Origin of the sequence: Algoriphagus aquimarinus, from assembly GCF_900112005.1 — a bacterium.
Classification (GTDB): Bacteria; Bacteroidota; Bacteroidia; order Cytophagales; family Cyclobacteriaceae; genus Algoriphagus; species Algoriphagus aquimarinus.
In genome coordinates, this window is record NZ_FOKK01000015.1 from 57,672 (window position 1) to 114,208 (window position 56,537).

The window sequence follows — 56,537 nt, forward strand, 5'->3', positions numbered from 1 at the left end:
TCTTTGGCGCGTAAATCGTCTTTGAAAAAAGGACAAAAACTAAATTCACAAGAAATGGAAACCCTCGTTGGGCAGCTTTTTGCCTGTCAAAATCCAAATTATGGATTGGGAGGGAACAAAACCTTTGTGAAATTAGATTTAAGCAGTATTCATTCTTTCTTCGGCAAATAGCATGTTTAGAAATATTACACCGGTAGTTAAAAACCTTCTTATTATCAACGTGGCACTGCTTATCGTATCCCGTTTTATCTTTCCTCAGCTGAATGATTGGTTTGCGCTATACTACATTCACAGCCCATATTTCAAGCCATTCCAGTTCCTGACCTACATGTTTATGCATGCAGATTTCTGGCATTTGTTCGGCAATATGTTCGGACTTATGATCTTCGGGCCTTTGTTAGAGCAATTTCTGGGACCAAAGAAATTGTTGATTCTCTGGATGGTTTGTGGAGTTGGTTCAGGAGTTCTTTACTCAGGTTATACTGCCTATAGAATGAATAATTTGGAGGAAAAAGTGGCGATGTTCCAAAACAATCCAAACCCCGAATCTTTTAACAAGTTGGTCTTGGAAAACCGTGGTTTTTTCCAAAGCTCCGTGTTTGACTTTGTGGATGCCTATAGTCGTAATCCTGATGATCCAAATAAAATCAGCCAGGCGAAGCAAACATTGGATGCGATTTTGGATATTCAAGGCAATGTACCGATGGTCGGTGCCTCAGGTGCGCTTTTCGGGGTTTTGATCGCATTTGCGATGCTTTTTCCCAACACGCAGCTATTCCTGCTGTTCCCTCCGATACCGATCAAGGCAAAATATATGGTGCTTTTCTACAGCCTTTATACCATATATAACGTATTTGTGAATAATCCGCTGGACAACGTAGCACACTTTGCCCACCTCAGCGGATTGGTGATTGGCGGTGTTTTAGTTTACTTCTGGAAAAAAGACAGAAACAGTTTTTATTAATTATGTACGGTAACTTTTGGGATAATCTTCGGAACGCTTTTAAGCATAGCGACAACAGTCTTTATAAACTGCTTGCGATCAACATTTTGGTGTTTTTCGTCGTGCTGGTATTCCGGGTGTTTATGACCATCGGCGGATTGGGTAACTTATATACCACAATTCTATCGTACCTAATGATGCCAGCATCTTTTTCTAGGCTAGCGACTCAGCCATGGAGTATCTTTACTTACATGTTTTTGCACGAGGGGATTCTACACATCCTCTTCAACATGCTTTTCTTATTTTGGTTTGGTCAGCTGATTCACCAGTTTCTGGGAAGTAGAAAACTCGCCAATCTATATATTCTGGGAGGTCTAGCTGGAGCACTATTCTATGTAGTGATTTATAACATATCTCCCTATTTCAACACCAATTTGGATGCATCACTGATGCTGGGCGCAAGCGCTGGAGTCTTTGCCATTGTTGTTGGGGCAGCTACGCTTTCGCCGAATACTACCTTCTTCCTCATTCTTCTGGGGCCTGTAAAAATCAAATACATCGCCATTTTCTATGTGATTTTATCCTTTGCCAATTCCGCAGGAGCAAATGCGGGTGGAGAACTGGCGCACCTTGGTGGAGCTCTACTCGGCTACTTGTATATTATACAATTGCGCAAAGGAAATGATTGGGGAGTACCTGTTCAGAAAGTCGGAATATTCTTTGAGGATCTTTTCTCTGGTAATAAAAACAAAGTAAAAGTCTCTTATCGCAAAGCGAAAACCTCAAGCAGCGGAGGTTTCTCATCGTTCACAAAGGCTACCAAATCTACACCTCCACCGATTAGTTCTAACGACGCAACGCAGGAGGAAATTGATCAGATCTTGGACAAAATCGCTGATCGTGGCTACGAAGCGCTGAATAAGGAAGAGAAAAGGAAATTGTTTGAGTTTTCGAAGAAGTAAAAAAGACGGGAGACGGGAGACAGAAGAAATCGATCCTCAACCAGTGAATCAAGTTACTATCTAGGCTCTTTTATCTTAGCTCTTGATTCTAATGTCTTAATACTTGCAACCTGATACTTACAATTTTTGTCTACAACGGAATGGCAAACCCAACTCTAAAACCGACTTCTCTTGGTAGAGGACTTTGGAAGCGGAATTCCGTACTTAATCCGATCGCATCAGTCAATCGAATATAAGCGCCCACTCCTACATTTGCTCCCTTCTGATTTCTCTTAGTGCCTGCTCCATCAGGCTGGGTATTTACCCATGTTTGGCTATAGCCTGCCATGAAATAAAGCTGGGAAGGACCTTCTGAAACATAGTAGCGTAAATCTGTGCTGAAATTACTCTCTTTACCTACCTGTGGGAAAACAAAGGTATAGCTAGGCATCAAGGCAAATTTGTCGAGAAAAAAGTATTCAATTCCTGCCCCAACTCCAAAGTTATGGTAATTCAAGCCATACGTTCCAAATCCATGGAAACGGGCATTCCCCTGTTCCTGAGTTTGTGCCAACCCGATAAAAGAGAGCATAAATGTGGCGCAAAAAATCAATAAAGCCTTTTTCATAAAATGGGATTGTTAAAATTCGACAAGAAATTAGTTGGCTTTAGCTTAGAAAGCAAATCTTAGCCTTCGTTCAACTCAGCCACCTCATTCTTATTGGCCAACTGTCCACAGGCAGCATCAATGTCCTGACCACGGGATTTTCTGACTTTGGCGATAATACCTTGTGATTCCAGTACGCGGACGTACATATCAACGGATTCTTGGCTAGCCTGGCGGAATTCCCCCTCATCGATAGGGTTGTACTGGATCAGATTGACTTTGGATGGTATAAGCTTACAGAATTTCGCTAAGGCCCTTGCGTGCCGCTCATCGTCGTTGATTCCTTCCCAGATCACATATTCATAGGTGACTTTTCGCTTGGTCTTTTCATACCAATACTTCAATGATTCACCCAACTCTTCCACTGGATTACTGTCATTGATAGGCATCAGTCGGGAGCGTGTTTCATTGATCGCAGAGTGAAGAGACACTGCCAAGTTGAAGCGAACTTCATCATCCGCTAGCTTACGAATCATTTTCGTAACTCCCACAGTAGAAACAGTAATCCTCCTTGGAGCCATACCCAACCCTTCTGGAGAGGTGATTTTATCTATCGCTTCCAGCACATTGGCATAGTTTAGCAATGGCTCACCCATTCCCATAAAAACAATATTGGTCAGTGGGCGCTGGAAATACTTCTCAGCCTCATCCTTGATAGCAACTACCTGATCATAGATCTCGTCTGGGTTTAGATTTCGCATACGCTTCAGTCGGGCTGTCGCACAGAAATTGCAATCCAAGCTACAACCCACCTGAGAAGAAACACAGGCAGTAATTCTCTTTGTAGTAGGAATCAAAACCGACTCGACGATCATGCTATCGTAGAGTTTTACTGCATTCTTGATTGTACCATCAGTCGAATGCTGCATTAGATCAACCTGAATATGGTTGATTGTAAAGTGCGTTTTGAGCATTTCTCGGGTACTCAGCGAGATATTGCTCATCTCGTCAAAATTCTTCAGAGACTTGTTCCACAGCCATTCATATACCTGCTTGGCACGGAATTTCTTATCTCCTTGCGCCAAAAAGAATTCTTCTAACTGCGCCAGAGATAGCTTACGGATGTCTTTTTTCTGAATTGCTTCCATAGACGCAAAGGTAAGACTTTTCGGAGTAGCAAATAACTAGAGAGAAGTATCAAGATAGGAGAGTCAAGATTCTTTGAAGTGTAGAAAAAAAGGTTGGTTAGATGAATCAGACATCTTTTGCGTAAGATCATTTTAGAATACGGCTCTAAAAAACAGTAAAACTCATAAAATACAGCTCATTTCTTCTGAATTTTGAACCGTATTTCCAGTCAAATCGAGCTGATTTTTGGCAATTGAAATTTATAAATCTCTAGTAAGTAGAGAACATGAATCAATTTAACTTACTAATTGCCCGCCTTTTCCCTACTTTTGCGGCATGAATTACCTTTCGGTTGAAAACCTCAGTAAAGCTTTCGGTGAGCGCAAGCTTTTTTCCAATATCTCTTTTGGCATTTCTCAGGGTCAGAAAATCGCCTTAGTAGGCATTAATGGCGCTGGTAAATCCACGCTGATGAAAATTATCATGGGCTTGGAGATTCCTGACACAGGTCAGGTTGGAACCAACCAGCAAGTGAAAGTAGCTTACGTGCATCAAAACCCAGTTTTTGAAGGCACGATGAGCATCTACCAGACTATTTTCGACCAAAGTAATTCTGAAATTCTCAAGGTGATCGAGGATTATCACAAGGCCATGCTGGAAGCAGAGCGTGGCATTGACAATTCGGATAAGATGTCGGTATTGTTTGAAAAAATGGATGCTTTCCAAGCTTGGGATTTTGAATATCAAGTGAAAGAGGTATTGGGCAAATTGGGTCTTCATGACACCGATCTTCCTGTAGGAACACTTTCCGGTGGACAACGTAAGCGAGTTGCTTTGGCAAAAGCTATTCTTGAGAAACCTGATTTGTTGCTTCTAGATGAGCCTACCAACCACCTTGATCTGGAAACCATCGAATGGCTGGAAGACTACTTGGCTAAAGCCAACCTTGCACTTTTCATGGTGACTCACGATAGGTACTTCCTAGAGAAAGTAACCAATGAAATCCTAGAACTCGATCAGGGTAAAGTCCATCGCTACTTAGGAAACTATGGCTACTTCTTAGACAAAAAAGAGGAGCGTATGGAAATCGAAGACATCGAACTCGAAAAAGCCAAAAGCCTTTATAAAAAAGAATTAGACTGGATTCGCCGTCAGCCTAAGGCTAGAAGCACCAAAGCAAAATACCGCGTGGATGCTTTCGAAGACACCAAAGAAAAAGCTTCCCAGAAGCGAGAAGAACGTGACATTCAGTTGACCGTTACGACTCAACGACTTGGGAACAAGATCATTGAGATCGAAAAAATGAACAAGGCATTTGGCGACAAAACTATCGTCAATGACTTCTCTTATACATTCAAGAAGAAAGATAGAGTTGGGATTGTAGGTCCAAATGGTGCTGGAAAGACCACTTTCCTCAATATGATCACCGGACAAATGGCACCGGATCAAGGAACCGTATCTATAGGACAAACTACTGCCTTTGGTTATTACAGACAGGAAGAAAGTAGTTTCGATGAAGAAAAGCGTCTGTTAGATATCGTAAAGGAAGTTGCTGAAGTAGTTACCATCGCTGGTGGTGCTACGATTACAGTTTCACAATTTTTGACGCAGTTTGGATTTCCTCCAAAGCAGCAACATACGCCAGTTGCAAAACTAAGCGGTGGTGAGCGTAGAAGACTTCAGCTACTGATGGTTTTGATCAAGAATCCTAATTTTCTGATTCTCGATGAGCCTACCAATGATCTAGATTTGATGACGCTGAACACGCTCGAGGAGTTTTTGGATTCCTTCCCAGGTTGTTTGATCATCGTGTCTCACGATAGATATTTCATGGATCGCCTGGTGGAGCATTTGTTTGTATTCGAAGGAGAAGGAGAGATTTCTGATTTCCCAGGTAATTATTCTGAGTTCCGTGAAGTTCAGAAAGACGAACTTCAATCAGGTGGCAAAAAAGTGGAAAAGAAAAGCCAAGAACCAGCTGCTAAGGCAGAGCCTGTAGCTATTCCTAACCCGACCAAAACTAAGGCTAGCTACAAGCAGAAGCAGGAATTCAAAACTGTGAATGAAACAATAGCGAAGTTAGAAAAGGAAAAATCTGAACTTACCGAGAAGATCAGCGGTGGAAATTCTGACCATGAGGAACTGATGAAAATCTCTTCTCGAATGCTCGCTATCGATGCTGAATTAGAAGAATTGGAACTGACTTGGTTGGAATTGAGTGAGTTGGACGGGATAGAGTAATAATATAGCGAAGGGGTTCAAGTCTCATGACTTGGACCTAAAGAAATGCAGTCTGGAGACTGCATTTCTGAAGTTACCATACAATTCTAGATCAATTCATATACTTAAGCTCAATGGAGAGTAATCGCACTTATCATTTTATCTTTAAGTACATATTTTTAGGGGCGGCACTTATTGTAATAGCAGTGCCACTGCTTTCATATATTTTCCCAAATGCAGTTGAATTAAACGGAGAGACAGGGCCTACAAGCCTAATTACGACTATAGCATTTGGAGTTACTGGAGTTATTTTACTAGTTTTTTTCTTTGTGGTTAAGGACAATTTTGCTATTGTTCAATTTGGAAATCAATCCATAACTATAAAGCACAATGGGCAAGAAAGTGTTGAAAACTGGTTAGATATCGATTCAATTTCTCAATTTCGTTTTATTTTTCCACCCTTGTATTCCCTCAAAATCAAAGGTAATAAGAGGCCAATTTGGTTTAACACCGATTCAAACTATGTCAGTGTCGGAGGATACACCATGGATCACAGTGACATGGGAAATTTGATTACAAAAAAGAAAAGAGAACTTGGAATTTAGAAGTTGGCCTTTAAATCTTAGCACTGCTTTGATTGGTTTTTAATATCCAAAAGAGAACTAGTGAAAACGGATCAACTCATCTCCAAACAGATTGCTTCGTCGCTCCCAAACTATCGGGATACAATAAGGGCACAAGTCATGAGACTTGCGCCAACTGCGCCAGCAAACCCATTTAAACAAAAAAAATCCCGCAACGTGCGGGATTACCATATTGTCAGACTCGCTCGAGTCCCGTAGATTGAGCTCTCGATTTGATCGCTTGTACTACTTTTTCCGAAGGTTGAAGCTGGATTTGATCCATTTGCTCTATTGTGCTCAGCATTTCTATGTATTCTTGCATTAGTGAATCATCACTATGCAAGGCTTGCACTAAGAGTTCTTGCTCTACCTCCGACATTTCCTGGTAGATATATCTTACCAGATCATTTGGGGTAAATGGTTTTATCATATGCAAAATTTAGTTGTTTCATCTTCTTCCGCAGGTGGATCAGCGCATATCGCATTCTCCCCAACGCAGTATTAATACTTACGCCCGTCTGATCTGCTATTTCCTGGAAACTCATATCCAAGTAATGTCGCATAATCAAGACCTGCTTCTGAGCCTCGGGAAGTTCCTCTATTAGACGCTTCACTAGCTCGATATTCTCTTCTCTTACCTGACGATCTTCCACATTTTCCTCCGCAAACTTCAGCGAATTGAAAATATTTGACCCGTCCTCCATTAATATGGTAGGATACCTCTTGGCTTTTCTGAAATAATCAATGGCCAGATTGTGAGCTATCCGCATCACCCAAGGCTGAAATTTTCCTTCCTCGTTGTACTTGTCTGAATTAAGTGTTTTAACCACTTTGACAAATACATCTTGAAGTAAATCCTCAGCCACCTTCTGATCCTTAACGATCAGAAATATTGTGGTGTACATTTTACTTTGGTATCGATCTACTAATAGATCAAAGGCAGCATCACTGCCGTTTCGATACTGTGCTATCAACTCGCTGTCCTTTGGACCAATTCGTTTACTCATTTTAAGTTGGTTTATTATAAACGTAAAGGTCTAGGCCATAGTATCTGGTAAGGGTGAAAGAAAAAGAAGATGACTTAAAAGTATGATTTCAAAAACAACTCTGCAAAGAAAATTCAAGGATTTTATATCTCAATTACTATTAAGAATGCAATCCAAATTATATTCTTGAAAAATATCCAACTGCGATATTATATTTGAATATACTAAAATCCTGACTTCATAATTACCAATGATAATGCCAAAAAATGTTAAAATCACCTTTCACAGTAAACTAATATGCTGTAATCCAAAATGAAATTTTCAAGTGCATTGTGTACCTTCGCAGAGATAGAAATTTAAAAATACGACAATGGAATTGAGTGGAAAAGTAATCCAAAAGCTACCCGAAGTAGGTGGAAATTCAAAAAGTGGCAATGCCTGGAGAAAGCAGGAATTCATCCTAGAAACAGGAGGCCAATACCCTAAAAAAGTGTGTGTATCACTTTGGGGAGACAAAATCGACCAGTTTTCTATTAATCAAGGTGAAAATGTAACATTGAGCATAGACGTGGAAAGCCGCGAATACAATGGCCGTTGGTACACAGAAGTGAAAGCTTTCAAAGTAGACAGAAATGGAGGATCATCTGCTGCACCTTCAGCGATGCCTGAGATGGATACATTCCACTCTGAAGGAGAAGAAGATAAATTACCATTCTAAAAAACTTCTGCCATGTGGGATGACGAAGATGACGATGAGGCAGGATGGGATGAGGACGATGAGTTCGATGCACGTAAGGAGCACGAAAAGATATACAAGCATCCATTGATGAAAAAGGCGAAAGATATCTTTCGCCTCACTCGAGCACTAGTAGGAAGCCTCGACGAGGCTCGCAAGGAGCTTTACGGTAATATCATGATGGAAGATGCGATGGTGATGAGTGCCAAATTCGCTGGAGCAGAGAGCATATCAGACTATGTCCTGAAAATGGAGAAAGCTGTAATCATGAAAGTTCACGCTAAGAGCCTCAATTCTATGACCTATCAACTCGGCATGGAAGAAACTCATGCTGAAGAGCATTTAGAGCTACTACGCGAAGCTATTGAGGAGTATCGTTTGCTGTTTATTGACTGGCAAAAGGGATTTGACCCTAATGAAAAAAATGATGACGGCTGGGGAATCTTTACGGATTAACTACTTCCAAATTGGAAACCGAAATAAGCACCAACGCCCATCAGCACTAGCGTGATACCTCCTACGAGTACTAAAACGTCCAGAGGAACTTCCCAAGGAACATCCCCGATCTTAAATCGAATAATCTTTTTCCAATTCATGGCTTTAAAAATTAAAATGCGGCTTTCCAGCCGCATTTTTTATTTCTTAAGTATTTCCTTCCAACCTTTAGCCTCTATCAATGCTGCAGATTCCTCTACTTTTTCTTTTAGTGTCTTTTTGTAGGCATCTAAGCTTTCACCCACTTTAGGATCAAATGATCCAACAATCGAAGCGGCAAGAATACCAGCATTTTTTCCTCCATTAAGCGCCACTGTCGCTACAGGAATACCTCCTGGCATTTGCAAAATGGACAAAATACTATCCCAGCCATCAATAGAATTTGAGCTTTTGATAGGCACACCTATCACTGGCAAGCTAGTCATAGAAGCTACCATGCCAGGCAAATGTGCTGCTCCACCAGCTCCAGCTACAATCACTTTGATGCCACGCTCACGTGCAGCTTGTGCATAATCAATCATCCGTTGAGGAGTACGATGTGCAGACACTACGGTCAATTCGTAGTTCACACCCAACTCTTCAAGCATCTGTGCAGCCTCAGCCATGATCGGAAGATCCGACTGGCTTCCCATTATAATACCTACTTGTGGATTCATTAGATAGATTTTATTTTGATTAACTCTTTGATTCGTTGTGCTTTTTCCTTCAATCCTTCCACCGTATCTGACAAGATCGTCACGTGACCCATTTTTCTAAATGGCTTGGTGATTTTCTTTCCATACATATGAATATAAACTCCCTGCTCAGCTATTGCTTCATCTTGACCTTCTACCAAAACCGGTCCTGTGAAACCATCTTCGCCAAGCAAATTTATCATTGCAGCAGGACATCTCAAATCTGGATTGCCAAGCGGCCAGTTCATCACTGATCTCAGATGCTGCTCAAACTGCGAGGTGAAGTTAGCTTCTATCGTATGATGCCCACTATTATGTGGTCTTGGAGCTACTTCATTAACCAGTACTTCTCCGTCTTTGGTTACAAACATCTCTACAGCAAGTATTCCCACCATCCCCAATTTCAGAATTACATCTTTAGCAATTTCCTCAGCTTTTTCAGCTACTTCTTTGGTGATTTCTGCTGGCGCAAAAAGAAACTCAACCAGATTAGCTGTCGGGTGAAATGCACATTCCACTGCAGGATAAGCAATCAAATCGCCCGCTTCATTTCTGGCAACGGTGACTGCAATTTCCCTTTCGAAGTCAATCAACTTTTCCAATAATCCTGGAGCATCAAAAGCTTTATCCAAATCTGCTTCAGTTCTCAGCACTTGAACACCGCGTCCATCGTATCCTTCTTTACCTAATTTGTTAACAGCCGGAAGAAAAGCAGCATTGTGGATAACATCAGCTTTGTCTTCTGTCAAAATAAACTCAGCTGTAGGAATATTATGTAATTGATAAAACTGCTTTTGCTTACGTTTATCCTTGATCAAACTTAAAATATGTGGTTGTGGATAAACTTTCTTCCCTTCACGCTGCAATTTCTCAAGTGCTTCTGTATTAACACTTTCAATCTCCACAGTAATTACATCACACGCATGACCAAAGGCGTAAACCGTATCAAAATCCTTGAGCGAACCCACAGTAAAACGCTGTGACAGATCCTTACAGGGAGCGTTTGGATCGGGATCCAAAATGTGGATATCTTGATTGTAATTGATAGCCGATTGAATAAGCATTCGGCCCAATTGACCTCCTCCGAGGACTCCCAAAATTGGTGATTGCGATGGTATAGCCATAGTGTTTTTGAAATATAAAATAAGCTCAGGTGTGGAAATCTACTTTTCGTTTTGAAAGCGAATTCCCATCAATTCCATGAGTTTATGCGCATTGAAACTCGGGCATGCTCCCCGTTTAATTTTGTAATCAAAGTCAATATTTTGATCATGGATTTCAGAATGAAAACTGTAATTCTGAACAGAACCTATCCTTTCCTCCAGCTCTGCCAATTCTATATCATGGGTACTGATTATTCCCATTGCATTTGTATTGTCCACTTGCCTGATCAGCGCTTCTGATCCTGCAATACGATCCTCAGTATTCGTACCCTTCAGAATCTCATCTAATAGGAAGAAAATATGTTCTCCCTTTTCGATCCTATCTATCAATTGCTTGATGCGGCTAAGTTCGGCATAAAATGAACTTACACTTTCGCCCAAATTATCTGAGTTACGCATACTAGTATAGAGTTGAAATCCAGAGAAACCAAACTCCTCAGCAAAGGGACTCAAACCTAGATTGACCAACACACAATTAATTCCAAGCGTTCGCATGAAGGTAGTTTTTCCACTCATATTTGCCCCAGTGAGCAAAATGATGCGTTGATTCTCATCAATTACAAAATCATTTGGAACTGCCACCCCTGGCTCAAGCAAAGGATGAGAAACGACTTTACCTATCATACCCTTCGTTACTGGAATTACTTTTCCTTTCCCTCCTACTTCTTTTTCAAATGCACCTAAAGAAATCAATACTTCCCACTCTACTAGCTGAGCAGGGAAATTAGCGACTAGATTCCCATGTTTTTTCTTCCAAGAAATTAACCTGAGGTATAAAAACAGATCTGTCCAAAAGAAAAGATTTAATGGAATATATAACACATTGATACGATTCTGAATCCATAAGCCCAAGCTATCCAACTGATCAAATAGTGTAGAAGCTTTGACCTCTCTGGTGAGGAATGGGGATTGCATCTTTTTCAATAGCGGTGACTCTAACTTCTCCTCTTCCAGCACAGCCAACCAATACCTATACGTCTTAAGCTGATTTCTACTTGGAATCGATTCAGCTGCTTTTTTCAAAGGCTTGAAAACCAAACTAAGAAATGCCATTCCTATCAAAACCCAAACGCCGAATAATGCACCTGGTACGATCCCAAGGTATGTTAACACAGCAAGTGCAAGACCACCTATTGGCCCAATGAAGGCAAAAATGGAAATTAAAATAGAGTTCTTATCCTCAGAATTCAACCAGTTGACCCATCCTGAGTTCGACTTCTCTTCATTATAGAAGGCATTCCCTATACTTTCCATGGCTAGAAGAAAATCTGGCTTGGTGGCTAACTCAGCAGAAGCTATTCGCAAAGTAGACGCTTTATCCAAATCAAATTCCGATTTCATCTGAGCAGCAAGTGTTTCCTTTCCTTTCTTGGAAACGGTATGATTTAACAATTGAAAAAGAGAATGATCTCCAAATAGATCTAAGTCATTGGAAAAAGGATGGGTTTTCTCTTGAAATTCAACTCCTGCATCTAACCCCTTTAGCTTTCTGGAAAATCGCTTTTCTCTCTCAAGATTCATTTTTTCCAAAGCTAGATAAATAGCTTCCTGGTCTTTCTGATCATTGTATTTTCTAATCAAGGAGATAAAAGCAACCACCGAAGCTCCGAAAAACAAAAACCAAATTGGGCTTTCCGATACAGATAACACGAACAATCCGCCCATTGCAAAAAAGACGATCAACCTCAAAAAGGACAAGGTGGCTGCCTTACTTTTTACTGTTCTCAACTTCTCTGAGAGACCAGAATTTTCAAAATCAAATCCTTTCATGCCCAAAGATATGAATTGAAGTAAGCTAACTATTCAAATTGGCGCAATCCTTGCCACTTATTCAAATTTTAAGCGAGTGTTTGACGTTTACAACTAACCACTGCAAGAATGAAAACTAATAAAATCAAAAAGCCGCCCGAAAAGGAAGCGGAAATTGAAGCGGAAGAATGGGATCTCTCTGAAGGTATGGGAATACTTCCCGAGGACATCCCATTTACTCAGAACATCGGCTGCGTAGGCGGGAAAACCAAGAAGCCAGAAAACACCAACAAAAAATTAACTAAATAACAAGTAAAACTTAACCAAGCTATTAACCCCTATGAAAAACACCTTAAATACTTCATTATTAGTCCTGCTACTTATAAGCGCGATGATTTTAACGAGTTGTGACAACTTGAACGACACGCCTAATGTACAGCCTGACTTATCTGTGGTCAATGATCAAGCTATAGTCAATCGCGTCTTTGAAGATTTGGATAATATCACGCTCAATGTATTAGGAAGCAGCGGTCTTGGTGCACGAACCAATGTAAACATACCTGCGACATCGCTATGTGATGGTGCCACGGTGACTTTAGATGAGGCTAAAAAGACAATCAAAATTGACTTTGGAACAAGCTGCACAGGCACTTATGGTACTGTACGAAAAGGTATTGTGCTGTTGACTTATACAGGTAAAATCGGCTTTCCGGGAGCTAAAGTAACGACTACTTTTGAAGGCTATGAAGTTGATGGTTTGAAAGTAGAAGGAACGAGAACACTTTTAAACAAAGGAGTAGACTTGGAAACTAACACAATCAATCTAGAAGTCACTATTCAAAATGGTAAAGTAACTTGGCCGGACAATACGTTCATGACCATTGTTAGTAAACAAGAAAGAGCGATCAAATTGAGCTCTCAAGGATACGAAGCTTCGATCAAAGGCACTGTTTCAGGAATGAGTCGTGAGATAATGGCCTATTCCGGAGCTACTACTGATCCTCTAGTCTATACAGAAACCTGTATTAAAACAGGTGTAACAACTCCTAACTCGGGAATCTTAGTAATCAATTATAATGGCATCGATCTATCTATAAATTATGGATCTGGCTCTTGCGATAAAAAGGCTACAATCACTTATCCTGGTGGATCAAAAGAAGTGACGCTAGACTAATTCAATTCTAAAAATAAAATCAAAACGGCTATCTTTCGAGGTAGCCGTTTTTGTTTATGGAAAAGAAAAAAATTGAGGGATTTGAGCATGTTAGATATGAAGCTCCCCAACTCAGTCCCGAAGAAATGATCCAGCGTTCTGAGCAATTCTATCAGGTGATGGATCAGAGACGTACTGTGCGTGAATTTGACAAGAGGCCAGTTCCGTTAGAAGTCTTAGAGAAAATCATATTAACGGCCAGTACAGCTCCATCCGGTGCGCATAAGCAGCCATGGACCTTTTGCCTGATTTCAGATCCTACTATTAAAAAAAAGATACGGGAAGCAGCGGAAGAAGAAGAGAAAATCAGTTATTCGACACGAATGCCTGATCAATGGAAATCTGACTTGAAACCACTGGGAACTAACTGGGAAAAGCCCTTTCTAGAAGAAGCCCCTTATCTGATCGTTGTGTTCAAGCAATCCTATGGCATGGAAAATGGCCAAAAAGCACAGCATTACTATGTGAATGAATCTGTTGGAATAGCTTGTGGATTTTTAATTGCAGCTATACATCAGGCAGGATTAGTTGCTGTGACACATACACCAAGCCCAATGAATTTTCTAAGTGAAATACTAGCAAGGCCTTTCAACGAGAAACCTTATCTACTGATTCCAGTGGGCTATGCAAAAGCAGAAACATACGTTCCAGATATTCATAGAAAACCACTTGAAGAAATTATCACAAAGTTCTAAATACAAAAAAGGCGATCAAATGATCGCCTTTTTTGCTGATGTTAAACCTCTTCAGAATTTGATTCTTCTTCGGCTGCTTTTTCCTTAATCTGATGAACAACACGTTGTGGGAAAGGAATTTCAATGCCTGCTTTCTCAAATTCAGTATTAATAGACTCCATTCCATCAAAGTGCATTGGCCATAATTCACTCGATTTAGCCCAAACTCTGACAATCAGATCCAAAGAACTATCCCCAAAATTTGTAAGAGCTACGAAAGGAGCAGGATCCTTTAAGGCACGTGGGTCATTCTCAAAGATATTCAGCAAAATCTCCTTTGCCACCTTAATGTTTGTTCCATAAGCTACACCAACTTTAAGTTCGGTTCTTCTGGTCGCCTGAGTACTCATGTTCACGATATCCGAATTAGCTAGACTACCATTTGGGATAACGACTTCTAAATTATCAAATGTCATCAGGTGGGTATACAAAATCTGTATTTTAGAAACTGTCCCAGTATGTCCCTGTGCTACTATCACATTACCTACTTCAAACGGTTTAAAACCTAAAATCAGAATCCCTCCGGCAAAATTTGAAAGTGATCCTTGCAAAGCCAAGCCTATAGCCAAGCCTGCTGCACCAAATATGGCTACTGTGGATCCTAATGGTGCTCCCAGAATACTTGCCACTCCCATAAATAGGGTGATGAATAATACGATTTTAACAAACCCAAAAAGAAATTCATTTAGAGATGGATTCGTTTCCTTTTTTTCCAAAAGATTCCTCAATCCCTTCAGGAGGATATTTACTATAAATTTACCAACGAAATAAAAAATTATGGCAAACAAAATTCTTGGTACAATTACATAGGCTAAGTCAATAGCATTGTCATAAAAGGAATTGATGGTTTCTTCGGAAATTTCCATTATTAACTAGTTTTTGGTTTAATTCTCTCTAAAATATAATAGTGACTTGCCAGCGAAAAGCCCAGTGCCAGCTAATTTCAAAATTTTCCATCTTGGCAGAGCGTAATATTCTATCCCAATCTGATCTCGAAAAACTCCTCAAAACTGAAAGTGATGCATCATGTTGCACCATTTTAGATTTGCTAAATAGACGAGTCAACCATTTGATGCTATAAAAAGCGAATGGATGTCGGTGCAAATCGTTAATCACTATGCCAAGTAGGGATTTTCTCCTGAGCGACAACAGTAATTCTACTAATTCGCTATCTGTGAAATGATGTGTAAAGAGCGTGCAGGTAGAGATATCTACTTTCTCTTCGGAGAATTCAGCGTCAAATACATTCTGAGTCCTCCAGGCAACTTCGGGTAAGTCAGCTAGTCTAACCGCCGCGAGGTCAATAATGTTCCTGTTTGCATCGATTCCTGTAAAGTTCACCTCTTTTTTCTGACTTTTTGCCCAGTCATGCATCACTCGGATCATATCTCCGCCTCCACATCCAATGTCTGCCACAGCATAGGACTCTTGTGGATAACTCTTAAAAATTTTCGCTAGTCCAGATGTGGTCACATAGTTTCCACCTAGCCAACGATTGATGGTTTTTAGCTCACGTAAAGTTTGATTAAGTTCTTCCCCCGAGCAGTTCAGGTCATCCATTAGCTCTTTTTCCTCACTTCGCTGCGCAAAAATGCTCATGACTTTTCAAGTAGTAAGGTTTCCAACGTAAGGCCTGGCCCAAACCCCATAGAAAGTATCTGTCCGTGGATTTTATAATCATTCATCATTCGCTCCAACACAAACAGTATAGTAGCAGAAGACATATTACCGAACTGATTCAGCACTTCTTTCGCATGCATATTTACTGATTCCGGCAAGCCAAAAGCTTCTTGCACCTTCTGAAGAATCTGTTTTCCTCCAGGATGAATTGCAAAGTTTTCCAATGTGGATAACATGAATTTTTGCTCAAACACTTCTTTCAATTGCTGTATACCCTGATCCAAAAGTGTAGGAATATACTTACTAAGACGCATTTCAAACCCAAAATCACCTATACCCCAAGCCATATCACTTTCACCTTCTCGAAGTACTTGGCTGAGGTAAGAATTAATTTTCAAACCAGAGGCTGATTTCATGACGAGCGCTGCTGCAGCACCATCTCCAAAAAGTGAATTGGCAAGGATATTATCTTCCACATATTCTTTCTGAAAATGCAAGGTGCACAACTCAACAGACACCAACATGACTTTGGCTTCAGGCTCAGCTCTGACAATTTTATCCGCCAATTTCAAACCGGTAAATGCCGCATAACACCCCATAAAGTGTATGCAATACCGTTCAATCGAATCATCTAAATCCAGCCTTTTCATTAATTCCAATTCCACCCCTGGCGCCACCATTCCTGTACAGGAAACCAAAATCAAATGGGTAATTTCTGCGGGCTTTACTGAAGTTTTGGATAAGCAATTGGCAACAGCTTCTTCACAAAGCTCAGGAGCTGTTTGTCTGAAAACCTCCATTCTAGCCTTAGTTCCAGGGAAAGGCTCAAAATCTTCGGACTTTGGAAAAAAAGTAAAGTCCTGTGAATCGGTCTTTTCAAAATCTGTCAACACACTGTACCTACTGGAAATCCCTGATTTTCGATAAAGAAAACTCAGCTTTCTTGCATCCAACTCATCCAGCTTATGCGCTCGCTGCATAAAGCTAGAAATGACAGATTGCTCAATTGGTTTTCCTGGATTTGCCAAGCCAATACTTACTATACTAGTATTCATAGGAAGAAATTTGAATTCAATGAATTAGCCATCATGCACCATTGGTGTGACGAACTGGAGTTTTGCATCCTAAAAGGATGCCGAAAAGTTTCTTTCATTAAATATTTCATTAGATCAAGTTACTTGAATATATCTAAATTGGCTGAATGCATTGTAACCATACCAATTCAGAAAAGTTATAATCCAAACCTCATTTACGATATGATTTCCATTTCCAGCCTTAAGCACCTTCGCATTCCATTTTCACTCTTTTTGATGCCGGTATATTTCTTTGCACTGGCACTTACTCCCAATCACAGCGAATCAAGAATCTTGTGGGTCTTTATTGCTATTCACCTTTTTCTCTATCCCTCCAGCAATGGTTATAATAGTTACTTTGACAAGGATGAAGAAAGTATAGGCGGACTGAAGCATCCCCCGAAAGTCACCCAAGATCTCTATTGGCTTTCCTTGGTGTTTTTCCTGATTGCTATTGGCATTGGAGCCAGCATCAATTTCAGCTTTGCTATCATGCTTCTCATTTATGGATTGGTAAGCATGGCCTACTCACACCCCTCCATCCGCATCAAAAAATACCCATGGCTGAGCTGGTTTATAGCGGGACTATTTCAGGGATATTTCACCTTTGCCATGGCCTACGCAGGTCTCAGTAATTTAAGTTGGGATGTGCTCTACAAGCCTCACGTGTTGATCCCAGGGCTTTTGACGAGCTTGATGCTATGGGGCAACTATCCGCTGACGCAGGTGTATCAGCATGGAGAAGATAGCCGAAGAGGTGATCGCACCCTAAGTTTACTATTAGGCATTAAAGGAACTTTTCTCTTTTCAGCTTTGGCATTTATGATTACCGGAGCTGCTTTCGCGTGGTATTTCCTAGATCGAAATCAAACCGACATACTCTGGATTTACCTGGCAGCGATGACCCCCATTATGCTTTATTTTTTGACTTGGTTTAGCTTTATCCGACTAAACCCCACAAAATATGCGAATTACAAATGGGCCATGGGGATGAATTATTTCTCGGCACTCGCACTGAATGCTTTTTTCATTTACTACTTTCTAGAAAACACGCAAATACTACAAGCGCTGGGCTATTAAAAGGGCTTACCATGCGTGTTTTTTATAATCTGCTTTGCCACAAAAGGAACATGTTGAATGAGCTTCCTTGTGAAAACGGAAGCCTGTTTGGTCCCAAATAGGCGTTGGACTTTACGGCCAAGCCAAAGCCTTCGTTCGAAATGCGCGCTCCAGGAACTTCCATAGTTTGTTTCGATTTCCTTCCTCGACTTTCCTGCTAAAATAGCTTCAGCAGCCAGCTTACCGGACTGAATTGCCATTGCCATCCCATTACCACAAAGCGGGGTAATTAGTCCTGCCGAATCGCCCGCCATGAGGATATGATTCTCCACTGGATGCTTTCTTTCAAAATTGATCTCATTGATCACTTCTGGTTTTTCGAAGAGAAACTCACTAGTGGTAAATAAATGCTGTAGGCTTGGGTTTTTCCATAAAATCTCCCGCTCCATTGCCTCAATGGATCCGTACTTCCTGAGATGATCACGATTGCCTAAATAACATAGATTCCCTTTATCATCTTCGATGGCATTTAGACCACAGTAGCCACCCTCAAAATTGTACAGCGCCACAGCTTCCCGGTCAAAATCTGCCTTTATATGATATTTTACGCCTATATATGGACTTCTTTTTTCGATAAAACTGCGCTTGAGGGTTTTGTCCAACTTGGATCTTTTACCAAAAGCGCCAATCACATAATCTGCATTGATAAATTCTCCGTCAACCAATTCTAGTCGGAACTGCTCTTCTTTTTCATCAAACCATACAGATTGCACCTGCACACCGGATTTCACTTCACCTCCTTTTTCCAAAACTTTCTGATACAGATGCTCATCAAGTACATATCGACTAATGCCAAATCCTCCCAAACCCAGAGGAACCCTGATGCTTTTCCCTGAAGTGTCAGAGAACAAAAAATTAGAAACATGAGGCAATTCGAATCCTAAAGGCATCAACTTTTCCCTTTTTAAAAAATCAAGAACCTCATTAGAAAGGTACTCTCCGCAAACCCGATGAAAGGGGTAGATTTTCTTTTCGATCAAAAGTACATCTTGCCCATTTTTAGCCAATAAATAGGCAGATATAAGGCCTGCAAGACCTCCTCCAATCACTACAATTTTGCGCATATCTCTCACTGAACTGCCTTTAATTTTATATATATACCGCTCATCAAAAATGGGTAATCCTTACAGATCCTTTCAGGAAATTCACGGTTTAGAAAATGTTTAACCAAATAATAACTATGAGAAATACCCTACCCAGATTACTTAGAAGATTAACTCTAGTAGTAGGTGTAATGGGTGTCATGTTGTATTCTACGGACTCTTTTGCTCAGAAAAAGAAGAAAAAGGACGCCAAGAAGGAAACAACTGCACCAGCTACTCCTGCCAAACCAAAAGGTAATGATTCAGATCCAAAACCTTACAAAGAGGTCATCACGGCAAAAGCAAAAACAAAAGATGGTCTATTCAAGGTTCATCAAATTGAAGACAAGTATTACTACGAGATTCCCGATTCCCTACTAGGCAGAGACATGCTGATGGTCACTACTATCGCCAAAACTGCCGATGGGCTTGGTTATGGTGGTGAGCGTACCAACACGCTAATGCTTCGCTGGGAAAAGAACAACAATGATATCCATCTAAAAGTTATTTCAGTAAATAACTTTGCTGCAGATTCTCTTCCTATCGCTTTGGCGGTGAAGAACTCAAATTTGGAGCCATTGCTACAGAAGTTTGCCATCAAATCTCTTGCGACAGATTCTACAGGAATTGTAATCGAAGCGACAGATTTATGGGCGAAAGATGTACAGGCTTTAGGTCTTCCTAAAGGTCAGCGTACACAATACAAAGTAAGTCGTCTAGACACGGATAGATCATATATCGAGCATATCCATACGTACCCGATCAATATCGAGGCTAGATATGTAATGACTTACATCGCAAGTGAGCCACCTTCAAACAGCTCAACAGGTTCAATCACGTTGGAGATGAACTCTTCAATGTTGCTTCTTCCTAAAGAGCCAATGAAGCAACGTCTGGGTGATCAGCGTGTAGGCTGGTTTAGTAGATCTATGGTTGATTATGGTGCTGATGCGCAAAAAGCGCAAAAACGTACTTTCCTTGACAGATGGAGACTGGAAGTGAAGGATGAAGACATGGCAAAATTTAAGGCTGGCGAATTAGTTGAGCCTAAAAAGCAGATTGTATATTACATCGATCCAGCTACTCCAAAGCAGTGGATTCCGTTCTTGATCGCTGGTGTAAATGACTGGCAGGTTGCCTTTGAAGCTGCAGGTTTCAAAAATGCTATTGTTGCTAAACTAGCTCCAACTAAAGAGGAGGATCCAGACTGGAGCCCAGAAGATGCAAGATATTCTGTAATCAGATATTTCGCTTCTGACATCCAGAATGCATATGGACCTCACGTATCTGATCCACGTTCTGGTGAAATCTTAGAATCTGATATCGGATGGTATCACAACGTGATGAACTTGCTTAGAAACTGGTTCTTCATCCAAACAGCAGCTATCAATCCTGAAGCACAAAGTATTCAATTCAAGGATGAAGTAATGGGTAGATTGGTTCAATTTGTCTCTTCTCACGAAGTGGGACACACACTTGGCCTTCCACACAACTTTGCTTCTTCTCATGCTTACCCAGTAGAGAAATTGAGAGATGCTGCATTTACAAAGGCAAATGGAACAGCTCCATCTATCATGGATTATGCGAGATTTAACTACATCGCTCAGCCAGGTGACGAAGGCGTAAGTTTAATGCCAAATGTTGGCCCTTATGACAAATATTCAATCGCTTGGGGCTACAGACCAATTCCTGATGCTGCTACTCCAGAAGATGAGTTAATGACTTTGGATAAGTGGATCTTGGAAAAGCAAGGTGATCCCGTTTACAGATATGGCCGTCAGGGAAACAGTTATGACCCTACTGCGCAAAGCGAAGATTTGGGTGACAACTCCATGAAAGCTTCTGAATATGGTATCGCAAACTTGAAGCGTATCATGCCAAATCTTATGAAATGGACAGCTGAGTCAAACAAGCCTTACAAGGATTTTGATGATCTAGGAGAAATGTATGGTCAAGTGATCACGCAATTCAACAGATACATGGGTCATGTGAAGACAAATGTTGGCGGTGTGGCTGAAGTTTACAGAGCTACAGGTCAGGATTTACCAGTTTACACACATACTGCGAAAGACATCCAGAAGTCGGCTATATCTTTCTTGAACACAGAACTTTTCACTACTCCTACATGGATGATGCAAGACGATATCTTTGCTAGAACAGAAGATTTCGGAGCATTAGAACAAATTCGTGGTGTTCAAGCAAACACATTGAATTCAGTTCTTGACCTAGGAAGACTTGGTCGTGTGATAGAAAACGAAGCCTTGAATGGTAACGAAGCTTACAAAATGACTGAGCTTTTCGATGATCTTAGAAAAGGTATCTGGTCTGAACTTTCAGCAGGTAAAACTATCGACGTTCACAGAAGAGCATTACAGAGAGCGTATATCGAGCGTATGGAATACTTGATGACCACAGATGGGCCAAATGTCCCAGCTGCAGCCAGAAGGTTCTATGGTACTCAGATCAATGCTTCTCAGTCGGACATCAGACCGATGGCTAGAGGAGAATTGAAAATACTTCAAAGAGATATCAAATCTGCGATCTCCAGAACTTCAGACAGAATGTCTAAGCTTCACTTGGAAGATGCGCTAGAAAGAGTAAATGCTATTCTTGATCCTAAGTAAGACCAAGAGTAAAGAACAACTTAAATGGGCGTCGGATCGGCGCCCATTTTTTGTTTAAAGTCACTCCCAAATCAATTATCCCATAATGGCGCAGAGGCGCATTTTTTTGATCCTACTCGAGGATTTCCCAAATCAACCTAAATCTTTAAACTTTGCGCCGTAGCGCCTTTGCAGGATATTCACCACTTGAAATCAATTTTTGATTAGTTTTGTTTCTAATTCATGAAAATGTCGTCTCCACTTTCCATACTACAAAGACATAAGCTTCGCATCACAGATTGTCGCCAAGAGATTATCCGTGAGTTTCTGGACAAGCAAGTCGCTTTAGCTCATTCGGATCTAGAAGAATCCTTGGACAGCCAGTTTGATCGGGTGACTATTTATCGTACGCTAAAGACTTTTGTGGATAAAGATGTGGTACACAAGGTTCTCGATGACAGTGGAGCTACTAAATATGCCCTTTGCTCTCATGAAGAAGAGGATCACAACCATGAGCATGTGCATTTCAAGTGCGAGATCTGTGGAGAAACTACCTGTTTGGAATCCATTAACCTTCCAAACATCAAATTGCCGTCAGGTTTTAAAAAGAAAGAAATGAATTTACTTGTGCAGGGAATCTGCAATAAGTGCCATTAAAATTCCACAGGCTCAGGCACTCTTGATTTTGGGGAATCACTTGGCCATTGCACCCCTGGAGGTAAATCAATTTTAGGTGGGGTAAAATCCTCCACTCCTCCATCTCCGTCATCTGGACTGTTATTACCCTTTCTCAAGGAATTTTTGGTCATGGTCGCCATGACATAGATTAGTATGACATAAGCCAAACCACAAAGAATCAAATCGATTACAAGACTGCTCATGGTGAAAAATTTTAGATAATATAATTCAATACCACTAGTAAATCAATGGCATCAGCAATTTGTTTCAAAGGAAATGCCAGCTTTATGATTTATTTCGACTTGCTTAATCCCACGGATAGGTGGATATTTGCGCACTGAAAAACTAAGTGATGATTGTAAAAACAAAGAAATATCAACTCCCAACCGGGACATACATAAAAATTGCCCTTGTAAACGTATTGAAACAGCAGTGGTGGGTGATCCCAATCGCCGTAGCTATTGCATTTGGATATTTTTGGATTCCATCGATTTGGTGGATTATTGGTGCGGTACTAGCCTATGGCCTTTATGTCCTATTTTGGGCGATTCAATTCACTGGCGTGACTCAGATGGAGCAGAACAAAGTCATCTTCGATAAAATGGCCTATGAAATAGATAGCCGTCAGATCCTGATGAAAATCAATACCAAACAGGGAATGCCAGTTCAATGGAATATGATTAAAAGTGCTGAGAAGCGTAAAGACGCGTACCTCCTTTACATGTCCAAGGCACAGTTTATCCATCTACCATTCAGGATCTTCAATTCAGAAAATGAGCGAAAATTCATGGAAACTATTCTTAAAAGAAAAGAGCTGATTAAATAAGCTCTTCCGCAAAACATAGCAAAAGCCTCCCGATATGGGGAGGCTTTTTGCATTTGTCAACGGATTATCAACTAGTTACTGAACTCGGAATTAATAGATAAAACCCGAGAAACCTCACAGAAAAAAAGCTGAAGAATTAATTGGATTGCTAACTACTCCTCGCTACATATCTATTAAAGAAGTATATGGAATAGCTCAAGGATTGGCAGAGCCATAGCCTCGTAGGACAGTATCAAAATGGGAAATCTTCAATTTAACCTCCTTGCTAAGATCTGCTATCTGCAGTGCATTTTCCTCCAATGGATCTTCCAAAAGCGAATAAATTCTACCGTCTCCATAGAGTTTCCATTCTGTATCTTGTACATAAGTGCTATTCTCAAATTGCCCCCAATTCGGTGCGTAGTAGCAATAAATCCAATCTCGTTTTTTAGAATTATCCCCGACTAATTGAGAAAAAAAGCTAAGCCCATCTGTTTGGATAATTTCTAGATTCTGGTGATTGGCAGTTTCAAGTAGTGTGGGAAGAAAATCCGTGAAATCGATGAGATTTTCATTTGTACTTCCTGGTTGGATTTTACCCTTCCAGTTTGCAATGAAGGGCACATGCGTTCCTGCAGTAGTTGTATTTCCCTTGTCGCCTTTGATAGATTTTCCAAGTTGAGAAGTAGTCACTTTTCTGTCTGTGCCATTATCTCCTACGAACAAAATCAAGGTGTTTTCTCGGATGCCTAGTTCTTCGGTTTTGGTCACAATGGAACCAATCAGCCTATCCATATAGCTCACCATTTCTCCAAAGTAGCGCGGATCATTGACCTTTGATTTGGAATCAAACGCTGCAAAACCAGAATTGGCAGGCGTTGGCACAAAGGGATCATGTGTGATAGCCATGGGATAATAGATAAAGAACGGCTCATCTCTATTTTTCTCCATAAAGAGATTGATCTGCTCAGTAAAGAGATCCGGCCCGAATTTACCTTCATAGATTTCTGTGCCCGAATTAGAACTGATCATTGGGTCTTTATACCTACTCCCTAGCGCCTGAACCTGCCACAAGAAGTACTCATCAAATCCTGCTGATTCTGGTAGAGTGCCGATTTGACCTCCTGCGAGTTCGTGTTGCCCGGCATTACCATAAAGCTGCCACTTACCTGCGACGAACGTATTATAACCTGATTGTTTCAAATAATGAGCAAATGTGGGCTCTTCAGGTTTCAGTAATCCAAAACCGATGTAATTTCTGAAGTTGTATTTCCCAGTCATGATTTGCACTCTGGAAGGGGTGCAAAGCGGCATCGAATAGGTTTGGGTAAAATTCATACCTTCCTTAGCCAGCTTATCCAAGTTCGGAGTCTGGTAATCATCTGATCCATTAATTCCCAATGTCTCATAGCCGAGATCATCTGCCATGATCAAAATGATGTTGGGAGAGCGGAAATCTTTCTCTTGAGCCATTGCTTGAATTACCATGCAAAATAAAATGAGAGCCAGAAATGAACAAGTTTTCGTCATGATGAAGCGCCTTGGTTTAAAAGTAAAAATGGAATAACAAACTTATTAAGGGTTTCAAAATCACACCTGGACTGATCCACGAAAAGCTCTGGCGGCATAATAGGATTGCGCTCCATTGTGGTAGATAAAAACATGTTTATAACGGAAATCGCCAAAAATAGCTCCACCATGTTTTCTGATTGCTTCGGGTGTTTCAAGCCAGCTTGAGGTTTTAGCGTCAAAAGTCCCGAGCTTCTGCAATGCTCTATATTCCTCTTCCGTGAGGATAGAAATACCCATAGCCGCGGCCATGTCAAGCGCATTGTGTTCTGGTCTATGCTCTTTTCGAGACTCTTGCCCTTGCAGATCGTAGCAGACACTTCTCCTACCTTTTGGACTTTCTGCGCTGCAATCGCAAAAAATATACGCACCACTTTTAGCATCAAAACCCACCACATCTGGCTCTCCTCCGGTTCGCTCCATTTCATTCAGAGTCCACAGCTTATCAGGTTTTATCGCCAGTCTTGCTTCCACTTTAGCCCATACTAGGCTTTCGTGACGCTTCATGTTCTTGCCGAAGCGACGTTTTAAGATGCTTATCAGAGTTTCCTGTTCTTCTAAAGTCAATTTCATAAGCTATTATTTACAAGCTACGAGTAATTTAAATACTAAATATAGAGGTTTAGCTTATATGTAAGTTTGTAAAACATGTGTGGATTTGATACGCTATCAAGCAAAAATCCATCGAAGCCAAGCTATCATCCATCCGAAATTAGGTGATAAATCAAACTAGCTGATCATACTGAATTATGGAAGCATAGATCATTAAAAAAAGTCGTGATGAAAATCCTGATTTTTATCAGGTATGGCACTTTTTCCTACCGCTGAGCATTATCTAAGTGGATATTCTGGTAGATTTCAGCGTATTTTATAAAATTACAGTAAAGTTGACGCTAAGCCCTAAACGGCAACTCACATCATGGAAAATCAATTAACAAGCTTTCTCACCCAAACGCTTGAAAGATCGGCTACTCAGAAAGGACTTGATTGGCTCAGTATACAACTTGAAAAGGTCAGCATCGAAGGTACTCCCTCGAAGTTTTTCTTGGCTTTTAGCCAAGCTTCGAGATATTTCAAAAAGGAAAAACTTTCACTTTCCGATAATGACTTAAAGACGGCAAATGAGCTGTTTACTGGATTTCAACCTGAATTCTGGGATCAGTTACAGACTGCACGCACCGTCTTGATGCTGAGTTATCCACAGAAAAAGGAGGCTTGGTTTGCTGCGATGAACCAGCTTTTTGAAACTGCAGATATGAATGAACATCAAGCACTATTTGCGGCTTTACCACTTATGCCTTTTCAGGAAGAATTAATTCCGAGAGCAATAGATGGTTTAAGGACTAATATCTCCTTGGTCTTCGATTCGATAGCTTTGAATAACCCTTTCCCTGCCAAGTATTTCCCTGAGGCCAATTGGAACCAGATGGTGCTTAAAGCCATCTTTATGCAACGCCCATTGTATAGGATTCAAGGTTTGGAAGAAAGAAGAAATCCAGCCCTGGCAGCTATAGCGAGAGATTTTGCTCATGAGCGTTGGGCAGCAGGAAGAGACGTCATGCCAGAGATTTGGCGTCTGGTTTCACCTTTTGTCAATGACAAATACTTGGAAGATCTGAAGAAAGCCCTAACCACCAAAGACGAGTTGCAAATCAAATCTGCCTTGCTGACTTTGAGAGAATCTGCCTATTTGCCAGCACAAGAAATCTTGCAGTCCTATCCTGATCAAGTTGCCACACTAGATATGGATGCTATTGCTTGGGAAAGCATTGGTTCGGAATTCCAACGAACTCGCGTTTAATCCCTAATTTCACATCCCCTACTTTAAATTCAATTACCATGTATATAGATCCACATATCCACGTAGTATCCCGCACAACTGATGACTATGAAGCCATGCAAAAAGCTGGTATAGTAGCAGTGATTGAACCTGCATTTTGGCTAGGACAACCAAGGACAGAAGTTGGAAGTTTTAAAGATTACTTCAGCACGCTTGTGGGCTGGGAGCGTTTTCGTGCCAGTCAATTCGGCATAGTGCATTACTGCACGATGGGCTTGAATTCCAAGGAAGCGAATAACGAAGCGTTGGCTGAGCAGGTGATGGAGTTATTGCCTCTTTATGTTGGCAAAGAAGGTGTAGTAGCAATCGGTGAAATTGGTTACGATGATCAAACGGAAGCCGAAGACAAGTTTTATAGACTTCAATTAGAGTTAGCTAAAGAGGTGGATCTTCCAGTACTTATCCACACTCCACATAGAGACAAAAGGAAAGGCACTATTCGCAGCATGGACGTGTCTGAGGAGCATGGTTTAGATCCTAAAATGGTGATCGTTGATCATAACAATGAGGAGACAGTGAAGGAAGTATTGGATCGTGGTTACTATGCAGGGTTTACTATTTATCCACATACCAAAATGGGCTCAGAGCGCATGGTGGAAATCGTACGGCAATATGGCCCTGAAAGAATAATCGTCAATTCCGCAGCGGATTGGGGGATTTCTGATCCTTTGGCAGTACCAAAAACTGCCGATCTGATGCGTAAATCAGGAATTCCTGAGGAGCATATCAAACTAGTGACTTACCAAAATGCATTGACAGCCTTTGGCCAAAGTGGACAAATGGATGAGCAGGATTGGTTGAACGCGGCGCCTTTGGATCAAACCAAAAAGATGAGCGGAAATTCAGTACTTCGCGGTGGACAAACGCCTAGAGTGGAAGGTTCATCTGATTTTGTAGAGAATTAATTATGGGTTCTTCCCGCTTTTTCGCCTATTTCCAACTCACTCGCCCAGCGAATGTAGTCACAGCAATAGCTGATATCTGGGCAGGCTGTGCTATTGCAGGTGCTTGGACATACATCTTTATTGACTTCGGAGCTGGAGCTAATGAATTCCTGATTGATTTAGCCTGGCTTTCATTGAGTACAATTGGATTGTATGCTGGTGGAGTAGCATTCAATGATGTGTTCGATGCAGAGCTGGATGCTGTAGAAAGGCCAGAGAGGCCCATTCCTAGCGGAAGAGTTTCTAAAGCTAAGGCCGCTTGGATGTCTTTTTTACTCTTAGTCGTGGGGGTGATTGCAGCAGCACAGGTGAATTTAATCTCAGCAGTAATTGCGCTAGCTGTAGCAGTCTTAGCCGTACTTTATGATTACTGGGGTAAGCATCAGAACCTTATTGGCCCAATCAACATGGGGCTATGCCGAACTGGTAATTTACTATTAGGTGTATCAGTCATTCCTGAAATGTTACCCACATTTTGGCCATTAGGATTGATTCCTTTGGTTTTTGTTGCGGCCATTACTATGATTAGTCGTGGAGAGGTTCATGGAAAAAACAGAACTGCGCTCTATGGTGGATTATCAATGTATGTGATTGTCATCTTCACAATTGGCGCAATGCCTATTGTACATGGCACAGAGATATGGGAAGTACTTCCTTTCTTAGCTTTGCTCGGTTACATGATATTCCCGCCTTTGGTCAAAGCGATTCGTAGTCAAGACCCCAAACTGATTGGTAAATCCGTCAAAGCTGCCGTTATTTCCCTAATAATTGTAAATGCTTCCATTGCCTCCGCTTTCGCAGGATGGCAGATTGGAATAATTGTGTTATTGTTGTTGCCAATTTCCCTATGGCTAGCCAAGAAATTTGCTGTCACCTAATACAAGAACTAAATGGCACTCGGAATTGTATTTATTCCTAGAAACAGCCTAAGCCTATACCCTGTTGATTATGAATACGATTATTGAACAATCATTTTCTGTACCCTTCAAATATCAAGTCTGCTTCTCAGAGGATATTTTCTCCGTGGAAAATAAAATATTTGTTGACCTATTGGCCAAAGGCAGACATGCCAAGGTTCTGTTCGTTGTGGATAATGGAGTAGCAGAAGCTCACCCGCAGTTAGTAGCACAACTGAAAGCCTATGCTAATGCCCATTCTGAATTCTTTTCTATTCCATGTGAGCCTATTATCGTAGTAGGAGGAGAAGCATCCAAAAACGATGAAGCGATCTATAAAAAGATTGTCGAAGCAACTCATTTATATGGAATTGACAGGCATTCTTACATCGCGGTGATCGGCGGTGGTGCAGTCATTGATATGGCTGGCTTTGCCGCTGCTATTTCCCATCGAGGAATACGTTTAATACGAATCCCTACTACGGTTCTTTCACAAAATGATTCTGCTGTAGGTGTGAAAAATTCTGCAAATCTTTTTGGCAAGAAAAACTACTTAGGGACTTTTACACCTCCCTATGCAGTTTTGAACGACTTCAATTTCCTTAAAACCCTAGACGATAGAGACTGGAGATCTGGAATTTCTGAAGCTATCAAAGTGGCTTTGATCAAGGATTTAAGCTTTTTTACTTGGATTGAAGACCATTCCGCTGCTCTTGCAAACCGTGATATGGTTTCAATGCAAGAATTAATCATTCGGTGTGCACAGATGCATTTGGATCATATCTCAGGCAAAGATCCATTTGAATTCGGCTCTTCCAGACCTTTAGATTTTGGTCACTGGGCCGCACATAAGTTGGAGCATTTGAGCGATTTTAGAATTCGTCATGGCGAGGCTGTAGCGATAGGCATTGCTTTGGATTCCACCTATTCCTATTTGAAAGGATGGATTAGTGAAGCAGATCTTTTAAGAATTATCACCGTATTCAAGACCCTTGGATTTGAGCTTTTTGCCCCGGAATTAGGAGGTGAAAATCTTATCAAAGGACTTCAGGAATTCCAAGAGCACCTAGGTGGTCAACTTACAATAATGCTGTTGAAAGCATTAGGCAATGGCGAAGAAGTCCACGAAATGGATCACGATCTGATTCATCAATCCATAGAATTACTCAAAAGTTTCAACCAAAAAGAAGATTTGGTTAATAGTTAATTCAATACAAAATCAGCCTTATTCATGGAAATCAACGATTTTCACCTCAGTTACTGCAGCAATATTCACCCAGGAGAAAGCTGGGAGGCAACTTTCGAAAATCTTAAGAAATACATTCCGGAAGTAAAAGAACGATTGGATGTGGATAAGTCCTTTGGGATTGGCTTGCGTCTTTCTCATGAAGCAAGTTTAGTACTTGAGAAAGCTGACCAACTCTCTAAATTCAAGGATTGGCTAAAATCTGAAAACGCTTACGTATTCACTTTAAATGGCTTTCCATATGGAGACTTTCATCGAACTACCGTAAAAGATCAGGTACATTTTCCAGACTGGACTACTACGGATCGTCGTGATTATACCATTCGATCATTCAGAATCTTAGCACAGCTCTTGCCTCAAGGGCAAGACGGTGGGATCTCCACCTCACCCATTTCCTACAGACATTGGTTCAAATCTGAAACTGCATTAAACGTAGGAATGGAAACTGCCACGCAGCATTTGCTAGAGGTTGTTGCAGAATTGGTGGAACTCAAAAAACAAACTGGCAAGTCGCTTCATTTGGACATAGAGCCAGAACCAGATGGAATTCTCGAAAATTCCGATGAAATGATCTGGCTATTTTCAGATTGGCTGCTACCGATCGGGAAACCTTGGCTTGCTAAGAAACTTGACATTTCTGAGGATAAAGCAGAAGAGATTTTGAAGGAGCATATCCAAGTTTGTTATGATGTTTGCCACTTTGCGATAGTCTATGAAAAACCTGCAGATACTTTTGCCAAATTTGAGAAAGCTGGAATCAAGATCGGCAAGATTCAAATTTCGGCAGCTCTGAAAGTGATGATCCCTGCAGAACCGGAAGCAAGAGATTTGGTCAAGTTGAAATTATTGCCTTTTGAGGAATCTACTTACCTGCACCAAGTAGTAGCGAGAAAGAAGGATGGTAGCTTGGTATCCTATTCAGACTTACCAGAAGCACTCAAAATCTTGAACACAACGGATGAAGAAGAGTGGAGAATCCATTTTCACGTCCCGGTATTCTTGGATAATTATGGGGCATTAGCATCCACTCAAGATCAAATTTCAATTGTGCTAAATGAAATTTTAAAAAACCCAACTTTAACGAATCATCTTGAGGTAGAAACCTATACATGGGAAGTATTACCTGAAGACACACGTTTAAGTTTGGGAGAATCCATCTCCAGAGAGCTGGAATGGGTAATTAACAAAATGAAGTAAAATGAAGAAGACTGTTGTCTTAGATATAGTTGCACTTTCTCCGAGAGTAATCGGCGAGCATACGCCCTTCTTAAAAAAGTGGATTGAAAAAGGAAAACGAGCTGTTGTAGAGCCGGTTTTACCAGCAGTGACCTGTTCTGCCCAATCCGTTTATTTAACAGGAAAGTGGCCAAGTGAAAACGGTATTGTAGGCAACGGTTGGTACTTTCAGGATGAATGTGAAATCAAGTTTTGGAGGCAATCCAACAAGTTGGTGCAATCTCCTAAGGTGTGGGAAATCCTAAAGAAAGAAAACCCTGACTTCACAGTTGCCAATATGTTCTGGTGGTACAATATGTACTCCAGTGCAGATTATGCAGTGACTCCAAGACCACTTTATCTGGCCGACGGCCGGAAGGAACCCGATTGCCATAGTCAGCCAATGGAGTTACGCGATAGACTTCAGCAAGAATTGGGTCAATTCCCGCTTTTCTCCTTCTGGGGACCAAATGCTAATATTGCATCCAGCAAATGGATAGCTGAAGCTTCCAAAAAAGTGGACGAGTGGCACAATCCAACATTGAATCTTATCTACATTCCTCATTTGGATTATTCACTTCAGAAGTATGGGATTGATTTTGGCAAAATTGGTAAGTACCTGAAAGAAGTAGATGAGCTCTGTGAGGACTTGATCACATACTTCGAAAAGCAAGGAACTCAGGTGATTTTACTGTCCGAATATGCGATTACGACAGTGAGCAAACCTGTTCATTTGAATAGAATTTTTAGAAATCAAGGCTGGATTCAGGTAAAAGATGAGCAGGGATTAGAAACTCTAGACCCAGGAACTTCCAAAGCTTTTGCTGTGGCTGATCATCAGGTTGCCCATGTGCATGTGAATGATCCAGCTATTTTACCACAGGTGAAGAAGATACTGGAAAATACTCCCGGTGTGGAATTGGTACTGGATGAAGAAGGTAAAAAGAAGCATCACTTAGACCATGAGCGCTCAGGTGATTTGGTTGTGATGGCGGACAAAGACTCTTGGTTCACTTACTATTTCTGGCTGGATGATGCTAAAGCACCAGATTATGCCCGCTGTGTGGATATCCACAAAAAGCCAGGTTACGATCCTGTAGAGTTGGTTTTGAATCCTGATATTAAGATCCCAATGCTTACTGTCGGCTCAAAAGTCCTGAAGAAAAAACTGGGTTTCCGATACTTGATGGATGTAATTCCTTTGGATGCAACTTTGGTAAAAGGAGCCCACGGCAGATTGAGTGAGGATGATCTGGATAAACCCCTCTTGGTGTCTCAAAATGCTAGCTTACTCAATTCGGACACGATTCAACCTACGGAGGTATATGATTTGATATTGCAGGCTGTGAGGGGATGAGGGTTTTGAGATTGAGGATTTGAAGTATTTTATAACTAGGAGACTTTGGCCCAGAAGCGTTTTCTTTTTCATGCTCTAATTGTTAGAAAACATACGTATTCTTTGCTTTATCTTAATATCTGCTCTATTTGGATCATCTTCCTGACATCAGAAAGACGAACTGCCCCAGACTACTTTTTCTTTTTAGTTGCCTTTAGGACTTTCTTTTCATCACCATCGAGTTTTCGCTGAAGCTTTTTTACATCCTCAGCAGGAAGTAGATTTTCAGGCACAATTCCTCTTTTGGTAAGCATATCTCTAACTGCAGTATTATTATCAATGTGTTCCTTTTCAATTTTTGATTGGCCTTTCAGGTCTTTGTTTTGCACATTCAAACCAGTCATCTCTGCCGCCAGATCCTTGGCTTTGATACTGATGGTTGGTAAAAAATCTGCAACAGGTCGACTTTCGGGCACACCCATTTTTCGTTTGAGCGTCTGGGTATTTAATCGAAATAATGCCTGATCGCCTTTGCTTCTGATAATAGCGAATCCCTTACTATCCACACCTCTTTCATACAAGATGCCTGACAGCTGCTTTTCTGTTTGGCTGAGCTTTTCTCTAGCTTTCACACGTTCGTATTCCAAAAGACGCTGCTCAACCAGCTCAGCTCTACGGGTCTGTACGGCAAAGTAATTTTGAGCAAATGAAATCTCCTCTTTACGACTATCACCATTTTGTGCGACTAGATAGCAAGCATAACGAGTAAGTAGGATGTCCTCTATCTCTTTTTCTGCACCCTTGGGCATACGGATCGTTTTCCTGACGTCAGGAAAATGATATATCACCTCTTCACCGGCATTTTTGCACGCATCTTTGGCTTTTTGGATTACTTTTTCAAAGTTTTCCCACTTGCTGTAACCCAAGAGGTATTGCAATTCTCTTGCGCTCCAACATTCTACCCCTTCAATTTCCGCCGCAGCTGCTTCAAATTGAAAAAAAAGGGCTTTAATTTCTTCTGATTTCATGTTCTTTCTAGGTTAAAAATGAGTTTCAATAGCTAATTCTTTGCAGGAGAATATCAAGTGATTTTCTGCATATCAAGAAGGTCAAATTCGAGATGGGTTAAGAAACTAAATCTAATCCATCACAATCATTTTACAAATCAGTCTATCATAATTCATTCTTTCATACGTTCTCACTTCATTAAGCTCCAATTCCCTATTTTTGAAAAAAACTTATTCATGCGTCTTACCAGCACTCGAACTATATACTTTCCCCTTTTATTGATTTTAGCATTCGCCTGCGGCAAAAAGGAAGAAGGCTGCGAGCTTTCTTCGGAAATCATAAATCAGGATCTGACTGTCAAAATCACCAGATTGGAACAGGATTTTTTCACTGCCAAGACAGTCACAGAATTTAAGTACCTCTTTGAGGCTCATCCAGAGTTCACGAAGGAATATTTGCAAATGGATCTTTATCCAAGTCCTGATAGTTTAGCCGCCGAGTTGCTAGCTATTCATCAAGATTCATCCATGAAGGTGCTATATGATTCTGTGGAAGTAGCTTTTAGAGATTTTTCAGATGTAGAAAAAGATCTTGAAAATGCTTTCAAAGCCATCAAATATTACTTCCCACAGTTTCAGGTGCCTAAGGTTTACACGTTTACTTCTGGATTTAATTCGGACTTAATCGTGACAGATGATCTGATCGTGATTGGACTGGATTATTTCTTAGCTCCTACTCATACTTTTCAGCCAGAACTTCCGCGCTACATGGCAGAGCGCTACGATCGTCCATTCATAGTGCCTATGATTGTGATGGCTATTTCGGCGAGATTCAATGAGACCAACCCGCAGGACAATAGGTTGCTGGCAGAGATGATATATTATGGTAAGACATATCATTTCACTAAAGCTATTTTGCCTTGTACCTCTGACCAATACATTATCGGATACACGCCAGAAGCAATTTCAGAGAGCTTTGACAATGAGGAATTGATATGGTCACACTTTGTGGAAAATGAATTACTCTACGAAACCAATCCCTTCGAAATCAGAAAATACATAGGCGAAGCGCCATTTACAGATGCTATCAGCACCAAAGCTCCAGGGAGATTAGGGCGTTGGTTGGGCTGGAATATTGTGGATGACTATCAGTTCAATCAAGATGTCGCGCTGGATGTGCTAATGGCAGAACCTGATGCGGAGAAGATTTTTAGAAAATCGGGGTATAGACCTAGGAAGGTGAATGAGTGAAGTAGAAATTTCTCATATATGAACCTATGTGTATATGTAAATAAAAAAAGCGGACTTCAAAAGAAGCCCGCCTTTACACTAAACCCACCAATTCTTATTCAGGTAACATTACTTTATCAATTACATGGATAACTCCATTGGTTGCATGAATATTCAACATAGATGAAACCAAGTCGCTATCATTTATCATCAAATTAGGAAGGTCAACCGAAAGGCTTTTACCTTCTAACAGTGTAGGAAGGCTTGCCCCATCACGTAAATCTTGGGAAAATGCTCTTGCTGGCACTACGTGGTACAGAAGCACACTTGTCAATAAATCAACATCAATATCATCTACTCCGCTTACACCAAGTGCTGCATACAAATCTTCAAACGCAGCATCCGTAGGTGCAAAAACAGTCAAATCATCTGAGGAATCACCACTGACTGCATCTACCAAACCTGCTCTAGATAATGCTGCTACCAATTGTGTGAACTCAGGAGTGGAAGCGGTTGTACTACCCACAGCGATCTCTGCAATACTCATTGTCGGAGCTGTAATCACATAATCCAAGGTGTGGATCACTCCATTACTTGCCATTTTATCCACTGCAGTAATCATCGTATTACCGTTGATCCATAGACCGCCGTTCGGATCTGCACTTACGTAGAACTTCTCTCCAGTCAGCGTAGAAACTGGACCTACTGCTACGTCTCCTGAAGTAACATTTCCAGAAACTACATGGTAGCTTAAGATATTAGCTAAATCTGTGTTGCCAATTAATGCCTCTGCGGTCAAATTATTGTCTGTAATAAAATCTCCAAATGCAGCATCCGTAGGTGCTAAAACTGTAAATGGACCTGTTCCACTAAGATCATCGCCTAATTGTGCAGCAACAACAGCAGAAACTAAAACTGTAAAGTTTGAATCATCTACTAATACATCTACCACATCATCTGATGTAGGCATTATGTCATCATCGTCATCGTCACATGAAGAGAAACTGATTGTGACCATCATTGCCAGAGAAAGGGATAGTAATCTCCAGACATTCATCTTTAAATTTTTCATCTTAGTTGGTTATTGGTTATTAAATAAGTTGGAACATTGAAACTCACCAACACCAATTTGGTTTTAAGAAATGTCAATTTTTTAGAAAAAAATAATTCACATATAGCTAATAGACAGCCTGTTCAACAGTATAAAAATTTATATAAAAGGCTTTATTCGTTTATAGAGGTTAAAAAACTGCTAGGTAATTACATTTTGAAATTCTGTAAGAATTGTATTTCTATAGGATAAAAAAGCTTGTTTTTCTGTCTAAGAGCTACAGTCAGTTTACATCCAATTTTAGGAAAATCTGCAGAGATTTGAATAACGAGACGTCACACTCGATAGGTGAAAAATTGAATTAAGCGCTAAGAATAAAAAGTTCATCCTGCGAATTAGGAGGATTTTTACCTGGTTCTACTACCTGTTTGAGATGAGAAACTGCATGCTCTTTACTGAAATATTGCTCAGCCAAACTCCTTGAATTTTCACCCATTTTCAAAAGCTCCTGTGGGTTTTGCTCTAATTCTTCAAGCTTTTTAAATGCTGATTCTATTTTCGTAGGTAAGCAAGAAACCCCAAGCTGATGGGTTTTGACCAAATCAAAAACCCATCCTTTGTGATTGACCAAAATGGCTTTTCCCGCAGCCAAAGCATCAAAAAACTTATTAGGACTGTTTGTCTTTAATACCGGTAGGTGTGCAAAAGATATCCAGGCAAAGTCAGACAAACTGAGTACCTCATTGACTTTTTCTTTAGAGCCAAAGGGGATAAAATGTACATTAGAAAGCAATTTATCAGAAGCAATTTCCCATAATTGATCAGCATGACTTCCTTCTCCCATGATCAGAAACTGCCAGCTTTTACCTCGCTTCTTAGCCATTTCAGCTAGATTCAAAAGTTCATCGACAGCATTTACCCGCCCCAATGCTCCTGTGTAAGCAATCGTCAAAGCCTTAGAAAGACCATATTCCCTCAGCAGAATCTCATTCTTCTCCATAGGATAAAATCTATCCAAATCTGAAAAATTTGGGATCAAATGAACTTGCTGCATAGAACTAACTTTACGCAAGTGATCTGCTATTCCTGGAGAAAGTGCGACAAGACTCATGGCGCCCTGATAGATCTTTTTCTCCATAGAAATCAACATTCGCTTCAAAAGCGGATTCTGAATAGCACCCACTTCTATAGGTGCTTGAGGCCAAAGATCACGTACCTCAAAAATGTAAGGAATAGCCAACCTCTTCTTCGCCCATAGCCCCAATAATCCTGTGGTGAGCGGAGTGGAAGTAATGTATAATAAATCGTGCCTTGGCAGTTTTACAATCAGCTTTTTTGCTTGGCTTATGTAACTCAAAAAGGATAAAACACGCTTGAAAAATCCAAATTTCTGATCATAGCTCACTGGAAGGTAATGAACTTTAATTCCAACTATCCATCGCTGATCATAGTCAGTTTGTGTTCCTCCTGTGATCATCTCTACATCATGTCCTGCCTCCACCAATCCCTTTGCCAAGTGATAGGATCGCACCGCACCTCCTTCATCAGGAGTCCTGAAATACTGATGGATGTATAGAATCCTCATAGTCTATGCAATTTCACCCATTCTCCCAGAAGAAACAGGTTGTAGAGTGTTAAAAAATGATGTTTTACTCCCAGTTCAGGTTGTGTCGCCAGGGATCTCATCTTCGGAGAGAAATGGGTCCCATGAGTTAGTTCGAAAGCTTTTATACTAGCGAAAACACGGTTGGCGAATTCACCATTTTCAGCAAACCATTCCAGTAAAGGCAATCCAAATCCCATTTTCTTGCGCGTGGAAATCCAGGTAAGATCGAGTTCATTTAAGTATTTCTTAATCCAAGGCTTCCCTTTCAGCAATTCCTCGTCTTTTATATTTCTCCATAAATCCAACATGGATGCATCCAAATAAGGCGCCCTTCCTTCTATGCTATGCGCCATCAAGGCGTTGTCCTGAATTTTCAGCACATCTTGAACCAAGTAAATCTGCCGGTCAAAATTCAGCATCTGTGTATATTCAGGAAGGTTTTTGTCAAAAACTCTATCGTAGTCTTCACTCAAATCGTCTGGAATAGTATCTAATGCTGAAAAATTAAGAAAGGTCTTACGAGGGCTTGACTCTACAGCTGAAATGAATTTCTGATAACCTCTTCCAAGAGGAAACTTTCCCAGAATTCCTTGAAACTTTAACAGGAAATCTTTTCGCTTTTGGTAAACATCAAATGCTTTGTGACGCTGATATCCTCCCCAAAGCTCATCTGCTCCAGCTCCAGAAATTAAAACTTTTACAGACTTTTTTGCTTCTTTTCCTATCATCCAATTTAGAAATCCAGCAGAATCTCCGACCGGTTGATCCACACTAAGCAAATAGTCATCCCAGTTCTCCCAAAAGGTTTTTTGCGTTATTTCTATGAGATGATGTTGAGATAGAAATTGCTTTGCGAAGCGACTTGCGGAGTTTCCGTCGGAATATTTCTTTCGATAGTTATGCTCAACTTGAATGGTATAAGAGGATAGTGGCGTTCCAGTTTCTTTGTACCATAGCGCGTAAAGTAAGGAACTATCTGCGCCTCCGCTGAGCTGAATTCCTACAGGTACATCTGCATGGAATTGGTTCAAAACAGCATCGGTCAGTGTCTCTTTGAAGTTTTCAAAGGTCGGTTCGGTGGAAAGTTTAGATTGACTGCGGATATTATTCCAATGAAATGCTGAATGACTAGAGATTTTGCTGTATCGCTCAGGCTTCCATTCGTGAATTCCCTTAAAAAAAGTATTCCCCAAAATCGGCGCTCTGAGATAGAAATAAGGTTCTATTTGCCTGGTATCAAAGGCTGAATTTTTTAGTGTTTGAATACTTCTACATTCTGAAGAAATAGTGAGCACATCAGGATTTTGAGCATAATAAAGGGGTTTTTCTCCATTTTTATCACGTGCTACCAGCACAGATTTTTCAGCCAAATCCACAAACATCAAGGCAAACATGCCATTCATTTTCTCTAGTCCCTCTGTGCCAAAAACCCGAAGCAAATGAAGCACTACCTCAGTATCAGACTGGGTGATAAAAGTAATCCCTATTTGAATAAGGAGATTGCGGATTTCCTGATAGTTATAGAGTTCTCCATTCCAGATCAACAACGATCTTTCATCGGAAGACCAAAATGGTTGATCTGCTTCAGAACCTGTGTGTAAGATTTTCAGACGATTCACTCCTATCCATAGTCCAGGCCATGGACTGAAACTCGCATGCTGATCTGGGCCCCGATGCCGACTTTGCTGAAGCATAGTAGTAATCGCTTCCTCATTCGCTCCTTTGCCCCAAATCAGATGAATTCCGCACATTATTCTATTGTTTCAACTTTGGTGATTTTCCCTTGATTTTTCTCAAAATACTTGCACAAATGCGTCAAGGTGCATTCTTCACACTTGGGTCTTCGCGCCAGACAAACATATCTTCCATGCAAAATCAGCCAGTGATGTGCAATATGTACATACTCTTTGGGGATGTGACGGATGAGTTGCTTTTCTACTTCCAAAGGAGTTTTGGCGGTTTGTGAAACAAGCCCAAGTCTTTTCGAAACGCGAAAAACATGCGTATCCACTGCCATATTTGGCTGATTCCAAACAACCGAAGTGATCACATTTGCGGTTTTCCTGCCCACCCCGGGGAGCTTGATTAATTCTGGAACCGTGGAAGGAACTTCACTCCCAAAGTCCTCCACCAACATTTTACCCAAACCTAACAGGTGCTTGGTCTTATTGTTCGGGTAAGAAACGGTTTTGATGTAAGGAAATAACTCGTCAAAATTTGAAGCCGCCAAAAACTCAGGCTCTGGAAACTTCTCGAATAATGCCGGTGTGATTATGTTGATCCGCTTATCTGTGCACTGTGCAGAAAGTACAACCGCCATCAATAACTGAAAGGGATTTTCATATTGAAGTTCCGTCTCGGCTATGGGCATATTTTCACGGAAGTGATTGATGATGGCTTCGTACCTCTCTTTTTTCAGCATTTTAATTTTATCTACTAATGGCTTCCTGCGAATTTAAAAGATGTGGTGCGCAATCCCATTTTTGAATAGAAATAGGTTAGATAATAGCAATAAAAAAAGGAAAAAAGCTATAATTCCACAGAGAGTTAAACTTGGTAAACATGTTAGCAAACATTTTATAAATTGGAATCTCATCCCTCACCTACCTATGAGATTTGCCGTATTAACCTTACTCTTTTGCTTTACACTCACTATTTCCGCATACTCCCAATCCCGTCCCAGAGACCTTGGGATAACAATCGGAATCTTGCCGGTCGGGGAATATAATGCAATCACCGATGTACCTGGCGTGAAAGTGGGACACCTCACTAAAATAGATGGGAATAACATCCGGACAGGCGTGACAGCTATTTTACCACATGGTGGAAATATCTTTCAGCAAAAAGTACCTGCGGCGATATACGTGGGAAATGGTTTCGGGAAACTTGCTGGATCCACACAAGTGCAGGAACTCGGCAACATAGAATCTCCCATTATTCTTACTAACACGCTAAGTGTGGCTGCAGGGATCGAGGGCGCGGTAAGGTATTCTTTGGAACAAAAAGGAAATGAAAATGCCCAATCTGTGAATGCTATCGTCGGAGAGACGAATGATGGCTACCTGAATGATATCCGCGGAATGCATATTTCCTCCGAAGAAGTAATACAGGCAATAATGTCTGCCGAATCTGGAATAGTAAGTGAAGGAAATGTAGGAGCAGGGACAGGCACGGTTTGCTTTGGCTGGAAAGGGGGCATAGGAACTGCTTCCCGTAAACTCCCTGAGAGTTTGGGAGGATACACGGTCGGGGTGCTTGTCCAGACAAATTTTGGTGGCAACCTTCAGATTGATGGAGTCGCTGTAGGAGAAAAATTAGGGAAATATCCTTTTCGTGATGCATTGGAGAAATCTGATGGTAGCTGCATGATAGTTGTGGCTACTGATGCTCCTGTGCTGGACAGAAACCTAGAGCGAATGGCAATGCGTGCCATGATGGGATTGGCCAAAACTGGCGGAATCGCTTCCAATGGCTCTGGCGATTATGTGATTGCATTCAGTACGGCTGAGGGGCTTCGAATTCCGTATGAGTTGGAAGCCCAGACGTTGGAAAAAGCCGAATTCATACAGAATGACGATATGTCTTCGCTTTTCATGGCTGTGATTGAAGCGACAGAAGAGGCGATTATCAATTCGCTTTTCGCAGCTGAAACAATGACGGGTAAGGATGGCCATACCGTAGCAAAACTTCCAGTGGAACAGGTAATGAACTGGATGAAATAGAAATCATACTATGACGACAAAAAATACTAGTGAAAATTTGGTAGACGAAGATTGCTGCTCTCTGGATGCAAAGGTAAATCGACATCCTTCCGGGGAAGGCCATTCCGAAGACGATGGGCATGATCATTCACATGGAGACCCAAGTTCTTTCCAGTTTTTTCTTCCTGCGATTTTTTCTTTTGTATTGATGCTCGCGGGCATTTTGATGGACAATGTTTTTCCTCAAAATTGGTTCACAGGCTATATAAGACTAGGCTGGTATCTGGTAGCCTACCTTCCTGTTGGTCTTCCTGTATTGAAAGAAGCTTTCAAGAGCATTATCAAGGGAGATGTGTTTTCAGAGTTTTTCCTGATGGGAATTGCGACTTTAGGAGCTTTTGCCATTGGCGAATATCCTGAAGGAGTGGCGGTGATGCTGTTTTATTCCGTAGGAGAAGTTTTCCAGGGCATGGCAGTCAGCCGAGCCAAAACAAACATCAAAACTTTACTAGATCAGCGACCTGACGAGGTGACGATTTTGGAAGGAAATAGGACCAAAACCATCAAGGCTTCGACCGCTAACATCGGAGATATCATTCAACTGAAGCCAGGTGAAAAACTTGGTTTGGATGGTGAGCTCCTTTCAGAAAAAGCTTCCTTTAACACCTCTGCTTTGACAGGAGAAAGCAAGCCGGATTCCAAAGAAAAAGGCGCTGTGGTTTTGGCAGGGATGGTGAATCTGAATACCGTCTCCCAAGTCAAAGTAACAACGGCTTATACGGACAGTAAGCTCTCCAGAATTCTGGAATTGGTACAAAATGCCACTGCGCAGAAAGCACCAACTGAATTATTCATCCGGAAATTCGCCAAAATCTACACGCCTATTGTAGTCTATTTGGCGATAGCCATCTGTTTCCTTCCCTTTCTATTTGTGGACGATTATGTCTTCAGTGATTGGTTATATCGTGCATTGATTTTTTTGGTGATTTCCTGTCCTTGTGGGTTGGTGATCAGTATTCCTTTAGGATATTTTGGGGGAATTGGAGCTGCCAGTAAAAATGGAATTCTGTTCAAAGGAAGTAATTTCCTAGACAGTCTCGCCGAGATCAAAGAGGTAGTGATGGACAAGACAGGTACGATGACCGAAGGGGTTTTCGATGTTCAGGAAGTTCATCTTCAGCCTGAATTTGAAGGCAGCAAAATTCTTGAATTTGTCAATTCGCTTGAAAGCAAAAGCACGCACCCAATTGCCACAGCGATAAAGAATCATGTGGGAGAGATTGATTCCGAGATAATTCTAGAAAACGTAGAAGAAATTGCTGGACATGGCTTGAAAGCTTATGTTGACGGCAAGGAATTACTTGTCGGGAATTTCAAGCTGATGGACAAGTTTGACATCCCCTATTCTATCGATCCAAGCAGCATAGTTCACACTTTAGTGGCGATTGCCTACGGAGGAAAATTCGCAGGTTATTTAACTATTTCGGATAAAATAAAAGCGGATGCACAGACGACCATTGATCGCCTAAAATCTATGGGTATAGGCATCACGATGCTGAGTGGCGACAAAAACAATGTGGTCAAGTTTGTCGCTGAAAAGCTAGGTATCCCCAATTCCTTTGGCGACTTGCTCCCAGAAGATAAAGTAGAAAAAGTCAAGGAGATTAAAGCTCAAAAAGGAACAGTTGCCTTTCTAGGTGATGGGGTAAATGATGCGCCTGTGGTAGCTATTTCGGATGTGGGGATAGCAATGGGAGGTTTGGGATCTGATGCTACTATTGAGACTGCGGATGTAGTAATTCAGGATGATAGACCGAGCAAAATCCCGATGGCGATTTCTATTGGGAAAAAGACCAAGCAAATTGTATGGCAGAATATTGGTTTTGCTTTTGGGATAAAAGTCATTGTGCTTGTGCTGGGAGCGATAGGAATGGCGACCATGTGGGCGGCGGTTTTCGCAGATGTAGGAGTGGCTTTATTGGCTATCCTAAATGCCATACGAATTCAGAGGATGAAGTTTTGAAAATATATGCTAGGTGTGAGATGTCGGGTGACCGATGCGGCTGAAAGTAAAAATCTTTTAACTAGTAAGGTTTGTAGGTGGTAAAAAGTAAAATGTTTCAAGTTAAATGGGGACTATGAAAAAGGTAAATATTAACGAGAAATTTGAGATGATTAAGGAGCTTTGGACTCCAAAAATCATTGGTGAATTGAACGGTCAGGACGTGAAGCTTGCAAAAGTGAAAGGTGAGTTCGTTTGGCATAATCATACCGATGAAGACGAGCTTTTTCTGATTGTGAAAGGCTCGCTCAAGATTGATTTTGAAGGAGAAAGCGTCACGCTGAACGAAGGGGAAATGCTGGTCGTGCCACGAGGAGTAGAACACAGACCCGTAGCAGAGGAGGAAGCTTGGGTGCTACTTTTCGAGCCTCAAAGCACCAAACACACAGGTGATGTCAAATCTGATTTGACTGTGGATAAGTTTGAGAAAATATAGATGTGAAGGAAAATATGAACCTCCTACTCAACGAATTAAACTTTTTAATCGATGATTGGGATGATAAAAATATGATTTAAAGAAGTTTATTTAAGTAAAACCCCCTAGCCCCCTTTGTAAAGGGGAAATAGCTCATTTGGAACACTTTAACTCTAACTAAATGAGTTTACATATAGAGATAAAATACTGATATAGGTTTACTGAACCTAGGAACTTCCTAAGGCCAGAACGATGCAATTTTAAGTCAAATAAATATTTTTTTACTACCCTATTAAATTACTAGGATTTAGCGTAAAATTGCAGCTTAATTCATAGGCTTGAAAGCACTTACTTACACTTCTATTTTCCTTTTTCTGAGCTTTTTACCTCAGGCATCCATAGCTCAGAAAGATGTGACTCATCAGCAACTTATCTGGTACGGGTATTTTCTCACCCTCCCGATTGATGATAATTGGTCTGTAGTAGCTGAAGTTCAGGAGCGACATTTTGTCAAGCCATTTGCTCAACATCAACTTTCCCTACGCGCTCATGTAAACCGTAAAATTGGTAAAAGCGGATGGGTCGCTACAGCTGGTTTTGCTACCTTTTTTCAAAGCCCCAACAATCCCCGTTCAGAACTGGATCTGGTAGAGCCTGAGCTTAGAGCTCATATCGAAATGGCCTATAAGCAGAAGTTTGAAAAGCTTACGGTTGATCATCGGTATAGGGCTGAAGCTCGATACTTTCATTACCTGAATCTGGAAAAGACAGAATTGGCAGATTGTTATTATTTCGGAGCTTTCAGATTCCGTTACCGCATTACGGCATCCTACCCTATTTGGAAGATCAAAGAAAATCAAGTGCTGAAGGTAATTGCAGGGGATGAATTGATGGTCCAAGCAGGCAAAAAAGTTTCTTACACCTTCGACCAGAATCGATTAAGTGCCGGTTTGGGCCTGTCAATTTCTCCTGGATTGAATGTGGAAGCCACTTATCAAAAGTGGATAAATCAGCGTCAAAATGGAGCTTATTTCAATAGAGACATAGTACGAATCGTGGTTAATCACAGACTGGCCACGATAAAGACTCAGAAATAATTTACACTTTTTTTTATAACTGCTGGCCTTCAATTGACCAGCCAATTTCCGCTTATCAGAACTCTTGGTATTGATGTGGTATTTTCTCTTATTTTTACTAAAACCACTATCACAACCAACTTTAATCATATGAAAAACATCTTTACTAAAAATGTAGCATTTGGCTTTTCATTGCTACTCCTATTTTTAATCAATTCAGTAAATGCCCAAACCATTGCAGAAAATGGAATGGTCGTATCTGATAATGTCATCGCTTCACAGGTAGGCGTCGACATTTTGAAAAAGGGAGGAAATGCTGTCGACGCAGTAATCGCTACGGCTTTTGCACTGGAAGTCACTCACCCAGAAGCAGGGAATATTGGAGGCGGTGGTTTTATGGTTTTCATGAAATCAACGGGAGATGTGACCACATTCGATTTTCGTGAAAAAGCTCCTTTGGCAGCAAGTCCAACCATGTTTCTTGATGAAAAGGGTAAGATAAAAGACAATTCAAATCATAAAGGACTGTTGGCTGTAGGGGTACCAGGGACGGTAGCGGGACTTTATCAAGCACATCAGAAATACGGCAAATTGCCTTGGGCTGATTTGGTAAGACCATCAGTCGATCTTGCGAAGAAAGGATTTACCATGACCTATGGTTTATACAATGCAGCCGTGAGAGTATCAGATAACGATCCTTCAGAGGATATCATGAAAAATTATTTCCGAGGAGAAAACGGTGAAATCGTAAAACCAGGCGAAACTTGGAAGCAACCTGCCTTAGCCAAAACTCTTGAACAGATAGAAATACATGGTCGCGATGGATTCTATAAAGGTGTAGTCGCTCAGGAAATTGAAGACTACATGAAAGCCAATGGTGGAATCATCACCAAAGAAGATTTAGAAAAATATGAGGCTGTGGAGCGTGAACCTGTACAGGGGACTTTCAATGGCTATGATATTTATTCTATGCCTCCGCCAAGTTCAGGAGGAGTGGCGCTGATCGAGATGATGAATCTGATGGAGGAAGCTAATATCACAGAGATCGAATTCAACTCTACGGCCTATGTTCATTTAGTTGCTGAGGCGATGAGAAGAGCTTTTGCAGATAGAGCTGAGCACCTAGGAGATCCTGATTTCAATCCTGAAATGCCATTGGATAAATTGCTTTCGAAGGATTTTGCAAAAAAGAGATTTGAAAATCTGGACTTGAACAAAGCTTCCATTTCTGATCCTGCCCAGTATGGACATCCTTACGGCGGTGACCACACCACTCATTTTTCAGTTGTAGACAAAGATGGCAATGCTATCTCGATGACCTATACCTTGGAAAATTCCTATGGCGTGAAAATGGGATCTGATAAATTAGGCTTTATTTTCAACAATGAGATGGGGGATTTTAACCCTGTTCCTGGTCAGACGACTTCCACCGGTCAAATCGGTTCCGACCCTAACTTGGTTGCTCCTGAGAAACGTATGCTTTCTAGCATGACGCCGACAATTGTAGCGAAAGACGGCAAGCCTTATTTAGTAATCGGTAGCCCAGGAGGAAGAACAATCATCAACACGGTTTTCCAAACGGTGCTGAATGTCTTGGCTTATGATATGCGCATCGATAGAGCTATCGAAGCCATGAAAATCCATCATCAGTGGCTGCCAGATATGATCTTATATGAGCACAATCTACTTTCTCCAGACACACGGGATGCGCTTCAGAAAATGGGGCATACACTCAGACCGACTACCAATATTGGTGTCTTGATGGGCATCACCTACGATGCCTCCACCAAACTATACACAGGGGCTTCTGATTCTTCCAGTGAAGATGGAGGAGCGAGAGGATATTAATAATACTGTGGTTATGTTTATTTATATCAGTAGTGTTACTTTCTTTGGTTGATTGGCAGGAAGACCGAAGACAGAAGTGGCCTCAATACCAATGGAATTACCAAATCATTAATGGTTTAGTCACTTTAAATAGAAGAATTACAGATAAAATATAATCGTGGAAAAAGATACAGGCTTAAGAAGAGAGATCGGTGTATGGGGACTCTCTGCTAACATAGTAAATATCATTGTCGGTGCAGGAATCTTTGTCTTGCCGGCGATTGTTGCCGAAATCATGGGTACCTCAGGAATCTTTGTTTACCTATTCTGTGGGTTTCTGATTGCTTTGGTGATGCTGTGTTTCGCCGAAGCAGGAAGCAAAGTAACCCGATCAGGAGGAGCTTATGCGTATGTGGAAACGGCCTTTGGTCCTTACACAGGCTTTTTAGCTGCTGTATTCATGGTGTTGGGATCTGCTTTTTCAGATGCCGCCGTGGCAAATGCCCTGGTAGAATTAATTGGATTAGCCTTTCCAGTTTTTACTAATCAAATCATCCGCGTTTTACTTTTGTTTTTAATTTTTGGCGGGTTGGCTTACCTAAATGTCATCGGAGTCAAACAAGGAATTGGCTTAGTAAAAATCAATACAGTCGCCAAACTAACGCCGTTGGTTCTACTGATTTTCTTCAGTTGGAAGGATGTTTCATTCGCTAATCTTTACATCGAGAACGCACCATCCTTCAAGAATTTTGGTGCAGCTTCTCTGATCTTATTCTTCGCTTTTCAAGGTGGTGATGCTGGACTAACTGTAGGAGGAGAGATCAAAAACCCTCAGAAGACGGTTCCTAAGGCTATTTTTATTGGGATAACCTTCGTCCTTGTACTTTATATTCTGATTCAGACAGTTTCCCAAGGAGTGCTGGGTGCTCAATTACCTGATTTCAAGGAAGCTCCTTTGGCATCGGTCGCCAACGTTGTCTTCGGACCAATTGGCTACACGCTACTATTAATTACTGCTGGAGTCTCCATGTTTGGTATGCTGAGTGGAGAAATTCTCAATATGCCTCGGGTAGTTTTTGGCCTAGCCAGCGACCGCATTATTCCTTTGGATAAACTTGCAGCTATTCATCCACGATTCAAAACACCTTATTTGGCGATTTTGCTTTATGCAGGAATTGGTTTTACGCTAGCAGCCGTGGGAGGATTTCGCCAGTTGGCAGTCATCGCTTCAGCAAGTATGCTTCTGGTTTATTTTGGCGTGGCCCTATCAGTTATCAAACTGAGGAAGATGGATAATGCCGATTCCGGAAATTTCAAAATACCTTTTGGATACACTGTTCCAATCCTTTCGGCTGGAATTATTCTCTTTTTCCTATCTAACCTGACAGGATATGAGAAGATCGGGATACTAGTATTTATTGTAGTTCTGACATTGATTTACTTTTTGGTAAAAGCTGTTTCAAAGGGCAAAAAATAAAGAAATATGAATATCCGACATGATACTTGTCATCGGGCTGGAAGACAGATGACCGAAGTAGCTCAATTCTAGATTTTACCCTCAATTATCTAGCTTTTGAATCTCTTCTAGCAGAAAAGCGGATATTTAAAAAATAATAAATAAACTAACCTATGGGACTATTTTGGAATCTTATCCAGCAAAGCCAAATTCAAGATCATAAATCCAAAGCTGAAACACTCGAAGCCAGAGTGAGGAACTTGGAATGGGAATTGGCTAATACCAGAGAATTACTGATCAAAACCCTTAAGATTCTCGAAGAGCAATCCGGCAAAGACATTGACGGAGACGGGAAAATCGGTTGATTCCCCGTCTCACCATCCTAGTGGAGCTAAAAAGTAACTGAGCTGAATTTTCAATCCTCTTTAAACTTATAAGTCAGCAATCTTGGATTGACTATCAGCTGCACCCAACCCCAGTTATTCGTGTTTGATGAGCTTGTTCCACCTTTCAACGCACTCATACTTTCTGTGGCAAACATCTGCGAATAACCCACATTCATTTTGATGTTTTTGGCTAAGCTTTTAGAGAAAACCAGATCGAATTCTGTTCCCAAACCCTTTCCCAGATCATTTGCCAAATCCGCATTTGCAGAGAAATAGTGAGCATTCAGCGCGATGCTTGATTTCTCTCCAGTCGGGACTTGCACCTTTCCATAGACATCATTCAAGCCCACGCTATTTGCATGATTTCCCACATAGAAGTAATCCATGTAGCCATTGAATTTGTGGTTTGTTCCGTATAGCGGAAAGAAGGATTTGTTTTTACTTTCTCCACCCTGGTCAGTTCCACTTAGGGATTCAAAACCCAGAATAAAAGCCACTTTCCCCGGTTTGTATTTGGCCTCGATCATATACTGATATGCGGAAATGTCTGTAGATGCATTTGCCTTCCCTGATTGCAAGTAAGCCGAACCCGTCACGCTAATAGCCGATAAGGGAAAGGTAAAATAGGTACCAGTAGTTTGTCTGTAATACAATCCATCTGTTTGCGGAACTGGGTCGCTGGTGTATTTCTGAAAACCATTATTCATAAAGAGAAAGCTCAAAGTAGCCTTATCCCATGCCTTGGTGAGGTGCGCCATTTGCATCACTTTGTAGGAGAAAAAGCCAGTAATTGCATAATCACTCCCAAGAGTTTTTTGATTTTCCTGATTGTATGCAAAAGCGAAATCGAGCTTAAACTTATCCTTGGAATATTGGAGCAATGCAGCATCATGAAACCTCCCCTGCATGGTCCAATCCACTTCTCCTAGAATTCGCTGATCATCGTAGGAGATGACCTGTCGGCCAAGTTTGATCGCCCAGTTTGGAGTGAAAGAATAACGAAACCAAGCTTGAAAAAGGCTAAAGGAATCGTTACCATCTACAGCACTGAGCTGCTGTGTATCTCCCCAAGTACTGACATCCTGCACACTGAAATAGACCTGAAGTTTTTCGTCTTGGTATCCCAAATTCAACCTTGAGCGCTGTGTGACAAATGCTGCTGCTTTTGCATCATTTGGAAAAAGATTTCCATAACCGTGTCTGTATTCGAAGCGCGGTCGGATATCAGCGTTGAGTGTAAACTCCTGAGCATCAACAATTTCAATTGACACTAGTGAGATTAAAATAAGTAGTAGAAATTTTTTCATAGGTCTAAGAATTGAAGAGTGACGCTTATCAAATGTATAGATTTAAGACACTCATTTACAGAGCTTCGCCCTGATATAAGTCATCTTTTTAGCTAAGATTTAAGCTCTTATTTGAGGATTTTTGAGATGGTTTTCTTCAGTAATTTGCTTTTCGGTGCTTCGCAAAGTGAGCAATGATATTCAGCAGGTAATTCTTCAAAAGAGGTGTTTGCGGGAATATTCTGCTCCTGATCTCCATAAGTTGGATCATACATCGTCAGACAATCCGAGCATTGAAAAATCTCGGAATGGATGGTCTCTTTTGTGACAATTTGCTTTTTGGATTGCTCCTGCTTTTTCCCCAGCTGCTCAAAATACATCTTGCTCAGCTCAATCAATAGTCCCGGCAACTCCGCTTTGTCCACTTCCTGCACATAGACGATGTACTGCTGAGTATTTGGGTCAAAGTTTTTGGCGTAAAGCAAATTGTAAGTATTCCGAATTTTGACCCCCTCCAAACCTGCTGGAGGCTGATTCTTCTCGATAATAATGGAAGTGAAATAGTACGCTTTTCTCGTGTAATCAGTGATTCCAAAGGTCAAACCGTAGGTACTGATGTCTCTTTTGTCAAAGTTATCCACAAGATACTCCTTGAGTTTGAGCGCAGATTTATTGTTGACAGGAAGGTGCCAATTCAGCTCCAGCATGGAGTGACGCACATTGATTCCGTATCGACCAAGAAGCCTTTCCCACTCGATTTTTGTGTTCTCTGGAATTCCCTTGATGATGATTGATTTCCAAGGTGTGATGGAAATTTTACCGATTTTACTGTCTGCACAGAGATCGCAAAGCACTTTCAGGAACTCAGTGTAATACTTGTTATTTCTCCAATAAAGGCCCAGCCAATAGCGGTCATCACCCACGCGATTGATTCCCTCGTAGTATGGAAAAGGATAAAATGGGACTTCCAACGGAGTATCTACCGTTCGATTATTGGAGTCTACCGCATCATTCACCAACTCAAAAAGAAAGTCAACTGTCTCGGGTTCCTCCTGAAGTATATCTTCGATAGCCGAAGCCACCTTTGCCATTTCCCAACTGTAAATAAGCGCAGGATACATCATCGTCTCTTCCCATTCGGGCAAGCGGACGTAGAGATACCAGTAATCCTCGTGAGCCGAAGCGATGAAATTCAAGTGACCTGTGAAAAGAGGAACCAAGCGCTGCTTCGGATCTGTGATGTTGATTTTGAGGTTTGGCTGTACTCTAAATTGCTCCAAGATATATAGATACCGATCACCTGTTAGCCAGGGTGTATTTGGGAAAATGTCTGATGAAACATAAGAAGAGACGATATTTTCGGCACCCAATTCTTCTGGAGATACGAGTTGAAATTTATCCTGAGAATCAATTTCAAGGTTTCCGTCATCTTTGATAAAAAGAATATCTTGGCGAGAGCCCAAGGAAATTGTATCCAAGCCAGCGCTTTCTGCCAGTTCCAAGATCTGCTTCAATTCAGCGGGAGAGAGTACTCCGCCTTTCACCACTACTCTAGAATAGGTCTGTTTCATCTTGCTCGATTTCATGCCAGTACTTTTGATTGGTGAAGAATTTCTCTTACCTCCGTTTTACAACTTCCACATCCAAGTCCAGCGCCTGTCTGCTGACAAAGTGCAGTGAAATCGGAGCATCCACCTGCGATTGCTTCCTTGATATTCCCCTCGCCCACACGGCTACAGCTACAAACTAATTTGCCTATCACAGGCCGTGTTTCCGAAGAACCCATCAGCAAAGATTTTCGCTTTTCTGAAAGCTCAATTTTGTTTTCGATTAGGGATTTGAATTCCGCAAATTCATTTTTATCTCCCATCAGCACTGCCCCGATGAGCAAATCATCCTTGACGATACACTTTTTGTAATAGCGACGGCTGATGTCGGTGAAAATGATTTCCTCATAGGAATCGTCATTTTCAGGAATCAAAATATCACCTATGCTACATAGTTCCAGATCCTTAAATTTTAGAATATTCATCAGCACCGATCCGCTGTAAATACTACTCACGTCTCCGGCGATATAATTGGCCAAAACCATGGCCTGTTCCTCAGCAGCTGAAGTGATTCCGAAGAGTTGGTTTTGGAATTCTGCGATCTCGCCGATGGCAAAAATGTTTGGATAATTGGTCTGCAAATGCTGATTCACCTTGATTCCACGACCGCATAGTATGCCGTTATCCCGGGCAATCTTGATGTTCGGCTGCGTACCAATCGCGTACACTACGGCATTTGCGTAAATTATCTTCCCACTTTTCAGCGTGATGGAAAGCGACTTGTGTTCTTCATCATCGAAGACTGTACTGACCTCATTATCAAAATACACATGAATTCCCCGCTCCTGTACATCCAGAGAAAGCAGCTTACTCGAAACTTCATCCAACTGACGTTCCATCAATCTGGATGCCCGCTGTACTATAGTCACTTTCACCCGATTGTGCTGCAGAGCTGCTGCAAGTTCCAGCCCAAGCAATCCACCTCCGATAATCACCACGTGCTGATTTTCGGGGCGCAAATTCGTAGAATCTAAATAATCTTTAAATCGATCCGCATCGATTTTGTTTCTCATGGTAAATCGACCGGGCAAGTCCAATTGCGCATCTTTTGGGATGAAAGGCCGGCTTCCTGTCGCCAAAATCAGTTTGTCAAAAGGATATTCCTGGCCGTCATTATCGACGACAACTTGCTTCTCAGGGTCAATATGTTCTATAGAAAGTCCCGTGTGAAGACTTATTTTCAACTTCTTAAGCTCATGCTCTTTGATCTTCTGTAGCTGCTCCCAAGTCAACTCTTCGGTCACATATTCCGGCAAAAGCACTCGATTGTAAAATGGATGTGGCTCTTTGGAAAACACATGGATTTGATCGGACTCGTTGTGCTCGCGGTAGTTTTGAATAAAGCGGAAAGCTGCCGCTCCAGCGCCTACGACCACGATTTTCTCTGTGGCTTTCTTGTATTTGGAAACAGATACGGTGGTGAATTTGAAATCTGGTTCTTTGGATTGAGGATCGACAACCGTGTTTGTAAGGTTGTTTGCTCGATTGAGATCAGATTGCAATTGCTTGCCCCAGTGCATGGGCAGAAAAACCACGCCTTCTCGAATGTTTTTAGAAAGCTTTGCCTTCACTCTTACTACACCATTCTTGCTTTTCACTTCCACCACATCTCCGTCTTTCACCTTGTCTAGGTAAGCATCGATGGGATTGATTTCCAGCACCGGACTTGGGTAATGCGTGCGAAGTCGGGATACTTTTCCCGTCTTGGTCATCGTATGCCACTGATCCCTCACGCGTCCTGTGGTAAGAATTAGCGGATATTCCTTGCTCGTTTTTTCTGAGGTATTCGTAATCTGAGCTGGAATATTGAATACCGCCTTTTGAGTAGGCGTGTAGAATTTATTGTCTGCAAAAAGCCTTGGAGTTCCCGTATGTCTGTACTCCGGAACTGGCCACTGGAATGTTCCTTCGTTCTTCAGCCTATCGTAATTGAGGTAGGATATATCGATGTTCGTACCTTTCGTCATCGCACAATACTCCTCGTAGATCTCCTCCGTATTGTTGAAATTAAAACCTCGAAAACCCATTCTGCGAGCAAAATCACAAAGAATCTCCACGTCTGGTCTAGCTTCTCCAGGAGGATTGATGCCTTTGTTGAGATAAGAAATTCGTCGCTCCGAATTCGTCATCGTGCCTTCTTTCTCCAACCATCCAGCTGCGGGAAGAACCAAATCTGCGTATGCTACCGTGTCAGCTTTGTGAGAAATATCCTGAACGACCACGAACTTGGCATTTTTCATCGCCTTTTCGATCTTTTTGGAATTCGGCAAACTCACCATAGGATTGGTGCAAATGATCCAAACAGCTTTCATTTCCCCACTTTCAAGTGCGTCAAACATCTCAGTGGCTGATAATCCAGGTTCGGGAGAAATCTCATTTACACCCCAGAAATTTGCCACTTCCTGCCGATGAACTGGATTATTCAGGTCTTTGTGAACAGCGAGTAAACTCGCCATTCCACCAACTTCACGTCCGCCCATAGCATTTGGCTGGCCAGTCAGTGAGAAAGGACCATTACCAGGTTTTCCAATTCTGCCAGTCACTAGCGAAAGATTCAGCAGAGAAAAGTTCTTATCCGTACCGATGGCGCTTTGGTTCAGTCCCATCGCCCACATGCTGATAAATCCCTTCGATTCCCCGATGATTTCGGCAACTTTTTTAATGTCGTCAATCGAGATTCCGCAAAGACTGGACGCTTCCTTCAAGGAAGTTGCCATCACCTGCTTGCGGTAGCTAAGGTAGTTTTCTGTATGATTTGCTATGAATTCTTTGTCAGCCAACCCGATATCGATGATTCTCCTACCTATAGCATTGTACAAAATGATGTCTGTGCCGGGGATAATCTGCAGGTGGATGTCTGCGAATGTGGCCGAATCTGTTTTTCGAGGATCTACCACGATAATCTTCACATTCGGGTTTTTCTCCTTATGCTTTTCCAGTCTGCGAAAGAGAATCGGATGACACCAGGCAGGATTTGCGCCAGCGATCAAAAAAGCATCGGCCAACTCTATGTCTTCATAAGAAATAGGGACTGAATCTTCTCCAAAAGTCTTTTTGTAAGCCACCACCGCTGAACTCATGCACAAACGACTGTTTGTATCGATGTTATTTGTGCCTAAAAAGCCTTTCGTAAGCTTATTGGCGATGTAATATTCTTCTGTAAGGCATTGTCCAGAGATATAAAAACCTACACTGTTCGGGCCATATTTCTGGATCAAAGACTTGAAAACTCCCGCCGCCCTGTCTAATCCATCGTCCCAGCTCACCCGCTCACGAGGATGAGATCTGCTCCAGCGCATCTCGGGATAGAGAATTCTATCAGAAGTATCATTGACTACGTAGTGCAGATTCCGCCCCTTGGAGCAAAGCATGCCTTGGTTCACAGGATGATCCTGATCGCCCTCGACATGTACTTTGTTTTGAGAGTCCACCTCAGCTACTATTCCACAGCCAACGCCGCAGTAGGAACAAGTGGTTTTAACTTTTTTATCTGGGATCACTACTCTAGGGTTACAATTGGAAATAGGTTGAGCTGAAATGTAGCGAGTTATGTTATTTGCTCAAGAGGACGGAAGACCGAAGACGGGTGACCGAAGTGGCCTCAATTCTTGAGTTTATCAAATCCTATAATGCATTTGTCACCAATAGCATTTCTGTACTACAAACGGGAGCTATTTTGGGTATAGACAACAAGTTAATTATCTATTCGCACTAATTCAGGCTGTAATCTACCTAATTCCACTTCGGCTACTTTCTCATCTTCGGTACTGAATCGTATCGCCAAGGCAACCATTCCAGACATGACGATCAGACCGCCTATGACTAAGTAACCAGCGGATACTGCACTTGCCGCTGCCGCTGATTGTGCTGCCGCTGCTGCATCTGCTCCCAGTGTTTCACTTGCCATTAGTGCGGCTTTTTCGGCTACTGCTGACTTGGAACTTAAGAAAAGGGCTGCCAAGAATGCTCCGAAATTTCCCCCTGCTCCAACTATACCTGAGATAGATCCTATTGCCTTTCTATTGACAAAAGGAACAACAGAGAAGGTGGCTCCTTCTGCCATTTGCACTGTAAGACTGAATGCAACCAGCAGCACAAAACCTACTAACAATCCTGTTGCTAGAGAGAACAAGCTTAGCATTAATCCTTCCGCAATTAAGATAGCTGCCAAGAACCAAACACGGCCTTTAAGCCCTCTGGCTTTTCCAAATTTGTCTCCAAAATATCCACCAAGTGTACGGGCGAAAATGTTCATCAAAGCGAAAGAGAGCACGATATTCCCAGCAGTGATTCGTTCGAGTTGGAAAGTGTTTTGAAGGTAATCATCCATGGTACCATAGACTGTTAGTTCTATACCAAAACATGCTGCATACACCACAAAAAGCAACCAAACGCGATAGTCTTTCACGGCCTCCATAAAGCCAACTTTGTCTTTCTTGGTGCTAGGAACTTGCATTCCTCTTGCTTCTAATTCCTTGAAGTTGCCTTCTGGAGTATCTTTTGTGAAAAAGTAATACACCAAACCCATGGTGAAGCATGCTATACCCGCGATGACCATGGAATATCTCCAGGCATCTGCCTCCGCTACTCCTACCCCAATGACTATCGCTGCAATGATCGGCATACCCAATCTATTAGCACCGCCTCCGAGATTCCCCCAGCCAGCAGAAGTTGCATTTGCCGTTCCGACAATGTTGGAAGCAAACATCAGCGAAGTGTGAACCTGCGTGATAACGAATGAAGCTCCGATGAATCCAGTCAACAGACGGCATATATAAAACTGCATCGGAGTTTGAACAAGACCACTAAGTATTACAGGAATAGATCCAATGATCAGCAACCAGGTATAGCATAGTCTCGGGCCATACTTATCGCATAGTTTGCCGATAAGTAATCTGGCGAAAACTGTTCCCGCTACTGCAAGAACTGTTGCATTCCACTTTTGCGCGGGAGTAAGACCTAAGTCCCTCACTACGTCAGGCATGAATGGCACGATACCGAACCATGCGAAAAAGCAGATGAAGAATGCGATTGAAGTGATCCAGAACGTACGGATCGGGACAGATTTAAAATCTAAGAGATTAAGCTTAGTCGCTTTGTGTGTAAGTAGTGGCTCCATAATACTTATTTTTAAGTAGGATAAAAGTAAGTATAAATACGTAATTACAAAACGTAATACGTATTAAATTTAAGTAAAAAATAAAAAATCCATTTAGATTGGCTCTAAATGGATTGTTGACTACTTATAAAATTTAGTATGACTATTCGTAATGTTGCACGTAAGGATAAACAGAAGCTATAATTAGTCTATTGAATAGCTGTTCACCAAAATATCTTCTGTTGAGCTTGTAAACAAACTCATTGAGATAGTTTTGGAGGTGTTTTTCACTTACCATGTGATAGATCCCCAGAAGATTTTTCTTCAGATTACTGATGGCCACATGAACCCAGGGTAAGTTAGCTTTTGTGGAGTCCTTTGAAGATTTAATCTGAATATGACTTTCTACCATCTTTTCCAGGTTTATGTATGCGGGATTTTTGTCTGTGAACAGTACACTTTCTCGATCAATCGTCTTTTGAACAAATCTT

Annotated in this window: 53 protein-coding genes (1 of these 53 only partly in view); 28 read left to right on the top strand and 25 right to left on the bottom strand. The window is 41.4% G+C overall.

Translation table 11 applies throughout. The features are described 5' to 3' along the window. The 3 genes in view from mutL to BM291_RS16970 are tightly spaced (at most 2 nt apart) and all read left to right on the top strand, a layout consistent with a single transcriptional unit that may run on beyond the window. Window positions 1-171 carry the 3' end of a DNA mismatch repair endonuclease MutL gene (gene mutL, locus BM291_RS16960; protein WP_092899618.1) on the top strand. 1,677 nt of this gene lie to the left of the window's left edge, so only the last 171 of its 1,848 coding nucleotides appear in the window; its start codon lies beyond the left edge, outside the window; it ends in the stop codon at window positions 169-171. 1 nt (window position 172) lies between these two features. Further along, window positions 173-964 carry a rhomboid family intramembrane serine protease gene (locus tag BM291_RS16965; RefSeq protein ID WP_092899620.1) on the top strand — a complete coding sequence of 264 codons (792 nt, stop codon included), beginning with the start codon at window positions 173-175 and terminating at the stop codon, window positions 962-964. Window positions 965-966: 2 nt separating this feature from the next. Beyond that, a complete protein-coding gene (locus BM291_RS16970; protein WP_092899622.1) occupies window positions 967-1,905 on the top strand; it encodes a rhomboid family protein in 939 nt (312 codons plus the stop codon). 130 nt (window positions 1,906-2,035) lie between these two features. Here BM291_RS16970 and BM291_RS16975 read toward each other — a convergent pair whose 3' ends face one another. Beyond that, window positions 2,036-2,512 carry an outer membrane beta-barrel protein gene (locus BM291_RS16975; protein ID WP_092899624.1) on the bottom strand — a complete coding sequence of 159 codons (477 nt, stop codon included), beginning with the start codon at window positions 2,510-2,512 and terminating at the stop codon, window positions 2,036-2,038. 59 nt (window positions 2,513-2,571) lie between these two features. Beyond that, window positions 2,572-3,639 carry a dual-specificity RNA methyltransferase RlmN gene (gene rlmN, locus BM291_RS16980; protein WP_092899626.1) on the bottom strand — a complete coding sequence of 356 codons (1,068 nt, stop codon included), beginning with the start codon at window positions 3,637-3,639 and terminating at the stop codon, window positions 2,572-2,574. 316 nt (window positions 3,640-3,955) lie between these two features. Here rlmN and BM291_RS16985 point away from each other — a divergent pair, with 316 nt between their 5' ends. Together BM291_RS16985 and BM291_RS16990 are read left to right on the top strand one after the other, a co-directional pair. Next, complete coding sequence (locus BM291_RS16985; protein WP_092899628.1) at window positions 3,956-5,860, top strand: ABC-F family ATP-binding cassette domain-containing protein; 1,905 nt, start codon at window positions 3,956-3,958, stop codon at window positions 5,858-5,860. A gap of 113 nt (window positions 5,861-5,973) precedes the next feature. Next, complete coding sequence (locus tag BM291_RS16990) at window positions 5,974-6,444, top strand: hypothetical protein (protein ID WP_092899630.1); 471 nt, start codon at window positions 5,974-5,976, stop codon at window positions 6,442-6,444. 214 nt (window positions 6,445-6,658) lie between these two features. Here the strand turns inward: BM291_RS16990 and BM291_RS16995 are convergent, their stop codons facing one another. Together BM291_RS16995 and BM291_RS17000 are read right to left on the bottom strand one after the other, a co-directional pair. Further along, window positions 6,659-6,892, bottom strand: a complete 234-nt coding sequence (locus BM291_RS16995) for a hypothetical protein (protein WP_092899632.1) — start codon at window positions 6,890-6,892, stop codon at window positions 6,659-6,661. After that, entirely contained in the window at window positions 6,867-7,469 is a 603-nt protein-coding gene (locus tag BM291_RS17000; RefSeq protein WP_092899634.1) for an RNA polymerase sigma factor, read from the bottom strand. The genes BM291_RS16995 and BM291_RS17000 overlap by 26 nt, the downstream gene beginning before the upstream one ends. Window positions 7,470-7,818: 349 nt before the next feature. Between BM291_RS17000 and BM291_RS17005 the strand changes: the two genes are divergently transcribed. Then, window positions 7,819-8,166: a DUF3127 domain-containing protein gene (locus BM291_RS17005; RefSeq protein WP_092899636.1), complete on the top strand. Its 348-nt coding sequence runs from the start codon at window positions 7,819-7,821 to the stop codon at window positions 8,164-8,166. Between the two features lie 12 nt (window positions 8,167-8,178). Beyond that, window positions 8,179-8,640, top strand: coding sequence for a hypothetical protein (locus BM291_RS17010; RefSeq protein WP_092899638.1), 462 nt, complete (start codon window positions 8,179-8,181; stop codon window positions 8,638-8,640). On the opposite strand, the gene BM291_RS22075 is transcribed toward BM291_RS17010, so the two are convergent. The 4 genes from BM291_RS22075 to BM291_RS17025 are packed head-to-tail and all read right to left on the bottom strand — an operon-like array spanning window position 8,637 to window position 12,286. Further along, the gene (locus BM291_RS22075; RefSeq protein ID WP_175499734.1) at window positions 8,637-8,780 is read right to left on the bottom strand and encodes a hypothetical protein; all 144 of its coding nucleotides are present in this window, start codon (window positions 8,778-8,780) and stop codon (window positions 8,637-8,639) included. The two genes, BM291_RS17010 and BM291_RS22075, sit on opposite strands and share 4 nt — an antisense overlap. Before the next feature lie 39 nt (window positions 8,781-8,819). After that, a complete protein-coding gene (gene purE / locus BM291_RS17015; protein WP_092899640.1) occupies window positions 8,820-9,335 on the bottom strand; it encodes a 5-(carboxyamino)imidazole ribonucleotide mutase in 516 nt (171 codons plus the stop codon). Beyond that, a complete protein-coding gene (locus BM291_RS17020) occupies window positions 9,335-10,477 on the bottom strand; it encodes a 5-(carboxyamino)imidazole ribonucleotide synthase (RefSeq protein ID WP_092899642.1) in 1,143 nt (380 codons plus the stop codon). Before BM291_RS17020 ends, purE begins: the two co-directional genes overlap by 1 nt. A 39-nt stretch (window positions 10,478-10,516) precedes the next feature. Then, the gene (locus BM291_RS17025; protein ID WP_092899644.1) at window positions 10,517-12,286 is read right to left on the bottom strand and encodes a MutS-related protein; all 1,770 of its coding nucleotides are present in this window, start codon (window positions 12,284-12,286) and stop codon (window positions 10,517-10,519) included. Between the two features lie 108 nt (window positions 12,287-12,394). On the opposite strand from BM291_RS17025, the gene BM291_RS17030 reads away from it, so the two are divergent. The 3 genes from BM291_RS17030 to BM291_RS17040 are packed head-to-tail and all read left to right on the top strand — an operon-like array spanning window position 12,395 to window position 14,173. Then, the gene (locus BM291_RS17030) at window positions 12,395-12,574 is read left to right on the top strand and encodes a hypothetical protein (protein WP_092899646.1); all 180 of its coding nucleotides are present in this window, start codon (window positions 12,395-12,397) and stop codon (window positions 12,572-12,574) included. 31 nt (window positions 12,575-12,605) lie between these two features. Further along, entirely contained in the window at window positions 12,606-13,439 is an 834-nt protein-coding gene (locus BM291_RS17035) for a hypothetical protein (RefSeq protein WP_139229127.1), read from the top strand. 56 nt (window positions 13,440-13,495) lie between these two features. Next, window positions 13,496-14,173, top strand: coding sequence for a nitroreductase family protein (locus BM291_RS17040; protein ID WP_092899650.1), 678 nt, complete (start codon window positions 13,496-13,498; stop codon window positions 14,171-14,173). Between the two features lie 41 nt (window positions 14,174-14,214). Here BM291_RS17040 and BM291_RS17045 read toward each other — a convergent pair whose 3' ends face one another. From BM291_RS17045 to BM291_RS17055, 3 genes are read right to left on the bottom strand one after another with little or no spacing between them, the layout of a single operon-like run. Next, entirely contained in the window at window positions 14,215-15,078 is an 864-nt protein-coding gene (locus BM291_RS17045) for a mechanosensitive ion channel family protein (protein WP_092899652.1), read from the bottom strand. 28 nt (window positions 15,079-15,106) lie between these two features. After that, the gene (locus tag BM291_RS17050; RefSeq protein WP_092899654.1) at window positions 15,107-15,811 is read right to left on the bottom strand and encodes a methyltransferase domain-containing protein; all 705 of its coding nucleotides are present in this window, start codon (window positions 15,809-15,811) and stop codon (window positions 15,107-15,109) included. After that, window positions 15,808-16,887 carry a type III polyketide synthase gene (locus BM291_RS17055; protein WP_092899656.1) on the bottom strand — a complete coding sequence of 360 codons (1,080 nt, stop codon included), beginning with the start codon at window positions 16,885-16,887 and terminating at the stop codon, window positions 15,808-15,810. The genes BM291_RS17050 and BM291_RS17055 overlap by 4 nt, the downstream gene beginning before the upstream one ends. Window positions 16,888-17,088: 201 nt before the next feature. Between BM291_RS17055 and BM291_RS17060 the strand changes: the two genes are divergently transcribed. Continuing rightward, window positions 17,089-17,985: a UbiA family prenyltransferase gene (locus BM291_RS17060; RefSeq protein ID WP_092899715.1), complete on the top strand. Its 897-nt coding sequence runs from the start codon at window positions 17,089-17,091 to the stop codon at window positions 17,983-17,985. Here the strand turns inward: BM291_RS17060 and BM291_RS17065 are convergent. Beyond that, window positions 17,982-19,088, bottom strand: coding sequence for an NAD(P)/FAD-dependent oxidoreductase (locus BM291_RS17065; protein WP_092899658.1), 1,107 nt, complete (start codon window positions 19,086-19,088; stop codon window positions 17,982-17,984). The two genes, BM291_RS17060 and BM291_RS17065, sit on opposite strands and share 4 nt — an antisense overlap. Window positions 19,089-19,204: 116 nt before the next feature. Between BM291_RS17065 and BM291_RS17070 the strand changes: the two genes are divergently transcribed. Beyond that, window positions 19,205-21,730 (top strand): zinc-dependent metalloprotease, encoded by a 2,526-nt coding sequence (locus tag BM291_RS17070; RefSeq protein WP_092899660.1) that lies wholly within the window; start codon window positions 19,205-19,207, stop codon window positions 21,728-21,730. 228 nt (window positions 21,731-21,958) lie between these two features. Next, window positions 21,959-22,366: a Fur family transcriptional regulator gene (locus tag BM291_RS17075; RefSeq protein WP_092899717.1), complete on the top strand. Its 408-nt coding sequence runs from the start codon at window positions 21,959-21,961 to the stop codon at window positions 22,364-22,366. Here BM291_RS17075 and BM291_RS17080 read toward each other — a convergent pair. Then, window positions 22,363-22,590: a hypothetical protein gene (locus BM291_RS17080; protein ID WP_092899662.1), complete on the bottom strand. Its 228-nt coding sequence runs from the start codon at window positions 22,588-22,590 to the stop codon at window positions 22,363-22,365. The genes BM291_RS17075 and BM291_RS17080 overlap by 4 nt on opposite strands. A gap of 149 nt (window positions 22,591-22,739) precedes the next feature. Between BM291_RS17080 and BM291_RS17085 the strand changes: the two genes are divergently transcribed. Next, window positions 22,740-23,213, top strand: a complete 474-nt coding sequence (locus BM291_RS17085) for a YcxB family protein (RefSeq protein WP_092899665.1) — start codon at window positions 22,740-22,742, stop codon at window positions 23,211-23,213. 195 nt (window positions 23,214-23,408) lie between these two features. Here the strand turns inward: BM291_RS17085 and BM291_RS17090 are convergent, their stop codons facing one another. Next, window positions 23,409-24,680 carry a sulfatase family protein gene (locus BM291_RS17090; RefSeq protein WP_092899667.1) on the bottom strand — a complete coding sequence of 424 codons (1,272 nt, stop codon included), beginning with the start codon at window positions 24,678-24,680 and terminating at the stop codon, window positions 23,409-23,411. 102 nt (window positions 24,681-24,782) lie between these two features. Further along, window positions 24,783-25,334 (bottom strand): DUF4256 domain-containing protein, encoded by a 552-nt coding sequence (locus tag BM291_RS17095; protein ID WP_092899669.1) that lies wholly within the window; start codon window positions 25,332-25,334, stop codon window positions 24,783-24,785. Window positions 25,335-25,680: 346 nt separating this feature from the next. On the opposite strand from BM291_RS17095, the gene BM291_RS17100 reads away from it, so the two are divergent. The 6 genes from BM291_RS17100 to BM291_RS17125 all read left to right on the top strand — a co-directional run bounded on the left by BM291_RS17100 (window position 25,681) and on the right by BM291_RS17125 (window position 32,259). After that, window positions 25,681-26,562: an EboA domain-containing protein gene (locus BM291_RS17100; RefSeq protein WP_092899671.1), complete on the top strand. Its 882-nt coding sequence runs from the start codon at window positions 25,681-25,683 to the stop codon at window positions 26,560-26,562. 38 nt (window positions 26,563-26,600) lie between these two features. After that, window positions 26,601-27,506 (top strand): TatD family hydrolase, encoded by a 906-nt coding sequence (locus BM291_RS17105; protein ID WP_217647338.1) that lies wholly within the window; start codon window positions 26,601-26,603, stop codon window positions 27,504-27,506. 2 nt (window positions 27,507-27,508) lie between these two features. Beyond that, a complete protein-coding gene (eboC, locus tag BM291_RS17110) occupies window positions 27,509-28,423 on the top strand; it encodes a UbiA-like protein EboC (protein WP_092899673.1) in 915 nt (304 codons plus the stop codon). 70 nt (window positions 28,424-28,493) lie between these two features. Next, a complete protein-coding gene (locus BM291_RS17115) occupies window positions 28,494-29,648 on the top strand; it encodes a 3-dehydroquinate synthase (protein WP_175499735.1) in 1,155 nt (384 codons plus the stop codon). A gap of 24 nt (window positions 29,649-29,672) precedes the next feature. After that, a complete protein-coding gene (gene eboE / locus BM291_RS17120) occupies window positions 29,673-30,884 on the top strand; it encodes a metabolite traffic protein EboE (protein WP_092899675.1) in 1,212 nt (403 codons plus the stop codon). 1 nt (window position 30,885) lies between these two features. Further along, window positions 30,886-32,259, top strand: coding sequence for an alkaline phosphatase family protein (locus BM291_RS17125; protein WP_092899677.1), 1,374 nt, complete (start codon window positions 30,886-30,888; stop codon window positions 32,257-32,259). Between the two features lie 170 nt (window positions 32,260-32,429). On the opposite strand, the gene dinD is transcribed toward BM291_RS17125, so the two are convergent. Beyond that, a complete protein-coding gene (gene dinD / locus BM291_RS17130; protein WP_092899679.1) occupies window positions 32,430-33,266 on the bottom strand; it encodes a DNA damage-inducible protein D in 837 nt (278 codons plus the stop codon). Between the two features lie 216 nt (window positions 33,267-33,482). Here dinD and gldB point away from each other — a divergent pair, with 216 nt between their 5' ends. Then, window positions 33,483-34,496 (top strand): gliding motility lipoprotein GldB, encoded by a 1,014-nt coding sequence (gene gldB, locus BM291_RS17135; protein WP_092899681.1) that lies wholly within the window; start codon window positions 33,483-33,485, stop codon window positions 34,494-34,496. 94 nt (window positions 34,497-34,590) lie between these two features. On the opposite strand, the gene BM291_RS17140 is transcribed toward gldB, so the two are convergent. The 4 genes from BM291_RS17140 to nth all read right to left on the bottom strand — a co-directional run bounded on the left by BM291_RS17140 (window position 34,591) and on the right by nth (window position 39,554). Further along, the gene (locus BM291_RS17140; RefSeq protein ID WP_092899683.1) at window positions 34,591-35,547 is read right to left on the bottom strand and encodes a fasciclin domain-containing protein; all 957 of its coding nucleotides are present in this window, start codon (window positions 35,545-35,547) and stop codon (window positions 34,591-34,593) included. Between the two features lie 340 nt (window positions 35,548-35,887). Continuing rightward, window positions 35,888-37,111, bottom strand: a complete 1,224-nt coding sequence (locus BM291_RS17145) for a glycosyltransferase family 4 protein (protein ID WP_092899685.1) — start codon at window positions 37,109-37,111, stop codon at window positions 35,888-35,890. Next, window positions 37,108-38,883 (bottom strand): asparagine synthase (glutamine-hydrolyzing), encoded by a 1,776-nt coding sequence (gene asnB, locus BM291_RS17150; RefSeq protein WP_092899687.1) that lies wholly within the window; start codon window positions 38,881-38,883, stop codon window positions 37,108-37,110. The genes BM291_RS17145 and asnB overlap by 4 nt, the downstream gene beginning before the upstream one ends. Beyond that, window positions 38,883-39,554 carry an endonuclease III gene (gene nth, locus BM291_RS17155; protein WP_092899689.1) on the bottom strand — a complete coding sequence of 224 codons (672 nt, stop codon included), beginning with the start codon at window positions 39,552-39,554 and terminating at the stop codon, window positions 38,883-38,885. Before nth ends, asnB begins: the two co-directional genes overlap by 1 nt. A gap of 187 nt (window positions 39,555-39,741) precedes the next feature. Here nth and BM291_RS17160 point away from each other — a divergent pair, with 187 nt between their 5' ends. From BM291_RS17160 to BM291_RS17190, 7 genes are all read left to right on the top strand, one after another. Beyond that, window positions 39,742-40,854, top strand: coding sequence for a P1 family peptidase (locus BM291_RS17160; protein ID WP_092899691.1), 1,113 nt, complete (start codon window positions 39,742-39,744; stop codon window positions 40,852-40,854). Window positions 40,855-40,864: 10 nt separating this feature from the next. Next, window positions 40,865-42,856 (top strand): heavy metal translocating P-type ATPase, encoded by a 1,992-nt coding sequence (locus tag BM291_RS17165; RefSeq protein WP_092899693.1) that lies wholly within the window; start codon window positions 40,865-40,867, stop codon window positions 42,854-42,856. A gap of 115 nt (window positions 42,857-42,971) precedes the next feature. Then, window positions 42,972-43,331, top strand: coding sequence for a cupin domain-containing protein (locus tag BM291_RS17170; protein WP_092899723.1), 360 nt, complete (start codon window positions 42,972-42,974; stop codon window positions 43,329-43,331). Between the two features lie 317 nt (window positions 43,332-43,648). Beyond that, window positions 43,649-44,407, top strand: coding sequence for a DUF2490 domain-containing protein (locus BM291_RS17175; RefSeq protein ID WP_175499736.1), 759 nt, complete (start codon window positions 43,649-43,651; stop codon window positions 44,405-44,407). Between the two features lie 129 nt (window positions 44,408-44,536). Further along, window positions 44,537-46,234, top strand: coding sequence for a gamma-glutamyltransferase (ggt, locus tag BM291_RS17180; protein WP_092899725.1), 1,698 nt, complete (start codon window positions 44,537-44,539; stop codon window positions 46,232-46,234). A 157-nt stretch (window positions 46,235-46,391) separates the two neighbouring features. Then, window positions 46,392-47,690 carry an APC family permease gene (locus tag BM291_RS17185; RefSeq protein ID WP_092899697.1) on the top strand — a complete coding sequence of 433 codons (1,299 nt, stop codon included), beginning with the start codon at window positions 46,392-46,394 and terminating at the stop codon, window positions 47,688-47,690. Between the two features lie 152 nt (window positions 47,691-47,842). Then, window positions 47,843-48,034, top strand: a complete 192-nt coding sequence (locus tag BM291_RS17190) for a hypothetical protein (RefSeq protein WP_092899699.1) — start codon at window positions 47,843-47,845, stop codon at window positions 48,032-48,034. Between the two features lie 50 nt (window positions 48,035-48,084). Here BM291_RS17190 and BM291_RS17195 read toward each other — a convergent pair whose 3' ends face one another. The 5 genes from BM291_RS17195 to BM291_RS17215 form a co-directional block, all read right to left on the bottom strand. Further along, a complete protein-coding gene (locus tag BM291_RS17195; protein WP_092899701.1) occupies window positions 48,085-49,362 on the bottom strand; it encodes an alginate export family protein in 1,278 nt (425 codons plus the stop codon). Window positions 49,363-49,469: 107 nt separating this feature from the next. Next, complete coding sequence (locus tag BM291_RS17200; protein WP_092899727.1) at window positions 49,470-50,912, bottom strand: rubredoxin; 1,443 nt, start codon at window positions 50,910-50,912, stop codon at window positions 49,470-49,472. Between the two features lie 11 nt (window positions 50,913-50,923). Beyond that, window positions 50,924-54,445 carry a molybdopterin-dependent oxidoreductase gene (locus BM291_RS17205; protein ID WP_092899729.1) on the bottom strand — a complete coding sequence of 1,174 codons (3,522 nt, stop codon included), beginning with the start codon at window positions 54,443-54,445 and terminating at the stop codon, window positions 50,924-50,926. A 197-nt stretch (window positions 54,446-54,642) separates the two neighbouring features. Further along, the gene (locus BM291_RS17210; protein ID WP_092899703.1) at window positions 54,643-56,067 is read right to left on the bottom strand and encodes an MFS transporter; all 1,425 of its coding nucleotides are present in this window, start codon (window positions 56,065-56,067) and stop codon (window positions 54,643-54,645) included. A gap of 142 nt (window positions 56,068-56,209) precedes the next feature. Next, the coding region (locus tag BM291_RS17215; protein ID WP_139229128.1) for an IS1595 family transposase at window positions 56,210-56,537 on the bottom strand (328 nt) is incomplete at its 5' end.

Coding starts and splice junctions, on each gene's coding strand:
- BM291_RS17070 (WP_092899660.1), top strand. CDS start 19,205: ATGAGAAATACCCTACCCAGATTACTTAGAAGATTAACTCTAGTAGTA.
- BM291_RS17190 (WP_092899699.1), top strand. CDS start 47,843: ATGGGACTATTTTGGAATCTTATCCAGCAAAGCCAAATTCAAGATCAT.
- BM291_RS17045 (WP_092899652.1), bottom strand. CDS start 15,078: ATGGAAATTTCCGAAGAAACCATCAATTCCTTTTATGACAATGCTATT.
- BM291_RS17065 (WP_092899658.1), bottom strand. CDS start 19,088: ATGCGCAAAATTGTAGTGATTGGAGGAGGTCTTGCAGGCCTTATATCT.
- asnB (WP_092899687.1), bottom strand. CDS start 38,883: ATGTGCGGAATTCATCTGATTTGGGGCAAAGGAGCGAATGAGGAAGCG.
- BM291_RS17085 (WP_092899665.1), top strand. CDS start 22,740: ATGATTGTAAAAACAAAGAAATATCAACTCCCAACCGGGACATACATA.
- BM291_RS16990 (WP_092899630.1), top strand. CDS start 5,974: ATGGAGAGTAATCGCACTTATCATTTTATCTTTAAGTACATATTTTTA.
- BM291_RS17075 (WP_092899717.1), top strand. CDS start 21,959: ATGTCGTCTCCACTTTCCATACTACAAAGACATAAGCTTCGCATCACA.
- BM291_RS17080 (WP_092899662.1), bottom strand. CDS start 22,590: ATGAGCAGTCTTGTAATCGATTTGATTCTTTGTGGTTTGGCTTATGTC.
- eboC (WP_092899673.1), top strand. CDS start 27,509: ATGGGTTCTTCCCGCTTTTTCGCCTATTTCCAACTCACTCGCCCAGCG.
- BM291_RS17035 (WP_139229127.1), top strand. CDS start 12,606: ATGAAAAACACCTTAAATACTTCATTATTAGTCCTGCTACTTATAAGC.
- BM291_RS17210 (WP_092899703.1), bottom strand. CDS start 56,067: ATGGAGCCACTACTTACACACAAAGCGACTAAGCTTAATCTCTTAGAT.
- gldB (WP_092899681.1), top strand. CDS start 33,483: ATGCGTCTTACCAGCACTCGAACTATATACTTTCCCCTTTTATTGATT.
- BM291_RS17145 (WP_092899685.1), bottom strand. CDS start 37,111: ATGAGGATTCTATACATCCATCAGTATTTCAGGACTCCTGATGAAGGA.
- BM291_RS16970 (WP_092899622.1), top strand. CDS start 967: ATGTACGGTAACTTTTGGGATAATCTTCGGAACGCTTTTAAGCATAGC.
- BM291_RS17160 (WP_092899691.1), top strand. CDS start 39,742: ATGAGATTTGCCGTATTAACCTTACTCTTTTGCTTTACACTCACTATT.
- BM291_RS17195 (WP_092899701.1), bottom strand. CDS start 49,362: ATGAAAAAATTTCTACTACTTATTTTAATCTCACTAGTGTCAATTGAA.
- BM291_RS17100 (WP_092899671.1), top strand. CDS start 25,681: ATGGAAAATCAATTAACAAGCTTTCTCACCCAAACGCTTGAAAGATCG.
- BM291_RS22075 (WP_175499734.1), bottom strand. CDS start 8,780: ATGAATTGGAAAAAGATTATTCGATTTAAGATCGGGGATGTTCCTTGG.
- BM291_RS17105 (WP_217647338.1), top strand. CDS start 26,601: ATGTATATAGATCCACATATCCACGTAGTATCCCGCACAACTGATGAC.
- BM291_RS17005 (WP_092899636.1), top strand. CDS start 7,819: ATGGAATTGAGTGGAAAAGTAATCCAAAAGCTACCCGAAGTAGGTGGA.
- BM291_RS17165 (WP_092899693.1), top strand. CDS start 40,865: ATGACGACAAAAAATACTAGTGAAAATTTGGTAGACGAAGATTGCTGC.
- eboE (WP_092899675.1), top strand. CDS start 29,673: ATGGAAATCAACGATTTTCACCTCAGTTACTGCAGCAATATTCACCCA.
- BM291_RS17140 (WP_092899683.1), bottom strand. CDS start 35,547: ATGAAAAATTTAAAGATGAATGTCTGGAGATTACTATCCCTTTCTCTG.
- nth (WP_092899689.1), bottom strand. CDS start 39,554: ATGCTGAAAAAAGAGAGGTACGAAGCCATCATCAATCACTTCCGTGAA.
- BM291_RS17060 (WP_092899715.1), top strand. CDS start 17,089: ATGATTTCCATTTCCAGCCTTAAGCACCTTCGCATTCCATTTTCACTC.
- dinD (WP_092899679.1), bottom strand. CDS start 33,266: ATGAAATCAGAAGAAATTAAAGCCCTTTTTTTTCAATTTGAAGCAGCT.
- BM291_RS16965 (WP_092899620.1), top strand. CDS start 173: ATGTTTAGAAATATTACACCGGTAGTTAAAAACCTTCTTATTATCAAC.
- BM291_RS17000 (WP_092899634.1), bottom strand. CDS start 7,469: ATGAGTAAACGAATTGGTCCAAAGGACAGCGAGTTGATAGCACAGTAT.
- BM291_RS17115 (WP_175499735.1), top strand. CDS start 28,494: ATGAATACGATTATTGAACAATCATTTTCTGTACCCTTCAAATATCAA.
- BM291_RS17055 (WP_092899656.1), bottom strand. CDS start 16,887: ATGAATACTAGTATAGTAAGTATTGGCTTGGCAAATCCAGGAAAACCA.
- BM291_RS17090 (WP_092899667.1), bottom strand. CDS start 24,680: ATGGTAATTCAAGCAATGGCTCAAGAGAAAGATTTCCGCTCTCCCAAC.
- BM291_RS17170 (WP_092899723.1), top strand. CDS start 42,972: ATGAAAAAGGTAAATATTAACGAGAAATTTGAGATGATTAAGGAGCTT.
- BM291_RS17040 (WP_092899650.1), top strand. CDS start 13,496: ATGGAAAAGAAAAAAATTGAGGGATTTGAGCATGTTAGATATGAAGCT.
- BM291_RS17200 (WP_092899727.1), bottom strand. CDS start 50,912: ATGAAACAGACCTATTCTAGAGTAGTGGTGAAAGGCGGAGTACTCTCT.
- BM291_RS17095 (WP_092899669.1), bottom strand. CDS start 25,334: ATGAAATTGACTTTAGAAGAACAGGAAACTCTGATAAGCATCTTAAAA.
- BM291_RS17010 (WP_092899638.1), top strand. CDS start 8,179: ATGTGGGATGACGAAGATGACGATGAGGCAGGATGGGATGAGGACGAT.
- rlmN (WP_092899626.1), bottom strand. CDS start 3,639: ATGGAAGCAATTCAGAAAAAAGACATCCGTAAGCTATCTCTGGCGCAG.
- BM291_RS17030 (WP_092899646.1), top strand. CDS start 12,395: ATGAAAACTAATAAAATCAAAAAGCCGCCCGAAAAGGAAGCGGAAATT.
- BM291_RS16975 (WP_092899624.1), bottom strand. CDS start 2,512: ATGAAAAAGGCTTTATTGATTTTTTGCGCCACATTTATGCTCTCTTTT.
- BM291_RS17125 (WP_092899677.1), top strand. CDS start 30,886: ATGAAGAAGACTGTTGTCTTAGATATAGTTGCACTTTCTCCGAGAGTA.
- BM291_RS17050 (WP_092899654.1), bottom strand. CDS start 15,811: ATGAGCATTTTTGCGCAGCGAAGTGAGGAAAAAGAGCTAATGGATGAC.
- purE (WP_092899640.1), bottom strand. CDS start 9,335: ATGAATCCACAAGTAGGTATTATAATGGGAAGCCAGTCGGATCTTCCG.
- BM291_RS16985 (WP_092899628.1), top strand. CDS start 3,956: ATGAATTACCTTTCGGTTGAAAACCTCAGTAAAGCTTTCGGTGAGCGC.
- BM291_RS16995 (WP_092899632.1), bottom strand. CDS start 6,892: ATGATAAAACCATTTACCCCAAATGATCTGGTAAGATATATCTACCAG.
- BM291_RS17025 (WP_092899644.1), bottom strand. CDS start 12,286: ATGAAAGGATTTGATTTTGAAAATTCTGGTCTCTCAGAGAAGTTGAGA.
- ggt (WP_092899725.1), top strand. CDS start 44,537: ATGAAAAACATCTTTACTAAAAATGTAGCATTTGGCTTTTCATTGCTA.
- BM291_RS17020 (WP_092899642.1), bottom strand. CDS start 10,477: ATGGCTATACCATCGCAATCACCAATTTTGGGAGTCCTCGGAGGAGGT.